This is a genomic window from Stenotrophomonas sp. YJH_SMC_48-3 (assembly GCF_059369375.1).
In genome coordinates, this window is the sequence record NZ_JCAFSQ010000004.1 from 1 (window position 1) to 54,630 (window position 54,630).

Here is a 54,630-nt window from a genome sequence, read left to right on the forward strand (position 1 = left end):
CCGCCTTGAGCATACAGGCGCCGCCATCGCCCCACCGCGCCGGCATCACCGATCTGGAAGTAGGTGGTGGCCTCCCGCCCGGACATACCGTCCTGGCTCATTTTTTCCAGGACAGCCAACTTGAACGGGAGGTCATAGAACCGGGCCTGGCGATGAAATCCGCGCCAACCATGCAGCCGATAGGTCGCCACCCAGCGCCTGACCGTGGAGGCCTCCAGGCTGTGGCGACGAGCAACGGCTTTGACTGATGTGGAGGTCTTGCAGGCCTCTTTGGCAACCTGCAGTTTGAAACGAGCGTCGTATCTGTTCATGTATCCCTCGGGGTTGGATCTGGCGTCCAACTCCCGGGGGTCACTTCAAGGATGGGTTTACGGCGTCCCCCGCAAACCCACCTCGGCCGGCCCAACCCGGAATGTCGCTCCGCCAGCCGCGAGGGGGCTCAGCCCGTTGGCCGGGAACCCCTCACCACTTGAACAGCACCAGGCTGATCGCCAGGGTGCCCATGCCGGCCACCAGTCCGTAAACCGTCTCGTGGCCCTTGGCATAGCGCTTGGCCGCCGGCAGCAGCTCATCCAGCGCCAGGAACACCATCACGCCGGCGATCAGTCCGAACACCCAGCCAAACGTGGCGTGCGACAACGATCCTGACAGCAGCCAGTAGCCCAGCGCCGCGCCCACCGGTTCGGCCAGGCCGGACAGCAGGCTGGCACTGAACGCATAGAACTTGTTCTGGGTGGCGAAGTACACCGGCACCGCGATCGCGATGCCCTCGGGAATGTTGTGGATGGCGATGGCGAAGGCCAGTGGCATGCCCACCGATGGGCTTTCCAGCGTGGCGAAGAAGGTCGCCAGCCCTTCCGGGAAATTGTGCGCGGTGATCGCGACCGAGGTCAGCAGTGCGACCCGCTTCAGGTACTCGCGGCTGTTCTCGCGGAACGCGGGGTCCTGCTTGTCCAGGCTGTCGTGCGGATTCGGAATGAAGTGATCGATCAGCACGATGACGATCACGCCCAGCAGGAAGGCCAGGGTGCCGTAGGTGAAACCGGTACGCTCTCCATAGGCCAGTGCGAAGGAAGCAATGGACTTGTTGAGGATCTCCGACAGCGACACATAGACCATCGCGCCGCCGGCGAAGGCCAGGCCGAACGCCAGCAGGCGCGGATTGGGGCGGCGCGAGAACAGCACCAGCAGGCTGCCGATGGCGGTGGCGAGGCCGGCCGCAAGAGTGACCGCCAGTGCGATCCAGATGTTTTCGGGAGGAATCTGCAGCATGTACCGACGCGGTCCTGGTCAATAGACAACCGCCCCGGACAAGGCCGGGGCGGCGAGGGCGAGGCGGGCGTCGGCTGGCCTCGTCGGGGCGCGGGCGATCAGCCGCCGCGGCGCAGGCGTTCTTCGATGGCGAAGCACTGGTCCGGCTTCGGCTGCGGCGGGTTGAAGCTGACCGGTACCTGGATGGTGGCCGGCACTGCAGCACCGTTGCGGGTGGCGGCCTTGAACTGCCAGCCCTGCACGGCGGTCCTGGCCAGTTCGTCCAGTTGCGGGTTGCCGGCCCCGGTCAACAGCGCGACCTCGCTCGGTTTGCCGTCGGCGCCGATGGTCACCTTGAAGGTGCTGGTGCCGCCCACGCCCATGCAGGCCAGCTCAAGCGGGTACTGCGGCGGCGGCGTCTTCACCGCGGCCACTTCGGTCGGCGGCGGCGGTGGTGGTGCCGGTGGTTCGGACGGGCCACAGCCGGCCAAGCCGGTCGCAGCGATCAGGGACAGGCTCAGCAAACGTACGTTCATGGCAGTTGCTCCGTCAGGGCCGAAGTCTTTGCCGCGCAGATGAAGTCGTTCTCGCTCAGGCCGCCCACATCGTGGGTGGAAAAGCGCACCACAGCGCGGTCGTAGTGCACGCCCAAGTCCGGATGGTGGTCCTCGCGGTGGGCAATCCAGGCCAGCGCGTTCACGAAGGCCATGGTGGCGTAGTAATCCTTGAAGCGGAAGGTGCGCGTCAGGGCCTGCCCGCCCTCGCTCAGCTCCCAGCCGGGAACCTGCGGCAGCAGTTCGGCCAGGCGGGCCTCGCCAAGCTTGTGGTCGCTGCCTTTGCGCGGCACGCAACGGGCCTGGGCCAGTGGAATCAGGTCGGCCATGGGAATCTCCACCTCGTGTTGACTGAACAATGCGCCGGACGGTGTATAAACCGAATGAGCGGCTGACGCGTACTTGGCTAGAATAGCCTGATGATCCAGATCTCCGACACTGCCCAGACCCACTTCCGCAAGCTGATCGAACGCGAGGGCGTGCCCGGCATGGGCGTGCGCCTGAGCGCGGTCGACCCCGGTACCCCGCGCGCCGACGCCCGGCTGGAGTTCGCCGAACCGACCGACCTGCTCGGCGATGAGTGGGCGGTGGACTGCGAAGGATTCACCCTGTACGTCGATGCCGGCAGCGTCGGCTGGCTGGACGGGGCCGAGATCGACATCGTCGCCGGTACCGCCGGCACCCAGCAGCTGACCATCAAGGCGCCGCGCATCAAGGGTGAAGCGCCCGGTGATGCGGCCTCGCTGGTCGAGCGCGTGCACTGGGTGGTGGAGAACGAAGTCAATCCGCAGCTGGCCTCGCATGGCGGCAAGGTGGCCGTGCAGGAAGTCTCGGCCGACGGCGTGGTACTGCTGCGCTTCGGCGGTGGCTGCCAGGGCTGTGGCATGGCCGACGTGACACTGAAGCAGGGCATCGAAAAGACCCTGATGGGCCGCGTGCCGGGCGTGACCGCCGTGCGCGACGCGACCGACCACGACAGCGGCCACGCGCCGTACATCCCGCGCGACAACGTCGCCTGATCGCTGACGCGTGCCTCTGACCCGGGCCGAGCAACTCATCGATCTACTGCTGGCGCGCCAGCAGCCCCGCGCCGTCCTCGAGAAGACCACGCGCCTGCCTTATGGCTGGGCGCTGTGGCTGCGCTCGCTGGGGCCGCTGCCGCGGCCGTACCACGCGCGCGACGTGATCGCGGTATTGCTGCCCCGACCGTTGCCGGGGCCACCCGGTCAATCGCCGCAGCTGTCGCCGTGGCAGGCGCTGCGCCGCTTGTTCTGGCAGGACTGGGACGCCGCGCCGCGCGACCAGCGCTGGATGCGTTGGGTCTCGGCCTTGGCCAGCGCGCTGCTGCATCTGCTGTTCTTCATGCTGCTGCTGTGGGTGGCGGTGATCCGCACCACGGCACCGGAAGCGGAGGGCGCCGAAGGCGAGCGCTTGCAGGTGGAGTTCGTCGGTCGCGCTACCCAGGAAGGCGGCGGCGATCAGCCAGGTGCGGAAGCGGCGGCCGCTGCACCGCCGGGCCAGGTTGCAGCTGGCCAGAACGCAGGGGCCGCAACGGCGCCTGAGCCGCGTCCGGCGTCCGCGTCGGCAGCTGCGTCCGCACCCGCTCCGGCTGCAGTGGCCAGCGTGCCGCCGCCGCCCACCGAATCCGAGCCGGCGCCGGTCGCGGCACCGCCGCCGTCTCCGGTGCAGGCCACCGAAGTAGCCGAGGCCAGTGCGGATTTCGTGGTGCCGCCGGTGAGCGTGCCGCGTACCGAGGTCAGCATCGTGCCGCGTGACACCACGCCCACGGTGCGCGAGCGCAGTGTGCAGCCGGTGCAGGTGCCGCCGGCCCCGGCCGCACTGCGAGCGCCGGAGATCGCGGTGCGGACGCCGCAGCTGCGTGACATCCCGGTGCAGGAGCGTGAAATCAGTACGGTCGATGCACCGGCGATATCGCAGCCGCTGCGCACGGCCGATGTACAGGTCCGTGTGCCGCAGCGCGATGTGCAGGTGCGCGAGCGCGAGGTGCAGGCCGTGGTCGATCCGCAGGTGCGGATGGCTGCTGTGGCCGGGCGCGAGCCGACCGTGCGAGCGCCGGCAGGCCGTGACCTGCAGGTGCGCGAGCGCGAAGTTGCGTCGGCACCCGCGGCGGCGCCTTCAACGTCCAGCGGCAGCGCGCCAGCGACAACGGCCGCGCCTGCGGCCAGTGGCAGTGCGCGCCAGGCCGAAAGCAGCACGCCACGGCCGTCCGCCTCCAGCACGAAACCGGCCCAGGCTGGAGCGCGCCCGGCCCCCGATCCGGGCAACTGGGCCACGCCCGCCAAGGGCGATGACTGGGGGGCGTCGAGCCGCAAACAGGACGGCGCCGACAAGGGCGCCCGCCAGGCCAGCGCCACCGGCAAGGGCAGTGGCCTGTTCAACGCCGATGGCAGCGTCCGCGTGCCGGGCCAGGAAGGCGATGGACGTGCCGAGCGCGGTGCGCCCGGTGGTGCCAACGATGGCTGGAGCAAGGAACGCATCGCGCAATCGGGCACCTGGTTGAAGCGACCGCCTTACGACTACACGCCCACGTCATTCGACAAATACTGGGTCCCGCAGGAATCGCTGCTGGCCGAGTGGGTGCGCAAGGGAATAAAGGCAATGGAGATTCCGTTGCCGGGTACCAATACGAAGATTTCCTGCGTGATCTCGATCCTGCAGGCCGGTGGTGGCTGTGGCCTTACCAATCCGAACATGCAGGACCAGCCGGCCGTGGCGCGGCCACCGCCGGACATTCCGTTCAAGAAAGAACTGCAGGAAGATAACGGGAGCCGGTAGGCTAGGGAGCGCGCCACGCCCTGGCAGGCTCGCTTGGGTAGGTGTCAATCTTGGTTGGCACAGAAGCGCCTACCAAGGTCGGCATCCACCACGGCAGTGACCTTACGCGCTCTGCGACAGGAACACCCAGAACGGGACGTCGCGGCCAAGCCAGTCGCGGCTGGTCTCGTCCATCACGTCCAGCAGGGTGTCGAAGTCCTTCTGCGCGGTGGCGCGCAGCGCGTCCACGTCGCACAGGAACAGTGCATAGCCGTTGGCTGGCAGCCATTGCAGGTCGCGTAGATTGTCCGACAGCGCATCCCAGTTGCCGCCGAAACCGGCCGGAAAATCCAGCTGCGCGGCCAGCCGTGCGAGCAGGGTGCGCTTGTCGGCCACCCCTTCCAGATCGATGCGGATCACCTTCAGCCCGGCATCGCGCATTGCGGCGGCCAGGGCGCCGATGTCGTCGCTGTCGATGGTGTAGACACCGGCATTGTTGATGTCGTGCAGGCCGAGGCCGAAATCGTCATGGCTCATCACTGCGCTCCCTGGGCCGGTACGGTGAAGCTGCGGAATGATTCGTAATGGTCGTCGGTGTAGTACCACGCCTCCGGCGGATCGCCGCCGGTGACGATGCGGCGCGTGCCACGGGTGCGCGCTCCGGGGGTGTCCACGGTGTATTCGCGGTAGTAGCCGCGCGGACGCTGCGGCAACTGCTGTTCGCGGTTGCCGAACGTGCTGCCATCCTGGCGGTGCGGGAACGGCCCGCCGCGCTGGATCAGCGCGATCGTCTGCCGGGCTTCGGCGGGCAGGAAGGCGGGCAGACCGTTGCCCTTGCCGGGCGTGGCCGTGGCCGGTGCGCGCGCGGCAGGCGCACCCTGCAGGTCCGGCGCGAACTGCGGCGCCGGCGGGCGCTGCATGAAATGGTTGACTACCAGGCCGAGCAGCAGCAGGGCGATGGCGGTGATCAGCAGCCGGGGGTTGCGCATGGGCAAGGGAGCGGGCGAGGGTGGTGCTCGCACTGTAGCGCCTGCGCGCTGCACGGCGCATGAGGAGGGGGCTGCGTCACCGCCGCGTAACAATTGCCGTCGTGCTCACCGGCGGGACGCAATTTCCTTTACATCCCCCTTGGTAATCTGCCGTTCTGTCCCCATCATTCACCGCGCACCGCCCGACAACGTCGGGTGCCCTCGCAATCAGGAGATGCACCATGGCCTATACCCTGCCCAAGCTGTCCTACGCCTACGACGCGCTGGAACCGCATATCGATGCGGCGACGATGGAAATCCATCACACCAAGCATCACCAGACCTACATCAACAACGTCAACGCGGCGCTGGAAGGCACCGAGTACGCTGACCTGCCGGTCGAAGAACTGGTGAAGAAGCTCAAGTCGCTGCCGGAGAACCTGCAGGGTCCGGTGCGCAACAACGGTGGTGGCCATGCCAACCACTCGCTGTTCTGGACCGTGATGGCTCCCAATGCTGGCGGCAACCCGGTGGGCGACGTGGCCAAGGCCATCGACAAGGACCTGGGCGGCTTCGACAAGTTCAAGGACGCCTTCACCAAGGCGGCGCTGACCCGTTTCGGCAGCGGCTGGGCGTGGCTGAGCGTGACCCCGGACAAGAAGGTGGTGGTCGAAAGCACCGGCAACCAGGACAGCCCGCTGATGGAAGGCAACACCCCCATCCTCGGCCTGGACGTGTGGGAGCACGCGTACTACCTGAAGTACCAGAACCGTCGCCCGGAATACATCGGCGCGTTCTTCAACGTCATCGACTGGAACGAAGTCGAGCGCCGTTATCAGGAAGCGATCGCCTGATCGCGGTGATGGGATGAATGGAGAAGGCCGGGGAAAACCCGGCCTTTTCTGTTGCAGCAATCATTCGGTAGTGCCGGCCGCTGGCCGGCAATCGTGTGATCCCCGGGGAGCCGGCCCGCGGCCGGTACTCCCTATTCGGCGGTGGCCGTATTACCTTGCAGGCGCAACGTGGCCATCACGCCCAGGCGCAGGCCGGGCAGGTCGCCGTCGGCCGGCAGCAGGATCGGCTGCTGGCGGATGCCATCGAAATGCTTGACCTGGAAGAGCACATCCAGACCATGGCCAGTGCTGCCCCCGCCACTGGCCGCAGGCGCCTCGGCGCGGCCGCCGGGATTGCGCCGCGCCGGCTGGAAGCCCGGCGTGCTGCGCACCAGTTCCATCGTGTTGGCCGAGAAGTCGCCGGCGATCAGGCTGGGCATGCCCTCGGCGGTGGCACCAATCCAGGTCATCAGGTCGCTGGTCTGGTGCTGGCGCGCGGCGGCCTCGTCCGGGTCGGGGCGGAGCCGTGCCACATAGATGTTGACCAGCGCCTCGCCCAGCTTCAGCCGCATCATGCCGGCCGCGCTGAAGGTGCCGGGAGGATGCAGCAGGGTCACGCCGTCCTCGCTGACCGGCAGCCGGGTCAGCATCGCGTTGCCATGCCGCAATGTCTGGCTGGGTGGATCGGCGGTAACGAAGTCGCAGCTGTAACGCAGCCGGCTGGCCAGCCAGCAGGCCGGGTTGCGGCCCTGCTGCTGCAGCACCTGCTGCACCGAGATCACGTCCGGCTGCAGGTCGGTCAGCAACTGCGCGACCTGCTCGCGGCGTAACTTCCATTGCGCATCATCGTGGCTGGGCAGCTCCAGCGCGGCCACCGTCAGCTGGCGGGAGCCGCTTTCGCTGGCCGCCGTGGCCGGTGCCTGCGGCCGCGCCTGTGCCTGCAACGCCATCAGCAGCATCAGGCAACTGAGCAGGAGACGGGCGGGGGGGAGGGGGCGCATAACGATAAGTTTACGCTTTTGTCGTGCAGGTGCCGTGACTTCCGGCACGGAGCGCGGTTGCCTGCCATGGATGGGCACCGTTGTCATGCAGCCCTGCAGCGTGCTTCGCAAGGCCCGGTTCCGGTAACCTTGCGCCTTTCGCTTTGCAGGAATGCCTTACAGGATGAGCCACGACGCAGTTGCCCCCATCGCCGGCCAGGGAAAGATGCCGCGCCAGATCCCGTACATCATCGGCAATGAGGCCTGCGAGCGGTTCAGTTTCTACGGGATGCGCAACATCCTGGTGCAGTTCCTGATCACCTCGCTGCTGTTGCAGGAAATCACAGCCGAAGGCCGTGCCGGTGAAGCCAAGGACATCATGCACAGCTTCATGATCGGCGTGTATTTCTTCCCGCTGCTCGGAGGTTGGCTGGCCGACAGGTTCTTCGGCAAGTACCACACCATCCTCTGGTTCAGCCTGGTCTACTGCGCCGGCCATCTGTGCCTTGCCCTGTTCGAGAACAGCCGCGAGGGCTTCTTCCTCGGCCTGGGCCTGATCGCCCTGGGTGCCGGTGGCATCAAGCCGCTGGTGGCCTCCTTCATGGGCGACCAGTTCGACCAGAGCAACAAGCACCTGGCCAAGATCGTCTTCGACGCCTTCTACTGGATCATCAACTTCGGCTCGCTGTTCGCCTCGCTGCTGATCCCGCTGGCGCTGAAGAACTGGGGCCCGCAGTGGGCGTTCGGCATCCCGGGCATCCTGATGTTCATCGCCACCTTCGTGTTCTGGCTGGGCCGCAAGCGTTACGTGCTGGTGCCGCTGCCACCGAAGGACCCGCACTCGTTCGCCAACGTGGTGCGCACTGCGCTGACCGCACGCGCGGCCGGCCAGGGCCGCCCGGGCCTGGTGATCGCCGTGCTCGGCCTGGTGCTGGCAGCGGCGTCGTTCGGCCTGGTCGGTTCGCTGGGCATCGTGATCTGCCTGTGCCTGGCGCTGGTGGCCATTCTCGCCGGCATCGGTGGCGGCACCTGGTTGCAGCTGGACCGGGCCCGTGGCCAGCATCCAGCCGAAGCCGTGGAAGGCGTGCGCTCGGTGCTGCGCGTGCTGGTGATCTTCGCGCTGACCACGCCGTTCTTCTCGCTGTTCGACCAGAAGGCCTCGACCTGGGTCCTGCAGGGCCAGCAGATGCAGATGCCGAGCTGGTTCACCGCCTCGCAGATGCAGGCGCTGAACCCGCTGCTGGTGATGATCCTGATTCCGTTCAACAACCTGGTGCTGTACCCGGCCCTGCGCCGCTTCGGCTTGGAGCCGACCGCGCTGCGCCGCATGACCGCCGGCATCGCCTTCAGTGGCCTGGCCTGGATCGTGGTCGGCGGCATCCAGGTGGTGATGGACGGCGGCAACGCTTTGTCGATCTTCTGGCAGATCCTGCCGTATGCATTGCTGACCTTCGGTGAGGTGCTGGTCTCGGCCACCGGCCTGGAGTTCGCCTACAGCCAGGCGCCGCAGGCGATGAAGGGCGTGGTGATGAGCTTCTGGAACCTGACCACCACCATCGGCAACCTGTGGGTGCTGCTGTCGAACGCTGCCGTGCGCAACGACGCGGTGACCCACAAGATCGCCAGTACAGGCCTCAGCGAGGCGGCATTCCTGATGTTCTTCTTTGCCGGTTTCGCCTTCGTCGCGGCGTTGGCCTTCGGTTGGTATGCGAAACGCTATCGTATGGTCGACAATTACCGTAGCGCCTGAGCCTGACATGACCCCCGTCAATCTGCTGTTGATCGCCATTACCGCCATCCTGTCGTGGATGGCGTTCAACAACCGCACGCTGGCCGACCGCCTGATCCTGTGGCCGCCGGCCATCGACCGTCACCGCCAGTACGACCGGCTGGTGACCTACGGCTTCATCCATGCCGACTGGTCGCACCTGATCTTCAACATGATCACCCTGTTCTTCTTCGGGGGATTCATCGAGAGCGTGATGGTGCAGCTGACCGGCAGCTACCTGACCTACCCGGCGTTCTACATCGGTGCGCTGCTGGTCTCGATCCTGCCCAGCTACCTGAAGAACCAGAAGAACCCGAACTACCTCAGCCTTGGCGCGTCCGGGGCGGTATCGGCGGTGCTGTTCGCCTTCATCCTGATCAAGCCGTGGTCGATCATCCTGGTGTTCTTCATCCCGGCACCGGCGATCATCTATGCCGCGTTCTATGTCGGCTACAGCATCTGGATGGACAAGCGCGGCGGCGACCGCATCAACCACAGCGCGCACCTGGCCGGTGCGGCGTTCGGCGTGATCTTCATGCTGGCCATGCAGCCGAGCATCTTCAACCACTTCCTGCGCGAACTCTCCAACCCGACCTTCCGCCTGGGCGGCTGAAGCGTGCCAGGGTCGGATCCTGCGGATCCGACCCTGGCGTATCCGGTTTCAGGCCTGGGTCGTGTGGCCGTAGGTATCCAGCAGGCGGGCGAATACTTCCTCGCCGATGCGCTGGAAATCCTGATCCTCGGTCTGCCCTTCCACCGCCAGTTGCAGCAGGCCCTCCAGCAGGGCGCGGTCGGTATCGGAATGGGAATCGCTGGGGTGCATCGGAGCCTCCGCGGGGGTGCGCATGGTCAACGGTCGCAAGGGGCGTGCCAAGCTGGCCGTACCCCTCCACAGGCGATAGCGGCCGTCAGCGCTCCAGCTTGAGGGTCGCAAACTGACGTGAATGGATCAGACTTGCCCCTGTTCAGGCTTCACGCGATCATGGCGCCCGGCTGCGCACCATCCACGCAGTCGCCGCAGGAGACAGTTCCATGGCTTCGGTCACGCCCCCCGGTCTGGCCTACGAGGTCGAACACGACCTGGCCAACCACCGCTTCACCGCCCGTGTGCGAGGACAGCTGGCGGTGCTGGACTACCAGATCAAGCGCAAGCGCATGGTGATCACCCACACCGAGGTGCCCGAGCCGATCGCCGGCCGTGGCATCGCCGGTGAGCTGACCCGCGTGGCACTGCGTTTCGCCCGCGAGCAGAAGTACAAGGTGGTGCCGGCATGTTCCTACGCCGAGGCTTTCCTGCAGCGGCACGAGGAGTACCACGACCTGCTCGTTGGCTGAGTGCCAGCGGGCCACGCTTCAGCCATGGCAGGCGATGATGTACAAACATGAACAGGGGATCCCGATGAAGATTGGAAACAACCGGCCATTGCACGGCAGCGTGCTGGCCGGCGTGGTGGGCGTGCTGTTGCTGGCCGGTTGCCAGCGTGAAAGCGAGCCGGCACCGGCGGCTGAGGCGGCTCCCGCCGTCGAGGCCACCGCCGCAGTCGAAACGCCGGCCACGGAAGCGCCGCTAGACCTGCGCGACGTGATCGAGAACAACGAGCGCGAAGTGGTGGGCATCAGCTACCCGGCCGGCATCGACCGTTATCCGGGGTTGGCCCGTGCGCTGCAGAACTATGCGACGAGTGCGCGCAGTGACCTGCAACAGGCGTTGGACGGGCTCGGCAACGACAAGCCGACCATGCCCTACGAGCTGTCGCTGAGTTTCGAGAAACTGCTGGAAACCCCGAAGCTGGTGGTGGTCAGTGCTGATGGCAGCCGCTACACCGGTGGCGCCCACGGCGAACCGCTGGTGGCGCGCTTCGTATGGCTGCCGCAGCAGCAGCAGATGCTCAGTGCCGAAAAGCTGGTGACCGATGCCAAGGGCTGGAAGGCGATCAGCGATTTCGTCGCCGACCAGCTGCGCGAACGCGTGGCCACACGGCTCAGCGGCGAGGACATGGACCCGGCCCAACTGCAGGAATCGCTGCGCAATGCATCGCGCATGATCGCCGACGGTACTGGCCCGCAGGCCGACAATTTCAGCCAGTTCCAGCCACTGACCGACGACAAGGGGCAGATCACCGCGCTGCGCTTTGTTTTCCCTCCGTACCAGGTGGGTCCATACTCGGACGGCACCCAGACCGCCGATGTACCGGCGGCGGTGCTGTTGCCGCACGTGGCCAGGGACTACGTGGAGCTGTTCGCACGCGGTTGACCGCAGTGGAGGAGGTGGCGTGGATACAGGGTTGCAGGAGCGGGTCGCCGGCCTGCTCCACGAAGCCGGGGTCCGCATCGGCGGTACCCAGCCACAGGACATCCAGGTGCATGACCCGCGCTTCTTCGCGCGGGTCATGGCCCACGGCTCGCTCGGCCTGGGCGAGAGCTACATGGACGGCTGGTGGGATGCCAACGTCCTGGATGAATTCCTTGTCCATCTGATGCAGGCGCACCTGGATGAACGGGTGCACGGCTGGCGCGAAGTGGCCGATGCGCTGAAGGCGCGCCTGTTCAACCTGCAGGCCGGGCAGGGCAGCTACGAGGTCGGCCGCCGCCACTACGACCTCGGCAACGATCTCTACCAGGCCATGCTGGGCCAGCGTCTGGTCTACAGCTGCGGCTACTGGCGCAATGCCGATGATCTCGATGCCGCGCAGGAAGCCAAGCTCGACCTGGTCTGCCGCAAGCTGGGCCTGCGCCCGGGCCAGCGTGTGCTGGACATCGGCTGTGGTTGGGGCGAGGCACTGAAGTTTGCTGCCGAACGCTATGGCGTCAGTGGCGTGGGTGTGACCATTTCGCAGGAGCAGGCCGGGTTCGCGCGCGAACTGTGCGCCGGCCTTCCGATCGAGATCCGCCTGCAGGATTACCGGGAACTGGACGAGCCGTTCGATGCAATTTTCTCGATCGGCATGTTCGAGCACGTCGGTGACAAGAACTACGCCAGCTTCTTCGAGGTGGCCAAACGCTGCCTGTCGCCGCGTGGCCTGCTGCTGTTGCACAGCATCGGCACCAACGTCTCCCGGCATCGCACCGATCCGTGGATCGCGCGCTACATCTTCCCCAACTCGATGCTGCCGTCGGCGGTGCAGATCACCCGGGCGTTCGAAGGCCGCTTCGTACTGGAAGACTGGCACAACTTCGGCACCGACTACGACCTGACCCTGCAGGCCTGGCGGCGCAACGTGGAAGCGGCGTGGCCACGGCTGGATGCGCGCTATGACGAGCACTTTCGCCGCATGTGGCGCTTCTACCTGGCCGGGTCGATGGCCACCTTCCGCTGCCGCCATGCGCAGTTGTGGCAGCTGGTGCTGTCGCCGGAAGGCGTGCCGGGCGGGTACGTGGCGCCACGGTAGTGTTGCGTCGGGAGAGAGGGATAGATCAGGCCTGATACGACACTCATTGACGTTGACTACGGGTATTGCACGGCCTGCTCTCCGCAAGGGTGCCGACGACGCTAAGCTGTTGGGTCGGCGGCATTACCGCATTCCTGAAGGCGTTGCAGCATGGGTTGGGACATCACCTACCATCCAGTCGCGGACTCGGAAATCCGTGGCCTCTATTTCCGTGCGCTGGAGGACGCGACGCTGGTTGAGCCGCTGCAGCAGCAATTCCGGATCGAGCCGTTCTACATGGAGCAGCTGCAGGAACGCATCGACGAGGCTCGCTCGATCAGCGCAGACGTGCCCTTCGAGAAGGGGCATGCTTTGTACCTGGCGATCGTGGCCGGTCACCTGCGCCGGTATCACTATCTTCGCGGGAGCGCCCTTTCGTTCTTCATCGACGATCCGGTGGTTGCCCGCTATTTCGCGGACTGGCGGCACCTGGTGCCGCCACAGTGGGCGGACGCCGCTGCAGGCAACCACCTGCGCGAAAACTACGGTGGTGGTGTGTTCATCACGCATGACCGGCTGAAGCAGATGCGCGCGGACTACGCCGGGGACAATGACCTGCGCGCGCGTCTGCACGAGCTGTTCTCCGATGGTCGACTGGCCGTGTTCTGGAGCGTTGTCGATGATGCCATCGGCAAGGGATGCGGATTGCTGGAAGCAAGCGAGGTGGTCGAGCCGAATCCGATGGACCTCAACGCATCGACCAGCATGAGCAATCTGCTCAACTGCGCCCCCGATGGCGCGTTGCTGTACGCAGAGGCCGTCGCGGCGCAGCTGGCGCAGTTCGTGCCGGAAACCCTGGATACGGATACGGCTCCGGCGGCAAACACGCAGAAACGATGGTGGGAACGATTGTTCCGGCGATGACCTCAACGAAAAAAACCGCCCGGTCTCCCGGGCGGTTTACGTTTCACGCTAGCGCGCAGGCGATCAGTTGCCGGCGCCGGTCAGGCCACGCTTTTCCAGCAGCGGTTCGATCTGCGGCTCGTGGCCGGCGAAATCGCGGAACAGCTGCATCGCGTCGACGCTGCCACCCTTGGACAGCAGGGTGGCGCGGAAGTGGTCGCCGTTCTTGCGGCTCAGGCCACCGTTGTCCTTGAACCACTTCTGGGTGTTGGCGTCGAGCACTTCCGACCAGATGTAGGCGTAGTAGCCGGCCGAGTAGCCACCCATGATGTGGCTGAAGTACGGGGTCTTGTAGCGCGGCGGCACCGGCGCGTAGTAGATGCCGTCCTTCTCCAGCGCGGCGCGCTCGAAGGCCATCACGTCCTTGGCGGCCGGCACCTGGTCGGCACCGATCTGGTGCCAGCGCTGGTCCAGCATCGCTGCACCCAGGTACTCGGTGGTGGCGAAGCCCTGGTTGAACTTGGCCGCCGCCAGCACCTTGTCCAGCAGCGCCTGCGGCATCGCCGAACCGTTCTGGTAGTGCTTGGCGTAGTTCTTCAGGATGACCGGGTTGTCGGCCCACATCTCGTTCACCTGCGAGGGGAACTCGACGAAGTCACGCGGCACCGAGGTGCCCGAGAAGTACGGGTACTTCACATTGGAGAACATGCCGTGCAGGGCGTGGCCGAACTCGTGGAAGGTGGTGTTCACCTCGTCCCAGGTCAGCAGGGTCGGCTGGCCGGCCGGCGGCTTCGGGATGTTCAGGTGATTGGCGACCACCGGCTTGAAGCCGGTCAGCTTCGACTGCGAGACGTAGGAGTTCATCCACGCGCCGCCGCGCTTGGAGGCGCGTGCGTACGGGTCGAAGATGAAGATTGCCAGCTGGCTGCCGTCGGCGTCGAACACGTCGTAGACGGTCACGTCGTCGTGGTAGACCGGCAGGTCTGTGCGCTGCTTGAAGGTCAGGCCGAATTCCAGGTTGGCGGCATGGAACACGCCGTTCTCCAGCACGTTCTTCATTTCGAAGTACGGCTTCAGCTGCGACTCGTCGAAGTTGTACTTGGCCTGGCGCACCTTCTCGCTGTAGAAGGCCCAGTCCCACGGTTCCAGCTTGAAGGTCGGCTTGCCTGCGGCCTTCTGTTCCTGGTCGATCATCGCCTGCAGGTCGGCGGCTTCGCGCTTGGCGTTGGCCACCGCGGCCGGGGCCAGCTTGCCCAGCATCGCGTTGACCGCTTCCGGCGTCTTGGCGGTCTGGTTGGTCAGGTTGTAGGCGGCGAAGTTCGGGAAGCCCATCAGCTTGGCCTTGTCGGCACGCAGCTGCATGATGCGCGAAACCAGCGCGGTGTTGTCGAACTCACCGCCGCGGCTGCCGCGGCTGACCGACGCTTCGTAGATCTTCTGGCGCAGGGCGCGGTTGGCCAGGTTGGTCAGCGGCGGCTGGCCGGTGGTGTTGAGCAGGGTGATTACATACTTGCCTTCCAGGCCCCGGGCCTTGGCGGCTTCGGCGGCGGCGGCGATCTGCTCCTTGGACAGCCCGTCCAGTTCCTTGACGTCGTCGACGGTGATCGCCGAGGCGTTCACTTCCGACTGCACGTTCTGGCTGAACCTGGTGCCCAGGCTGGCCAGTTCGGCGTTCATCTCCTTCAGCTTGGCCTTGTCGGCCTCGGACAGCTTGGCGCCGGCGCGCACGTAGTTGTCGTAGTACTTCTCGACCAGGCGCACGCCTTCGGCGTCCAGGCCCAGCTGGCTGCGGGTGTCATACAGCGCCTGGATGCGGGCGAACAGCTTGCCGTTCAGCGCGATCGCATCGCTGTGCGCGGCGAACTTCGCCGAGTAGTCGGCCTGCAGCTTCTTGCGGGTGTCATTGGTGTCGGCGCCGACCAGGCTGAAGAACACGGTGGTCGCACGGTCGAGGATGTCACCGCTCTTCTCCAGGGCGATGATGGTGTTGTCGAAGGTCGGCTTGGCCTTGTTGTTGGCGATCGCTTCCACTTCCTTCAGCTGCTGCGCCATGCCGGCGTCGAAGGCCGGGGCGAAGTCGCTGTCCTTGATCCTGTCGAACTGTGGGAAGTGCAGCGGCAACGGGCTTTCGGCAAAGAACGGATTGGCCTGCTGGGCGGCGGTGCTGGCGGCCGGGGTAGCGGCGCCGGCCGAGAAGGCGGGCAGGGCAAGGCCGAGGGACATGGCCACGGCAAGGGCAAGGCGAGTGGTCAAGGTAGGAACTCCGGTAAGGCAAACAAGGGCCCGAGGGTAACCCGGCCGGCGGCGCTGGCACTTGTGTCAAAAGGCATGTTGCCGGGGCCGGGCGCGGGTACCATGCATCCACCGCCCACGGCCCGCCATCATGACCAGCGCCTACGATTTCAGCTTCCGTGACCTCGACGGCCAGCCGCAGGCGCTGGATCAGTACCGGGGCCGTCCCTTGTTGCTGGTCAATGTCGCCAGCCGTTGTGGCTTCACCCCGCAGTACACCGGGCTGGAACAGTTGTGGCAGAACTACCGTGAGCGTGGCCTGGTGGTGATCGGCTTCCCATGCAACCAGTTCGGCGCGCAGGAGCCCGGCGACGCCGCGCAGATCCGCCAGTTCTGTTCGCTGGATTATCCGGTCAGCTTCCCGCTGTCGGAGAAGATCGAGGTCAACGGCGAGGGGGCTGATCCGTTGTGGGCCTGGATGACGCACGAAAAGCGTGGCCTGCTCGGCAGTGCCCGCATCAAGTGGAATTTCAGCAAGTTCCTGGTCGATCGCCAGGGGCAGGTGGCGTCGCGGCATGCGCCCACCACCAGGCCGGAGCAGTTGCGCAGCGCGATCGAAGCGCTGCTGTGAGGTAGTGCCGGCCGCTGGCCGGCAACCCCGTGGGCCAGGAAGCGCCGGCCAGCGGCCGGCACTACCATTGCAGCATCACTTCTCGACGAACGCGCGCTCGAACACGTAGTGGCCCGGCTGGCCGATGCGCGGCGAAACCTGGAAGCCCCGGGCGTCGAGCACGGTACGCAGGTCGGCCAGCATCTGCGGGCTGCCGCAGATCATCGCGCGGTCGTTTTCCGGGCTCAGTTCCGGCAGGCCGAGGGTGCGCTGCATCTCGCCGCTCTCCATCAGCTGGGTCAGGCGGCCCTGGTTGGCGAACGGCTCGCGGGTGACGGCAGGGTAGTACAGCAGCTTGTCGCCGATCATGTCGCCGAGGAACTCGTGCTCACGCAGTTCCTTCTCGAAGTAATCGCGATAGGCCAGGTCCTTCTCGTAGCGCACGCCGTGGCACAGGATCACCTTCTCGAAGCGCTCGTAGGTTTCCGGGTCCTTGATCACTGACAGCCACGGCGCCAGGCCGGTGCCGGTGCCCAGCAGGTACAGGTTCCTGCCGGGGTGCAGGTCGCTGATCAGCAGGGTGCCGGTGGGCTTCTTGCCGACCAGCACCTTGTCGCCCGGCTTGATGTGCTGCAGGCGCGAGGTCAGCGGGCCGTCCTGCACCTTGATGCTGAAGAACTCCAGCTGCTCTTCCCAGTTGGCACTGGCGATGGAGTAGGCACGCAGCAACGGGCGCGCCTCGGTTTCCAGGCCGATCATCACGAACTGGCCGTTCTCGAAGCGGAAGCCGCTGTCGCGGGTGGTGGTGAAACTGAAGTAGGCGTCGGTCCAGTGGCGGACCTCAAGCACCGTTTCGGCGCCAAAAGCGGTGGACATGGGCGTATCTATCAAAAGTCGTCGGGGGTGATTCTATCTCAAATGAGACAGGTTCTCATTGGGCAGAACGAGAGGCGTTCTCAGCGATAACCCGCCGCCTGCAGCTCGAACAGCTCGGCGTAGCGGCCACCCTGTGCCATCAGCTGCGCGTGGGTGCCGCTGGCCTCGATCCGGCCGTCGGCCAGGACCAGGATGCGGTCGGCCATGCGTACGGAGGAAAAGCGGTGGGAAATCAGCACTGCGGTGCGATTATCCGCCAGTTCCCTGAACCGCTGGAACACCTCGAACTCGCTGCGCGCATCCAGCGCTGCGGTTGGCTCATCCAGGATCATGACCTGCGCATCGCGCATCCATGCGCGCGCGATGGCGATCTTCTGCCATTGGCCGCCGGACAGGTCCACGCCCTGCTTGAAGCGCCGGCCGATCTGCTGGTCGTAGCCACCGGGCAGGTCCTCGATCACTTCCTCGGCCATGCCGCGCCTTGCGGCGTCGGCAATGCGCGCCTGGTCGTCCATCGCCTCGACCTGGCCAACGCCGATGTTCTCGCCCGCGCTGAGGTTGTAGCGCACGAAGTCCTGGAAGATCACCCCGAGGTTGGCGCGCAGGTCGTCCAGGTCGTAGTCGCGCAGATCGCGGCCATCGAGCAGGATCCGGCCTTCGTCCGGCTCGTACAGCCGTGCCAGCAGTTTCACCAGCGTGGTCTTGCCGGCGCCGTTCTCGCCGACCAGGGCCAGCACTTCACCTGCGTACAGCTGGAAATCCAGATGGCGCACCGCCCACTGTTCGGCATCGGGATAGCGGAAGCCGACGTTCTCGAACACGAAGCCCTGGCGGATTGGCTGCGGCACGCGCACGGCGCCTTCACGCGAGTGGATTTCCGGCTCGATCTGGAAGAACGAGAACAGGTCATCCAGATACAGCGCCTGGCTGGCGACCTGCGAGAAGCCGATCAGCAGGCCTTCCAGCAGCTGGCGCAGGCGCAGGAAGCTGCCGGCGAGGAAGGTCAGGTCGCCGATCGAAAAGTCGCCGCGCACCGTGCGCCACGCGATGTAGGCGTAGGCGGTGTAGTACCCCAGCGTGCCCAGTGCAGCCAGCAGCGTGCCCCAGAACGCGCGGCGCCGGGCCAGTGCACGGTTGGCCTGGAACAGCGCCACCGACAGCCGCCGGTAGCGTTCCACCAGGAAGCGGTGCAGGTTGTAGATCTTCACTTCCTTGGCCGTTTCCACGCTGGCACCGAGCTGGCGCAGGTAGTCGAGCTGGCGGCGCTCGGGCGTCCATTGGAAGTTGAGGCTGTAACCGGCCGCGTTGAAGTGCGATTCGCCGATGAAGGCCGGCACCAGTGCCAGCGCCAGCAGCAGGATCAGCCACGGTGCGTAGACCAGCAGGCCAACGGCGAGGCTGGCTACGGTGATCGCGTCCTGTACCTGGCCGAACAGCTGGCTCATCAGGTTCATCCGGCCCATGGTCTGGCGCCGCGCACGGTCCAGCTTGTCCTGCAGGTCCGGATCCTCGAAGTCCTCCAGATCCAGCGTTGCCGCGTGTTCCATCAGCCGGATGCTGGTGACGTTGGCGAACAGCTCCGAGAGCAGGGCATCGGCGTAGCTGACCAGGCGGCCGAGCAGGTCCGAGCCGATGGCCAGGCCGAATTCCAGCGCCAGCAGGCCCAGCAGTGGGTTGAGCAGACCACTGGACAGCGCTTCGCCCAGCGGCGGGAAGCCGGCATCGTGCTGGCTCAGGTGCAGGGCGCTGTCGATGATCAGCTTGCCGACGTACAGCATTGCCACCGGCAGCAGCGCACGGATCAGGCGCAGCCCAAGGCTGGCGAGGGTCAGGACGGGACTGGTCTGCCAGACCATGCGCAGGAAAGGCGGCAGGTTGCGCATCGCCCTGAAGCGCTGGCGCAGGCTGGGTTTCTTCGCGGCGTCAGCGCCAGCGGTGGGGGTAGCAGGCATGCGCGTATTGTGCGCGTCGGACGCGTGCAGATGGGGTCAGTGCAGCCGTGTGGCCGGCACCGGGATCAGATCCCTTTGCAAAGGGATCTGATCCAGCCCCCCCGTATCCACGCATGGCGTGGATCTACCGTGTCGACCAAGGTCGACACCTGCCAACAGCAGTAGAAGTCTGTCGAGGGCGGGGTGGGTCAGGTCGCAGGGGCGTGAGCCGCACGGATGCGGCGACCGAGCTTACATGGACGTACTTGCAGCGTCCCCTGCGACCTGACCCACCCTGCCAACCCGCAGAAGAGCCAGCTTCTGCCGTTGCTCCAGCTGTTGCTCTGGCCTCTGCGGGTGCCGGGCGGCAGCCCGGCCAACAGGCCCCTTTTACGGCAGCGGCGGCAGCAACCCTGCACCCAGCCGGTTCCACGCATTGATCACCGCAATGCCCATGCTCAGGTCACTGATGCCCTTCTCATCGAAGTGCGGTGCCAGTGCATCGAACGCCGCCTGCGACGGCGCACCGTCGGTCAGCCGGGTCAGCGCCTCGGCCCAGCCCAGCGCCGCACGTTCACGGGCATCAAAGAAGCGGCTTTCGTGCCAGGCGGGCAGCGTATCGAGCTTGCGCGGCTCGATGCCGCCCTTGCGCAGCGCAGTGCCGTGCATGTCCATGCAGTAGCCGCAGCCGTTGAGCTGCGACACGCGCAGGAACACCAGTTCCATCAGGGTCGGATCGACCGAGCTGTCATGCACCGCCTGGCTGGTGGCCAGCAGGCCCTTGAAGGCCTCGGCGGCCAGGCGGGTGTAGGGGACGCGGGGAGAGGCATGGTTCGACATCGTGGGCTCCACGGCGGCCACAGTGGCCGCCTTTCACTACCAGGACGCCGTACCGTCGCCGCGCGTGACAACGTCCGGCAGCTTCTCCGGATTCAACACGCTGTACACGTTGGCGATGCGGCCATCGACCACTTCGATGGTGGTGATCGAGTGCAGGTGGTCGCCCTGGAAGCGCAGAATCGCCGGCTCGCCATTGACGCAGCCCAGGTGGGCCGGATGCACCGCGCCACGGCGGGCGATGGCCCAGAACAGGCGGCCGATGCGCTCGGCACCCAGCAGTGGGCGGATCGCTGCGGTAACCACGCCGCCACCGTCGGAGACCAGTTGCGCGTTGGCGTGCAGCAGGGCTTGGATCGCCTCGCTGTCGCCGCGCTGCGAGGCGTCCATGAAGCGCGCCAGCAGCTGCCGGTGCTGGCTGGCATCGGCGTTGAAGCGCGGCCGCCGGGCCAGCAGGCGTTGCCGGGCACGGTGCACCATCTGCCGGCAGTTGGCCTCGCTGTGACCGATCAGCTCGGCGATCTCGCGATAGTCGTGGTCGAACGCCTCTTTCAGCAGGAAGGCGGCGCGTTCTTCGGGGCCGAGTTGTTCGAGCAAGGTCAGGAAGGCCACCGAGACATCGTCGGCCAGCGCATGCAGCTGGGCCGGGCCGGGCGCCGGGTCAGGCTCCAGCGTGACGGCCAGCGGCTCGGCCAGCCACGGCCCGACATAGTGCGCGCGCTCGCGCTTGGCCGCACGCAGCCGGTCCAGGCCGAGCCGGGTGGTGGTGGTGACCAGCCAGGCCTCGGGGTCGCGGACGCTGGCAGGATCGGCGCCGGACCAGCGCAGCCAGGCGTCCTGGACCACGTCTTCGGCGTCGGCGCGGCTGCCGAGCAGGCGGTAGGCCAGGGCCATCAGGCGCGGGCGGTGGGTCTGGAAAGCGGTTTCAGCGTTCATGTGGGCAAGGACGCCGCAGTGGCGCATGGCGTGACAGAGGGCTTGCGCGGATAGTGCCGGCCGGCGGCCGGCACTACCACCCCCGCGGCCGGGGGAGGGGGTAAAATGGGCGGATTACCCCGCCAGCCTCGAGCAAGCGAGCAAGACGTGACATCGATCAAGCAGGAAGACCTCATCCAGTCCATCGCCGACGCGCTGCAGTACATCTCGTACTACCACCCGGTCGACTACATCAAGAACCTTGCCGCCGCCTACGAGCGCGAGGAGTCGCCGGCCGCGAAGGAGGCGATGGCGCAGATCCTGATCAATTCGCGCATGTGCGCCGAAGGCCACCGTCCGATCTGCCAGGACACCGGCATCGTCACCGTGTTCCTGGAAATCGGCATGGACGTGCGCTGGGACGACGCCACCATGGGCGTGGAAGAGATGGCCAATGAGGGCGTTCGCCGCGCCTACATGCACCCGGACAACAAGCTGCGCGCCTCTGTGCTGGCTGATCCGGCCGGCAAGCGCATCAATACCAAGGACAACACTCCGGGCGTGGTCAACGTCAAGGTGGTGCCGGGCAACACCGTCGACGTGATCGTCGCCGCCAAGGGCGGTGGTTCGGAAGCGAAGACCAAGTTCGCCATGCTCAACCCGTCCGACTCCATCGTCGACTGGGTGCTGAAGACCGTGCCGACCATGGGCGCCGGCTGGTGCCCGCCGGGCATGCTCGGCATCGGCATCGGTGGCACCGCCGAGAAGGCGATGCTGCTGGCCAAGGAAGCGTTGATGGAGCCGATCGACATCACCGAACTGCAGGCCCGGGGCGCGTCCAACCGCATTGAAGAGCTGCGCCTGGAGCTGTACGAGAAGGTCAACGCGCTTGGCATTGGTGCGCAGGGCCTGGGGGGCCTGACCACCGTGCTCGACATCAAGATCAAGGATTACCCGACCCACGCGGCCAACCTGCCGGTGGCCATGATCCCGAACTGCGCGGCCACCCGCCATGCGCACTTCACCCTGGATGGCAGCGGCCCGGTGATGCTGGACCCGCCGTCGCTGGAAGACTGGCCGAAGCTGACCTATGACGCGTCCAAGGGCACCCGCGTGGACCTGGACACGATCACCCCGGAAGACGTGGCCAGCTGGAAGCCGGGCCAGACCCTGCTGCTCAACGGCAAGCTGCTGACCGGCCGCGACGCCGCGCACAAGCGCATGGTCGACATGCTCAACAAGGGCGAGGAACTGCCGGTGGATCTGAAGGGCCGCTTCATCTACTACGTCGGCCCGGTAGATCCTGTGCGCGACGAAGTGGTGGGCCCGGCCGGCCCGACCACGGCGACCCGCATGGACAAGTTCACCGAGCAGGTGCTGGCGCAGACCGGCCTGCTGGGCATGGTCGGCAAGGCCGAGCGCGGCCCGGCCGCCATCGAAGCGATCAAGAAGCACAAGTCGGCCTACCTGATGGCCGTTGGTGGTTCGGCCTACCTGGTGTCCAAGGCGATCAAGGCGGCCAAGGTGGTCGGTTTCGCCGACCTGGGCATGGAAGCGATCTACGAGTTCACCGTGCAGGACATGCCCGTGACCGTGGCCGTCGATTCCACCGGCGAATCGGTGCACAAGACCGGCCCGCGCGAATGGCAGGCCCGTATCGGCAAGATTCCGGTGGTGGTGGAGTAATCCTTCCGCCCAGTGTTCAGACAACGGCGCCCGTGTGGCGCCGTTGTTGTGTGCAGCCTGCCTGCGCGTGGCCTGCTCTGCTAACGTACTGGCTGGCGTTCTGGAAGGGAGTCCATCGTGCTGCAGTTGCCGCGTGTTTTCGTGTTGCTGGTCGCTGCGCTGGCGTGCAGCGCCTGCGGGCCACGTTACTTCGTCGAGCCTCCCACCCACGAAGCGGGGAAGATCTGCGCGTCGGTCTGCGAGAACCGGAAGGCAACGTGCGACTTCCACAACCGCGCCCTTGCCGAGTCGGATCAGCGCAGCTGCGAAAGCGAGAAGAGCCGGGTCATCAGCCGTTGCAGTGATATCGCCGATGACAAGCAGCGGCACAACTGCGAAGGGGGCAACGGTGCCGGCAACTACTGCGGTCCCCCGGTGCTTCCTTCATGCGGCGCTCCGTACGCCCAATGCCTGCTCTCCTGCGGCGGCACCGTGAATGACGTTCGCACCGACACCGGTGTTCCCGTGTACTGATCGGGGCGCGCGTCGGGCCTGCACGAGTAACCGTAGTCTGCTAGGGTCGGCACATCCCTGCACTGGATGTGCCCATGCGCCTGCATCGATCCGTCGCGACTGTATTCCTGCTGGTCCTGGCCGGCTGCAGCACAACGTCCTCCTATGAAGGTGCGGATTTCTCCGCCTCCTCGCAGTGCCGCGTGCAATGCCAGGCCGATTATCGGAGCTGCATGGCGCGGGGGAGTATCGGCAGCAACGACTTCATCTGCGAACAACAGATGGTGCCGGCGCCGGACAAACGCTGCAAGGACGTTGCCAATCCCGAACTGCGCCGTTCCTGTGAACTGAAGACACACGACTGCGCGATACGCACGCCGATCATGTCCTGTAGCGAAGGCCGCGATACCTGCATGAGCCGCTGCGGCTGAGCAACGATTGCCCGTGCAGGGCATAATCGGCCGATTCATCCACCCGGGACTTGCGCATGAGCACCACGCTGTATGGTTCGACAAGCACCGCCGCCCTGGTGGTGCACTGGCTGCTGATCGAACTCGGCATCGAGCACGAACTGGTGCTGCTGGATTTCGACGCACGCGAGCACAAGTCGGCCGAGTACCTGGCACTGAACCCTGCTGGCGTGGTGCCGACGCTGCTGATTGATGGCCTGGTACTGACCGAAGCGGCGGCCATTGCACTGTACCTGGCTGATCGCCATCCGGACGCCAACCTGCTGCCCGCGCTGGGCACACCGCAGCGCGCCGATGCCTACCGTTGGATGTTCTGGTGTGCCAATACGCTGCAGCCGGCCTATCGAGCCTGGTTCTATCCACACGAAATGGCGGGCGAGGCGAATATCGAGGCCAGCCGCGAGATGGCACGGCAGCGCCTGGAAGCGGCCTGGCAGCATGTGGCCGCGCACCTGCATGCACATGGCCCCTACCTGCTGGGCGCCACGCCCTGCGTGGCCGACTACATGCTGGTGATGCTGATGCGCTGGTCGCGCAACATGCCGAGGCCCAGCGACACCTGGCCGGCGCTGAAGGCGCATGCCACGTCGATGAAGGCGCGCCCGGCGTTCGCCGAGGTGTATCGCCGCGAGGGCATCACCGACTGGCAGTAGCCCGTTCTGCAGCGCCGAGCCACGCTCGGCTGCATTCACGGGTGGCACGCGAGCAGCAGCCGGGCAGCAGCCGGCCAGGGCTCGGCTCTGGCAGTGCGGGTTACAGGATCTCCAGCACCGTTTCCGGCGGCCGGCACAGCCGTGTGCCCTTGGGCGTGCGCACCACGGGGCGGTTGATCAGCCGCGGGTGTTCGGCCATCGCGGCCAGCAGCGTGGCCTCGTCCGCATCCTCCAGGCCAAGTTCGGTGAACTGCGCCTCCTTGTTGCGCACCAGCGCCCGCGCGTCCAGTCCGGATTCGGCCAGCACCTGGCGCAGCGTGGCCGCATCGGGTGGGTTGCCCAGGTATTCGATCACCTCCGGATCGAAGCCTGCATCGCGGATCAGCTTCAGTGCGCCGCGCGAGTTGCTGCAGGCCGGGTTGTGCCAGATCGTCACGTCCATCAGAACCACTCCAGCAGGGACACACCCACGCCCACGTAGGTGGCCTTGTGGTTGTAATCGATCAGGCTTTCGCCGTAGCCGTCGAAGACCTGCACATGGCCGCGCAGCAGGTTGCTGATCGGGAAGCCGTAATCCAGCTGCAGGGCGCCGTGCGAGCGGCTGCCGGTGCGCAGCGAATGGCGTGCCATCAACGAGACTTCGTGGCCGTTGCGGTTCCAGGTCAGGGTCGCGTCACCGCGGCCCATGTAATCCTCGATGTCCGGGTTGTTGTCATCGCTGCGGGTTTCCGGGATGCGGTACCAGGGGCGCAGCACCAGCGCCCAGTTCTCGCGGTCCAGGCCGATGTTGAGCATGACCCGGTTCCAGCTGCGCGACAGTGGGTCGGCCCGGCCATTGGACTGGTGGTTCAGCGCGATGCCGGTCATGCGCCCGCGCCAGCCACCGATCGAGTAGCCGTTGCGGAAGACCATCATCACTTCCGGTTCGTAATTGGTTTCGCGGAAGGGGCGCGAATCCTCGCTGTTGTAGGCCTGCCAGCGCGAGCTCTGGGTGTAGCCGGCCCAGATGTCGCCGTTGTCGCCGAACAGGTTTTCGGCGATCTTGGTCTTGAAACTGATCTGGAACTTCAGCTCGGCACTGTCCAGCACCTGCGGCGTGGTGACCGTGTTGGCCGGATTCGGCGAATGCGGTGTGGTGTTGCGGTCGCTGGTCCAGAACGCAGGCAGCAGGTACACCGGCTTGTAGGCGCGCAGCTGGAACGGGCCGAGCTTGGAGTCTTCGGCCAGTTCCCAGCGGCTGTCCAGCAGTGAGCCCCGGCCAGCGTTTGCCAGCGCGCTGTCGGGCTCTGCTGGGCGGAGCAGATCACTGACCCGCTCGCGCAGTTTCTCTTCGCCCTGGCTTACGCGTGCAGTCTGTCGTTCTTCGCGACGGGCCTGTGCTGCTGCCTCGGCGGCAGCGTCGGCCTCGGCGGTGGACTGCGCGGAGCGCCCGAACTGCCGGTCATAACAGGCCAGGCGGGCAGCGTCTGTGGTAATCGCCGCACATGCGGCCGGCGAGGCTTCGGCGCTGGGCGCGAACTCCTGCGCAGCGAGCGGAGCACTGGCCAAGGCCAGCGCCAGCGGTGCGAGGCGGGGAAGCAGCGGGGGGAGGGTCATTCCAGCAGGCCCTTCGGTGAATACGGGAGTCGCACAGTGTGGCGGCTGTACCGGGTCGCGGCCAGCCCCCACGGTTTATGCACGCCCACCGCGTGCGTGCGGCGTGAAGGCGGTGCCGATTACAGGAACCACGCGAAGGCGAACAGGCCAAGCATCGCGATCACTACGGCCAGTTTCAGCGCCAGGCCGAGCAGGATGCCGAGCCAGGTGGCCAGTCCCACCCTGGTCGAGCGGCCCAGCTCGCGGGTGTGCCAGTACTCGCCGAGCAGGGCGCCGAGCAGTGGGCCCGCAAACAGGCCGATGGGCATGAAGAACAGCCCCACGATGCTGCCGGCGAAGGTGCCCCACAGCGCCTTGCGGCTGGCACCCACCCGCTGTGCACCCACTACGGTGGCCAGCACGTCCGCCAGCAGCGAGAGCACGGTCAGTACGCCCAGCGCAACCAGGGTCGGCCAGCCGACGTGGACGAAGCCGTCCGCCCAGGCCGCCAGCAGCAGTCCGATGAACACCAGCGGGATGCCGGGCAGGGCCGGGAGGATGATGCCCGCGATGCCGGCGAGGACAAAAATGACCGATAGCAGATACAAGATGAATGAGAGTCCCATGCTGTCCCGTATGGTGGCCGTTTTGGGGTTGACAGTGAAAGATTTTGCCAGTTGCTTTTTCGTTTTGGGCGGGTTAAGTTGCAGTCGCTGAGCTTGGCAAGGTCACCGTGGATCGTGGCCTGATGAAGCAAGATCTTCCCGATCCGCTGCATCGATGCACCTCGCTTCCCCCTTGCTTGTCAGCCGCCCACCAGGCGTTTCCAACAACAAGAGAGAGTCACCAGGGAGTTAGTGAGATGTCTGATCGCGAGACCGGTACCGTCAAGTGGTTCAACGATGCGAAGGGCTTCGGCTTCATCAGCCGTGAAAACGGCGAAGACGTGTTCGTGCACTTCCGCGCCATCCAGACCCAGGGCTTCAAGAGCCTGAAGGAAGGCCAGAAGGTCACCTTCACCGTCGTGCAGGGCCAGAAAGGCCTGCAGGCCGACGCCGTGCAGCCGACCTGATCGCGCTGCAAGCCGTCGCATGAAAAAGGCCCGCGCAAGCGGGCCTTTTTCTTTGCGATCGGCCCGGTGCAGATCAGCGCAGGATGACCTTGCCGTTGACTACGCGCACGTAGGTGTTTTCGCGGATGCCGCCGAGGTCGCGCTGGTTGACCACGATGGTGCGGCCATCGTCCATGCGCACGCTGATGTCGTAGGTATCGCTGGTGACGTTCTTCTGGATCTGGTTGCCCGCCAGCGCGCCGCCGACCGCGCCCGCAGCGGCGGCGATGTTCTTGTTGCCACGGCTGCCGCCGGTGTGGTCGGAGATCTCGTGGCCAGCCACCGCGCCGACGATGCCGCCGAGGATCGCGCCGGTCGCGCTGGGCGCAGTGCGGCCCGAGGGCACCGTGTTGATGCGGGTGACGATGCCGCAGTCGGCACAACGGCCCTGGTTGTAGCCGCCGTTGTTGCCGTAGCCGCCGTTGTTGTAGCCGTTGTTGTAGCCGCCACCGCCATAGCCGGGGGAGGTGGCACAGCCAGCCAGGGCGAGGGTAGCGATGGCGCTGGCGGCAATGAGCTGGATCTTCATGGGGCGTCTCCTGGCCGTGAAGGCGGGTGCGTTGGGTGGTACTGCGTCGTGCAGCAGGGTGGACGAATCGTCCCCTTTTGAACGTGAACAAGGCGCCAACCGCGCAGCCCTTGCCCGGCTGCAGGATGAATGCGGCTCAGCGGAAGTCCTGGTGGCAGGCGCGGCAATCGGCCTGCACCGTTTCCACCACCTGCGCCAGGGCCGTGCAGTCGCTGGGCGGCGCGGCCAAGGCGGCATTGAGGCTGCCGCGCAGCTGGCTGGCATGCTGCTGGAACTGCGCGCTGTCCTTCAGCCCGGGGAAGGCAAGATCCAGGTCGTTGGACAGCAAGCGCATTGCCTGCAACCGCGGCACGCTGTCGGCCAGGCTGCAGCGGTTCTGCTGCTGGGCCTGCAGCAGCAGCTGCGACTGCCGTTGCATCACCTGCATCAGGCTGTCGGGGAACGGGTCGCGGCGGGACTGCAGGGCACGGCCGACCATCACCGTGGCGACCAGCCCGATCAGCAGGCCCAGGCCGAGCACGAACAGGTAACGGTAGGCAGGTGACGGGCGGCGGGGCGGGCTGGCGTTCATGGCAGGCTCTCCGGCGTGCAACGGTGGGTTCGATGCCGGCGCGCAGCAGGTGCCGGCAGGTGCACGTTAAAATAGCGGCATGAACGAACTGGTCAAACAACGCTTCGCCGGCATCGAACGGCTGTATGGCGTGGGCGCACTCGAGCGCCTGCAGGGCAGCCGCGTGGCGGTGGTGGGCATGGGCGGCGTCGGCTCGTGGGTGGTGGAGGCATTGGCCCGCTCTGCGGTCGGCCACCTGACCCTGATCGATGCCGATGACATCTGCGTTTCCAACACCAACCGGCAGCTGCCGGCGATGGAAGGCAACTACGGCCGCAACAAGGCCGAGGCGATGGCCGAGCGTTGCCGCGCGATCAACCCGGACATCGAGGTCGATGACGTGCAGGCATTCCTGACCGTGTCGAACATGGCCGAGTTGCTGGACCGTGGCTTCGACTTGGTGATCGATGCCTGCGACAGCTTCCGGGTCAAGGTCGAGACGATCGCCTGGTGCCGTCGCCGCAAGCTGCCGCTGCTGACCGTGGGGGCTGCCGGTGGTCGCACCGATCCGACCCTGGTGCGCATCCGCGATGTCTCGCGCACCGAGCACGATGCCATGCTGGCACTGATCCGCAAGAAGCTGCGCAGTGAGTTCAACTTCCCTAGGAATGCCAAGCGCTACTTTGGCGTGCCGGCGGTGTATTCGCTGGAGAACGTGAAGTACCCGCAGGCCGATGGCAGTGTCTGCGGCATCCGGCCGAACCTGGGCGCCGATGCGGCATTGAAGCTCGATTGTGGTGTAGGCCTGGGGGCAGCGACCCATATCACCGGTGCGTTCGCCTTCGCCGCAGTGGGCAAGGCGCTGGAAATGCTGCTGGAGCCGAAGAAGGTGAAGGCCGACGTGGCTGAAGCCCACGCCGACGCATGACGGTAGACGCCGGCCGCTGGCCGGCATTGCCGTTGATCGTCGCCGATTCGATCAACACGTAAGTGCAGCCGGTAGCGCCGGGCCCTGCCCGGTGGCGGGTCCGCCGCCCGTTACAACGCTGGCAGAGCGAACAGCCGTCGCGCGTTCTCCGTCGTGGCATGTGCAACGGCTTCAACGTCCATTCCGCGCAGTGCCGCGACATGGCGGGCGATGACCGCCAGCCGTGCCGGTTCGTTGCGCTGGCCGCGGATGCCGGCGTCAGGCTGGTCGGGCGCGTCGGTCTCCAGCAGCAGCTGTTCCAGCGGCATCCCGCGCACCAGGCGCTGCAGCCGTTGCGCGCGTTCGTAGGTCAGCGGACCACCGAGACCGAGCAGGAAGCCCTGCCGGTGCAGCTGCGCAGCCTGTTCGGGGCTGCCGGAAAAGCTGTGCACCACGCCGCGCAGGCCGCCGATACGGCGGATCGCGGCGATCACCGCGTCCACCGCGCGTCGCGCGTGCACGATTACCGGCAGCTCGAACTCGCGGGCCAGTTGCAGCTGACCGATGAAATACGCCTGTTGCGCCTCCTCATCCAGCCCCTCGACGAAGAAATCCAGCCCGCATTCGCCGATCGCACACGGGCGTTCGCGCTCGATCCATTCGCGCAGCAGCGGCAGATGGTCGGGCCGGTGCTCGGCCAGGAACATCGGGTGCAGCCCGTAGGCCGGATGCAGCCCCGGCGCCTGCTGGCAGACCACGCGCAGCTTCGGCCAACTGGCCGCGGTCACCGCCGGCACCACCTGCAGGCGCACGCCAGCGGCCTGCGCGCGCGCGATCACGGCGCTGCGGTCACTGTCGAACTCGCCGGCATCGAGGTGGCAGTGGCTGTCGACCAGCGGGCTCAACGCTGTTCCAGCGACGGCGCAACCGTGGCAGCGTGGCGGCTTTTCCAGTTGGCCAGCAGCAGGGTGCCGAAGCCGAGCACCAGCTCATCGACGAACGGGATCGGGTCCGGGATGAACAGCGTCAGCACGAACAGGCCCGCTGTAAGCTTGAACAGGGTGGGGTAGCGCAGCCGGCGGGCCCATTGCAGTACCGGCAGCAGCATCGGGTTGGCCATGGCGGAAATCCTCGTGGGGAATATGCAAACGCTACCACGGGCCCAGCATTTCCCGATGCTGAATGGGTTACAGGAATGAGCAGGAAATGTGGAGATTCCGTTCAGGCAGCGCATGCTGCAATCTGGTTTGAGAACGTTGCGGATGGTCCGCAAGGAGCAGGTCATGAAAAGCACAACTACAACTGTCCTGGTCGCAGCGGGCGCGCTGCTGGTCGGTGGCATCGCCACCGCCGCCTTCATGAAGAGTGGCGACAAATCGCCCGATTCCATCAGCGCCACCACCCCCAATGGCGAGTCGCGCCTGGTCGACGGCAGTGCCACCGACGATGGCGCACGTGGTGACAGGCTCGACCCGTCTGCGCCGCGTGGGCTGGAATACGCCGACGTGCTGAAGGTCGACCCGATCACCGAGAAGCAGAAGGCCTACGCCACTGTGATCGGCACCGATCCGGTGCGCGAGACTTCCACCACCCAGACCCCGCACGAGGTGTGCCAGGACGTGACCGTGCAGGAACGCCTGCCGGAGCGTGATGGCAACGTCGGTGGCACCGTGGTCGGTGCCGTGGTCGGCGGCCTGCTCGGCAACCAGGTTGGCGGCGGCAACGGCAAGAAGGCCGCGACCGCCGCAGGCGCGGTGGCCGGTGGCTTCATCGGCAATCAGATCGACAAGCGCCACGTGGGTGGCCGCGTGGTCAACCGCACCGAGCGCCAGTGCCACACCGAGACCGCCACCTCCGAGTCGAGCCGTGTTACCGGCTACAACGTGACCTACCGCAACGAAGACGGCACCACCGGTACCATGCGCATGGCCAGCAAGCCGGGCAACCGCATCGCCATGGGCACCAATGACGTGGTGAAGGGCTACAACGTGACCTACCGCTACGACGGCGCCGAGAAGACCGTGCGCATGGACAACAAGCCGGCCAGCGACCGCCTGCCGGTGGTCGATGGCCAGCTGGTCACGCAGACCGCTGCTGCCGGCGCCACTGCGGCCACGCGCCAGTAATCCAGAATACGTGCTGTACCCGACGGGCCGGCGCATGCCGGCCCGTTTCGTTGTGAGCGCGGGCATTCATCCGTGTGGAGGCCGAATCCACCATCATGGTGGCCCCTTCGACATGGAGTCGGCATGAGCATCTTCGACCTGCGCCTGGAAACCGAGCGCCTGATCCTGCGCCCGCTGCGGCGCGAGGACTACGAACCCTATCTGGCGTTCTGCGCCGACGAGGAAACGATGCGCACCCTCGGTGGCGTGCAGCCGCCTTCGGTAGCCTGGCGCGGCTTCTGCAGCCTGGCTGGCGCCTGGCAGCTGTTCGGCTTCTCGATGTTCAGCGTGATCGAAAAATCCAGCGGGGACTGGATCGGGCGGATGGGTCCCTGGCAACCGCAGGACTGGCCGGGTACCGAGGTCGGCTGGGGCATCCGCCGCGCCAGCTGGGGCCGGGGCTATGCGCCGGAAGCGGCGGTCGCGGCGATCGACTGGGCCTTCGACACGCTGGGTTGGCACGAGGTGATCCATACCATCGCCGAGAACAACGACAACTCGCGGGCGGTCGCGCGCAAGCTCGGCAGCAGGTTGCTGCGCATGGGCGAATTGCCGCCGCCTTACAACGACAAGCCGATGCAGATCTGGGGCCAGTCGCGCGAGCAGTGGCGGCAACGCGCGCGCTGAGCGTTGCCTGGTAGTGCCGGCCGCTGGCCGGCAACCATGTTGCGGCAGCATTCGTGCAATCGCCGGCCCGCGGCCAGCGTTACCTGGTTGCCATGCTGCATCCGCGCTTGGCATTCCCTGGCGCACTTGCCAGACTGCACGCAGCCGGCCGCCGGCCGGATCCGATGGAGCAGGCAATGGTGGAAGAGCGCGTCCCGCTGACGGTGCATGGCATGTCGGTCTCGGGCAATTGCCACAAGGTCCGGCTGCTGCTTGAGCAGCTCGGGAGCCGTTACCGCTGGGTGGAAGTGGACAGTGCCCATGGCCAGACCCACACGCCCGAATTCCTTGCGCTCAACCCGAATGCCAAGGTGCCGCTGATCGTCCGCGACGACGGCCGCGTGCTGACCGAATCCAACGCGATCCTGTTCTGGCTGGCAGAAGGCACGCCCTACCTGCCCAGCGATGGCTGGGAGCGTGCGCAGGCGTTGAGCTGGATGTTCTTCGAGCAGTACACGCACGAGCCGTGCGTGGCGGTAGCGCGCTTCATCCGGGGCTGGACGGCGCCCGACTCGCCACGCCGCGCCGAGCTGCCACGGTTGCACGAGCGCGCCGCCACCGCGCTGGCGGTGATGGAGCAGCACCTTCGCCAGGCGCAGTGGTTCACCGGCAGCAGCTACGGCATCGCCGATATCGCCCTGTTTGCCTACACCGACGTGGCCGGCGAGGGCGGCATCAGCCTGGAGCCATTCCCCGAGGTGCGCGCCTGGCTGCAGCGCGTGCGTGCGCAGCCGCGCTTCCTGCCGATGCCGGCGGTGACCGCCGAGGTGCGCTCGCGTTTCGAGGCGGCTTGATGCCCACAGGGTAGCGCCCGGTATTGCCGGGCGGAACGCAACAACGACACGGAGGGTGTTCGATGTTCGCTGTGGTTCCGGATCCGATTCCCGCACGCATGCGGGGGCTCAACCGCGCCGAGGTGTGCGACGTCAATTTCCTTGAGGCGGTGCGCGGGTGGCGCGGGACGCCGCGCCCGCGACCCGCGGCAGATGCTCCGATCATGCCCGGCAGTACGCTCACCGCTGCCGCCTTCGATGAACTGTTCGACTCGCAGCTGGCCAGCCGCCAGCTGGACCTGATGGCGCGCGTGCTGCGCGTGCAGAACAAGGTCTTCTACACCATCGGGTCGTCCGGCCATGAAGGCAACGCGCTGCTGGCGCGGGCCTGCCGGCACACCGATCCTGCCTTCCTGCACTATCGTTCCGGCGCCTTCATGGCCGAGCGTTCGCGCCAGGTGCCGGGCATCGACCCGTTGCGCGATGCTGCGCTTTCCTTCGCTGCCTGCGCCGATGATCCGGCCAGTGGTGGCCGCCACAAAGTGTGGGGCAGCAAGCCGCTGTGGGTGCTGCCGCAGACTTCGACCATCGCCTCGCACCTGCCGAAAGCGCTGGGCACCGCGCTGGCCATCGAGAGTGGCAAGCGGCTGGCGCAGGCGCTGCCGGTTCCCGCCGACAGTATCGTGCTCTGCTCGTTCGGCGACGCCTCGGCCAATCACGCTACCGCGCAGACGGCGTTCAACACCGCGATGTGGGCGGCCTACCAGAAACTGCCGGCGCCAATCCTGTTCGTCTGCGAGGACAACGGCCTGGGCATCTCGGTGAAGACCCCCGATGGCTGGATCGCCGAGCGCTTCAGCCACCAGCCGGGGCTGGACTATTTCTTCGCCGACGGGCTGGACCTGGCCACCGGGCACGCCCAGGTGCAGGCTGCGGTGGAACACTGCCGGCGAACGCGGCGACCGACTTTCCTGCATCTGCGCACCACGCGCCTGATGGGCCACGCCGGCACCGACTTCGAAGTGGAATGGCGGGCGTTGCCGGAGCTGTGCGCGGCCGAGGCGCAGGATCCGCTGCTGCGCTCGGCGCAGATCGCACTGGAGTCGGGCTGGATGGATGCGGCGGCGATCGAGACGGCCTACGAGACGATGCGTGCGCGCTGCATGGCCGCTGCCACCGAGGCTGAAGGCGGGGCGAAGCTGGGGTCGCTGCGGGAGGTGATGGCGCCGCTCGCACCGTACACGCCGGCAGCGGTGCAGGCCGAAGCGCAGCGCGAGGTCGCTGCCGAAGCGCGCGAGGCACTCTATGGTGGTATCGAGGCATTGCCCGAACGACAGGCGCCGCGGCATCTGGCGATCCAGATCAACCACGGCCTGCAGGAATTGCTGGCGAAGTATCCGCAGAGCCTGCTGTTCGGCGAGGACGTGGCCCAGAAGGGCGGTGTGTACACTGTCACAAAGGATCTGCTGCGCCGCTTCGGGCCACGCCGGGTGTTCAACACCCTGCTGGACGAAACCATGATCCTGGGCATGGCGCAGGGCCTGGCCAACATGGGCATGCTGCCGATTCCGGAAATCCAGTACCTGGCCTACCTGCACAATGCCATCGACCAGCTGCGTGGCGAGGCCTGTTCGCTGCAGTTCTTCTCCAACGACCAGTACCGCAACCCGATGCTGCTGCGGGTGGCCGGGCTGGGCTACCAGAAGGGCTTCGGCGGCCACTTCCACAACGACAACTCGATCACCGCCCTGCGCGACATCCCCGGGCTGGTGGTCGGCTGCCCGTCGCGCGGCGACGATGCGGTGATGATGTTGCGCACGCTGGCGGCGCTGGCCCGGGTGGATGGGCGCGTGGCCGTGTTCCTGGAGCCGATCGCGCTGTACATGAGCAAGGACCTGCATGAGCCGGGCGATGGCCAGTGGCTGTTCGACTATCCGGCCCAGGGCCGGGCACTGGTGCCGGGCGAAGGCCGTGTTTACGGGCCGGAGGCGGGCGATCTGGTGGTCTACACGTATGGCAACGGCGTGCCGATGGCGTTGCGCGCAGCGCGAGCCATCGGGCAGCAGCTGGGCTGGCAGGTGCGGGTGGTCGACCTGCGCTGGCTGGTGCCGCTGGATGCCGGCTTCATCGCCGCCCAGGCCGCCAGCGCACGGCGGGTGCTGGTGCTGGACGAGGGCCGGCACAGTGGCGGGGTGGGCGAGGGCGTGGTGACCGCACTGGTCGAGGCCGGTTTCGGCCATCTGCCACTGCGCCGGGTCTGCGGTGCCGATACCTACACCCCGTTGGCGGGGGCAGCAATGTTCGGGCTTCCAAGCGACAATGCGGTGATTGGCGCCGCCCTTGAACTGGCGCAGGAACCTTGATGCATGTGTGGATTGGCGGGAATGTTGTTGCCGGCGCCTGTGGCGTCGGCCGAGCTACTGCAGGCGCAGGTGCTGGCCATGGGCGAAGCGCTGCACCATCGCGGGCCGGATGATGGCGGCAACTGGGTCGATGCCGGTGCAGGCATCGCGCTGGCACACCGTCGCCTGAGCATTCTCGACCTGTCGCCGCTCGGCCACCAGCCGATGGCTTCGGCCGACGGCCGCTATGTGATGGCGTACAACGGCGAGGTCTACAACTTCGCTGCCCTGCGTGCAGAACTGGAGCCATTGGGGCATGTCTTCCGTGGTCACTCCGACACCGAGGTGCTGCTGGCAGCGATCCTGCAATGGGGCATGGAAGACACCCTGCAGCGCTGCAACGGCATGTTCGCCATCGCGCTGTGGGACCGCCAGCAGCAATGCCTGTGGCTGGCCCGCGACCGCGTTGGCAAGAAGCCGTTGTACTACGGCTGGGCCGGGGACACCCTGGTGTTCGGCTCCGAACTGAAGGCGCTGTGGCAGCACCCGGCCTTCGACAACGACATCGACCGTGACGCACTGACCCTGCTGCTGCGGCTGGACTACATTCCAGCCCCGCACAGCATCCACCAGCGCTGCTACAAGCTGATGCCGGGCCGCGTGCTGCGCCTGGATGCCGAAGCCGTGGCGGCGGGCGCTTCGGCGCATCGCCCGGAACAGGCGCAGCGCCCCTACTGGGATGCACGTGCACGCATGCAGGCGGCGCTGGCTGCGCCGTTCCAGGGCCGCATCGAGGAGGCCGAGGAGCAGCTGGACGGGCTGCTGCGCGACGCAGTGGCGCTGCGCATGGTGGCCGACGTGCCGGTGGGCGTGTTCCTGTCCGGGGGTACCGATTCGTCGCTGGTGGCGGCGCTGATGCAGGCGCAGAGCGGGCAGCCGGTGCACAGTTTCAGCATCGGATTTACCGATTCGAGCCACGACGAGGCGCCGCTGGCCAAGGAACTGGCCGCGCACCTGGGCTGTGACCACACCGAACTCTACGTGAGTGGCGCCGATGCACTGGCGGTGGTGCCGCAGTTGCCGGCGATGTTTGACGAACCCTTCGCCGATGCCTCGCAGGTACCGACCGCGCTGGTCGCCCGGCTGGCGCGGCAGGGCGTGACCGTGGCGCTTTCCGGCGATGGTGGCGACGAACTGTTCTTCGGCTACACCCGCTATGTGCGCGCGCTGCGCAACTGGCAGATGCTGGGGCGCGTGCCTGGGCCGCTGCGGCGCTGGATGGGCGCGCGCTCCCAGCAGCAGGGCGAGGCCTCGCGTACCGGCGGCCTGGCCGCGCTGTTGGCCGAGTCCGGCGCGCGTGGCATCGGTGATGTGTACCGCAACCGCATCTCGCGCTGGCGCGACCCGACAGCGGCAGTGCCGGGCGCGCAGGCTGCCGGCAGCTTCTATGATCTGGCCGATCCGTTGCACGGCGCCGGCACACCGGCCGACGCGATGATGCTGGCCGATTACCTGACCTACCTGCCGGATGATCTGCTGTGCAAGGTCGACCGGACCTCGATGGCGGTCAGCCTGGAAGCGCGCGCACCGTTGCTGGATTCACGCGTGGCCGAGTTCGCCTGGTCGCTGCCGCTGGGCTTCAAGCGCAGTGAGACCACCAGCAAGGTGCTGCTCAAGCGCGTGCTGGGCCGTTATGTGCCGCAGTCGATGGTGCACCGTCCCAAGCGCGGTTTCGGCGCACCGGTCAGTGACTGGCTGAAGGGCGACCTGCGGCCGTGGGCCGAAGACCTGTTGCAGCCGGCACGGCTGGAGCGGGAGGGCGTGCTGTCGGCGGCCGCCATACAGCCGCTGTGGCAGCAGTTCCTCGGCGGCCAGCGCAAGTGGCATACCCATCTGTGGAACGTGCTGATGTTCCAGGCCTGGCAGGCGCATTGGCGGCAGGTGCGTGCGGGCGTGACGGGCGGCTGATCTTCACCGGCCTGCAAGGGCCCGGCGACTAGGCTGGTGCTCCCGCACCGTGAGGAGTATGTCCCGATGTCCGTCCCCACCATCGCCGTGTTCGTTGGCAGCCTGCGCAAGGATTCCTGCAACCGCAAGCTGGCCCATGCGCTGGAGAAGCTCGCCGGTGATCGCGCGCGCTTCCAGTATGTGCAGATCGGCGATCTGCCGTTGTACGACCAGGATTTCGACGCCGATTATCCGCCGCAGGGCACCCGGCTGAAGGACCAGGTGCGCGCCGCAGACGCGGTGCTGTTCGTGACACCCGAGTACAACCGGTCGGTGCCCGGCGTGCTCAAGAACGCCATCGATATCGGATCGCGCCCGTATGGTGACAGTGCGTTTGCCGGCAAGCCGGCGGCGGTGATCGGCGCCTCCATCGGCCAGATCGGCACCGCCGTGGCCCAGCAGCATCTGCGCAACAGCCTGGCCTTCCTGGACATGCACGTGCTCGGCCAGCCAGAGGCATTCATTCATTTCAAGGACGGCCTGATCGATGCCGACGGCACGGTCCACAACGAGGGCACGCAGAAATTCCTGCAGGGCTATATGGACCGGTTCCTGGCGCTGATCGCGGTGCACGTCAAGGGCGATTGACGCCAGCGGTCGACACCCCCATCTGCGATAATGCGTGCTCGGGCGCCGCAACGGCGCCCGTCGCAGGCAGTGCGACGCTCCCACGCCAGTCTGGCCAGGTACCGGCGGATATCCCCCGTTTTCCCACGGTTTATCCACAGGCTTGTCCATCGCCGCCGGGGGCGGCACATGCCTACACTCGTCTCGCCCACTTTTGCAGGAAACATCGCAGCATGTCCGCTCGCCCCGGCTTCCGTTCCAACCGCAGAGAGCGCGGTGATGGCTTCGATCGCGAACGCGACGAGTCGCGCATCGACCAGCTGCGGGTACCGCCGCATTCGGTGGAAGCCGAGCAGGCGGTGCTGGGTGGCCTGATGCTGGCCCCGGAGGCCTACGACCGGGTCAATGACCAGCTGACCGAAAGCGACTTCTACCGCCGCGACCACCAGATGATCTATCGCGCAATCCGTGAGCTGTCCGAGCGCGAGCGGCCGTTCGATGCGGTGACCTTGGGCGAGTGGTTCGAATCGCAGGGCAAGATGGAACTGGTGGGTGATGGCGCCTACCTGGTCGAGCTGGCCAGTACCACGCCGTCAGCCGCCAACATCGTGGCCTATGCCGAGATCGTGCGTGACAAGGCGGTGCTGCGGCAGCTGATCCAGGTCGGCACGGATATCGTCAACGACGGCTTCCAGCCCGAAGGGCGTGACAGCAGCGAGCTGCTGGCCTCGGCAGAAAAGAGCGTGTTCGCCATCGCCGAACAGGGCGCACGCGGCCGTACCGATTTCGTGGCGATGCCCGGTGCACTGAAGGATGCCTTCGAAGAGCTGCGCAGTCGTTTCGAGAACGGCGGCAACATTACCGGCCTGCCGACCGGTTATACCGATTTCGACGCAATGACCTCCGGCCTGCAGCCGACCGACCTGATCATCCTTGCCGCGCGCCCGGCCATGGGCAAGACCACCTTCGCACTGAACATCGCCGAGTACGCAGCGATCAAATCGAAGAAAGGCGTGGCCGTGTTCTCGATGGAAATGTCGGCCGCGCAGCTGGCGATGCGCCTGATTTCCTCCAATGGCCGCATCAACGCGCAGCGCCTGCGTACCGGCCAGCTGGAAGACGAGGACTGGAGCCGTGTCACCAGCGCGATCAAGATGCTGAAGGAAACCAAGATCTTCATCGACGACACGCCTGGCGTGTCGCCTGAAGTGCTGCGTTCCAAGTGCCGCCGCCTCAAGCGCGAGCATGACCTGGGCCTGGTGGTGATCGACTACCTGCAGCTGATGAGCGTGCCGGGCAACAGCGAGAACCGCGCGACTGAAATCTCGGAAATCTCGCGTTCGCTGAAGGGCCTGGCCAAGGAACTGAACGTTCCAGTGATCGCGTTGTCGCAGCTCAACCGCTCGCTGGAAACGCGTACCGACAAGCGCCCGGTGATGGCCGACCTTCGCGAATCGGGCGCAATCGAGCAGGACGCGGACATGATCGTCTTCATCTACCGCGACGATTACTACAACAAGGAAAATTCGCCAGACAAGGGCTTGGCCGAGATCATCATCGGCAAGCACCGTGGTGGCCCGACCGGTTCGTGCAAGCTGAAGTTCTTTGGCGAATACACCCGATTCGACAACCTGGCCCACGATTCGGTCGGTTCGTTCGAGTAACGGTCGTGCCGGCCGTTGGCCGGCAACCGCCATCGGGCGCTGTAGAGCCCAAGGCAGCGGCAGGAGCCGCTGTCAGCGCCCCCGTGCAGCGCCGGTTCCATGCGGTCGCCACCAAGCGCAGCCGGGCATGGGCTCGGCGTTGTACCGGCGCTGGGTCGGTTTCATCGCCCCCAGCCCGGTTTCGTCGCAAACCGTTTGCGCGCGGCAAGGGCAGGGCGCCAACGTGTCGGCAGGCGGCAAGGTGCCGCCACAAGGAGACCGTGATGAAGACCCTGTTCGCGCTCGGTGTGTGGTGCCTGCTGTTCGTGCTGTGCTGGCCGCTGGCGGTCCTCGCCCTGATCGCGTGGCCGTTTGTCTGGTTGCTGAGCCTGCCGTTCCGCTTGGTCGGCATCACGTTCTCGGCGCTGTTTGCGTTCCTGCGCGCGCTGTTCATGCTGCCCGCGCGCCTGCTCGGCGGCGGCCCGGTGGCGGCATGAGGGCAGTGGTGCTGGTCGCGCTGGCATTGCTTGCGGGGCCGGCACCGGCCACACCGGTGTCACCGTCGTCCGCATGGCTGGAACGACAGCAGGCCGCCGCTGCCGATGAGGCGGATGCTGCAGCGGCCAGGGCGGTCAAGCCCAGGGAGCGGTGCCGGGTGGTGAAGGAGTGGAAGGCGGGTGGAACCGTGGTCCGGCACCGCATCTGTGACGATCCGCCGAAGAAGCCGGCCGGAAAGGTGTAGCGCCGAGCCCAATGCTCGGCGGCCTGTGCAGGGCAGCCGAGCGTGGGCTCGGCACTACAGGGAAATGAGCAAAAAAAAACCCCGCCGAAGCGGGGTTCCTTGCATCCGGCCATGCCGGCCAGCGGCCGGCACAACCCGCGAACGATCAGTTCGCCTTGTGGATGGCGCGCTTGCTGACCGCCATCGCCGCGTCGTGGATCACTTCCGACAGCGACGGGTGGGCGTGGCAGATGCGGGCCAGGTCGTCGGCCGAGCCGCTGAATTCCATGGTCAGCACGCCTTCGTGCACCAGCTCGGAGACGTTGGCGCCGACCAGGTGCATGCCGAGGATGCGATCGGTTTCGGCATGGGCCAGGATCTTCACGAAGCCCGCCGGCTCGATCATCGCCACGGCACGGCCGTTGGCGGCGAACGGGAAGCTGCCGGCCTTGTACGGAATGCCCTCGGCCTTCAGCTGGGCTTCGGTCTTGCCGACCCAGGCCAGTTCCGGCTCGGTGTAGATGACCCACGGGATGGTGTCGAAGTTGACGTGGCCCGGCAGGCCGGCGATCAGCTCAGCCACCGCGATGCCTTCCTCGAAGCCCTTGTGCGCCAGCATCGGGCCGCGCACGCAGTCGCCGACCGCCCACACGCCGTCGACGCCGGTGTGGCAGTGCGCATCGACTTCAATCTGGCCGCGCTCGTTGACCTTGACGCCGGTGCCTTCGGCCAGCAGGCCCTTGGTGGCGGCGCGACGGCCCACGGCCACCAGCAGCTTGTCCACGGTCAGGGTCTTTTCGCCTTCGGCGTCGGTGTAGGTGACGATGACTTCCTTCTTCTTGCCCTTGCCGGTGATCTCGGTCTTGGAAACCTTGGCATTGAGCTTGATGTCCAGGCCCTGCTTCTTGAACTCCTTGGCAGCGGTCTTGGCCACTTCGGCGTCAGCAGCGGCCAGGAACTCCGGCATGGCTTCCAGGATGGTCACTTCAGCGCCCAGGCGCTTCCACACGCTGCCCAGCTCCAGGCCGATCACGCCGGCGCCGATCACCGCCAGGCGGTTCGGCACTTCGGTGAAGTCCAGGCCGCCGACGTTGTCGACGATGGTCTCGCCGTCGAACTTGGCGAACGGCAGCTCGATCGAATCCGAACCGGCCGCGATGATGACGTTGGTGCCCTTCAGCTCGACTTCCGAACCGTCGTGCTGCTTCACCTTGACCACGTTGCCTGGCTGCAGCTGGCCGAAGCCGTAATAGGCGGCGACCTTGTTGGCCTTGAACAGCATGCCGATGCCGCCGGTGAACTGCTTGACGATCTTGTCCTTGCGGCCAATCATCGCCTCGACGTCGATCTTGGCATCCTTGAAGCTGATGCCGTGGTCGCCAAAGATGTGGCCCATGTTCCAGAACTGGCGCGAGGAATCCAGCAGCGCCTTGGACGGGATGCAGCCCACGCGCAGGCAGGTGCCGCCGAGGGCCGGCTTGCCGTCCTTGCCCAGCGCAGCGTCGATGCAGGCGGTCTTCAGGCCCAGCTGGGCCGCGCGGATGGCAGCGTGGTAACCGGCCGGGCCGGCACCGATGACGACGACGTCGAATTGTTCAGCCATTGAATTATTCCTTGATGCATTACCAGAACCCCTCCGCGCGGGCGCGGAGGGGCGGGAGGTTTCTTACAGGCCGAACAGCATGCGGCCCGGGTTTTCCAGCTGGTTCTTGATGTCCACCAGGAACTGCACCGAGTCCTTGCCGTCGATGATGCGGTGGTCGTAGGACAGCGCCAGGTACATCATCGGCGCGATCACGACCTGGCCGTTCTGGGCGATCGGACGCTCCTTGATGGCGTGCATGCCCAGGATGGCGCTCTGCGGCGGATTGATGATCGGGGTCGACAGCAGCGAACCGAAGGTGCCGCCGTTGGTCACGGTGAAGGTGCCGCCCTGCAGTTCCTCCAGGCCCAGCTTGCCGTCACGTGCCTTCTTGGCGTAGTCGGCGATGGTCTTCTCGATGTCGGCGAACGACATGCGCTCGACGTTGCGCAGGACCGGCGTGACCAGGCCCTTTTCGGTCGAGACGGCGATCGAGATGTCCGAGTAGCCGTGGTAGATGATGTCGTCGCCGTCGATCGAGGCGTTGACGAGCGGGAAACGCTGCAGCGCGTTGGCGGCGGCCTTCACGAAGAAGCTCATGAAGCCCAGCTTGATGCCGTGGGCCTTGACGAACTCGTCCTGCAGTTCCTTGCGCGCGGCCGAAACCTTGGACAGGTCGACTTCGTTGAAGGTGGTCAGCATGGCGGTGGAGTTCTTCGACTCCATCAGGCGCTCGGCAATGCGCTTGCGGATGCGGGTCATCGGCACGCGCTCTTCCGGACGAGCGCCACCGGCCTTGCCGGCGCCGCCGTTGCGGGCGAAGTTGACGATGTCTTCCTTGGTCACCGCGCCACGACGGCCGGTGCCGTCGACGTCGGCCGGGTTCACGCCTTCGGTGATGGCGGTGAAGCGGGCGCCCGGCGGCAGCGCGTCGGCGGCCGACTTGGCAGCCGGGGCCGGCGCAGCGGCAGCGGCCGGAGCAGCGGCGGCCGGTGCGGCTTCAGCCTTCTTCTCTTCAGCGGCCGGGGCCGGAGCCGCAGCTACGGCGCCTTCTTCGATGATCGCCACGACCTGGCTGGAGGTCACGGTATCGCCTTCCTTGAACTTGATTTCCTTGAGCACGCCGTCAACCGGCGACGGCACTTCCAGGACGACCTTGTCGGTTTCCAGGTCAAGCAGGTTTTCGTCGCGCTTGACGGCGTCGCCCACCTTCTTGTGCCAGGTGGCGATGGTGCCGTCGGCGACGGATTCGGGCAGTACCGGGGCTTTGACTTCGGTGGCCATTGCGGGAGCTTCCTGGTTTGTCTTCTAAATAGGGGGGAGAGTTATTCAGCGACCTGGTCGTTGAACGGGTTGACCAGTGCGTCGGCGATCAGCTGCTGCTGCTCGCGGACATGGTCAGCCATGTGACCGGCAGCCGGCGAGGCCGAACGTGCGCGACCGGCGTAGTGCAGGTTCTGGCCATCGGCCAGGCAGAACTGCAGGTGGTGGCGGATCTGGTACCACGCGCCCTGATTCTGCGGTTCTTCCTGCGTCCACACCACGTCGGTGGCCTTGCCGTACTTCTTCAGCTCGGCAGCCAGCAGCGCACGCGGGAACGGATACAGTTGCTCCACGCGGATGATCGCCACGTCGTCCTGGCCACGCTTGGTCTGGTCCTCCAGCAGGTCGTAGTAGACCTTGCCCGAGCACAGCACCACGCGCTTGACCTTCTTGGCGTCGGCATTGGCGTCGCCGATCAGGTGCTGGAACTCGCCGTTGGCCAGCTCGTCGAGGGTCGACACCGCCAGCTTGTGGCGCAGCAGCGACTTCGGCGACATCACCACCAGCGGCTTGCGGGTGGTCATGTGCAGCTGGCGACGCAGCATGTGGAAGGCCTGGGCCGGAGTCGACGGCACGACCACCAGCATGTTCTCCAGCGCGCACAGCTGCAGGAAGCGCTCCAGGCGCGCCGAGCTGTGTTCGGGGCCTTGCCCTTCATAGCCGTGCGGCAGCAGCAGGGTCAGGCCGGAAATGCGGCCCCACTTGGCTTCACCGGCGGCGATGAACTGGTCGATCACCACCTGGGCGCCGTTGGCGAAGTCGCCGAACTGGCCTTCCCAGATGCACAGCGTGTTCGGATCGGTGGTGGAGAAGCCGTATTCGTAGGCCATCACCGCTTCTTCGCTCAGCAGCGAGTCGATGACGGTGGCCTTCTCCGGCGAATCCACCAGCTGCCGCAGCGGCATGTAGTAGTTGTCGGTCTTCTGGTCGTGCAGGATCGCGTGGCGGTGCGTGAACGTACCGCGGCCGACGTCCTGGCCGACCAGGCGCAGTGCATGGCCTTCGTCGAGCAGGGTGGCGTAGGCCAGGTTCTCGGCAAAGCCCCAGTCGCCCGGAATCTCGCCGGCGGCCATCTTGCGGCGGTCGTCGTAGACCTTGGCCACGCGCGAGTGCAGCTGCACTTCGTCCGGGATGGTGTTGATCAGCCTGGCCAGTTCGACCAGCTTGTTCTTCTCGACCTTGGTCGAGACCGGGTCGGACAGCTTGCCTTCCAGCAGCTTCGGCCAATCGACGAACAGCGGGCTGCTCGGCGGGGTCTTCTCGACCTTGGCCAGTTCGGTGGTCACTTCACCGGCGTCCAGCTTCTCGCGGTAGGCATCGACCATCGCCTTGCCGGCACCGGCGGCGATCACGCCTGCCTTCTCCAGCTGCTCGGCGTACATCTCGCGGGTGGTCGGGTGCTTGCGGATCACCTGGTACATCAGCGGCTGCGTGATTGCCGGTTCGTCGGCCTCGTTGTGGCCCCAACGGCGGTAGCACATCAGGTCGATGACCACGTCCTTGGCGAACTTCTGGCGGAACTCGAAGGCCAGCTGCGCGGCGAACACCACCGCTTCCGGATCATCGCCGTTCACGTGCAGTACCGGCGCGGCGATCATCTTCGCCACGTCGGTGGCATAGCGCGTGGAGCGCGTATCCAGCGGGTTGGAGGTGGTGAAGCCCACCTGGTTGTTGACCACGATGTGCACGGTGCCACCGACGGCGAAGCCGCGGGCCTGCGACATCTGGAACAGCTCCATGACCACGCCCTGGCCGGAGAAGGCCGCGTCGCCGTGGATCAGGATCGGCATCACCTGCTTGCGGGCGGTGTCCTTGCGGCGCTCCTGGCGCGAACGCACGGAACCGGCCACGACCGGGTCGGCGATTTCCAGGTGCGACGGGTTGAACGCCAGCGCCAGGTGCACCGGGCCGCCTTCAGTGGCGACGTCGGCGGAGAAGCCCATGTGGTACTTCACGTCGCCGGCCGAAGCGTGCTCGTCGTGCTCGAACTTGCCCTCGAACTCGTCGAACAGCTTGCGCGGGTTCTTGCCCAGGGTGTTGACCAGCACGTTCAGGCGGCCGCGGTGGGCCATGCCGATCACCACGTCCTTGACGCCATCCTTGCCGGCGCTGCGGATGATGGTGTCCATCATCGGGATCAGCGAGTCGCCGCCTTCCAGCGAGAAGCGCTTCTGGCCGACGTACTTGGTGTGCAGGTAGCGCTCCAGGCCTTCGGCCGCGGTCAGGCGCTCCAGGGTGCGGCGCTGGGTGTCAGCGTCCAGCTGGTAGTTGCCACCGGCCGCTTCCAGCTTCTTGTAGATCCACTGGCGCTGCTCGACCTCGGAGATGTGCATGAACTCCGCACCGATCGAGCCGGTGTAGGTCGCCTTCAGGCGTGCCAGCAGGTCGCGCAGCTTCATACGCGGCTGGCCGCCGACGCCGCCGGTGCTGAACTCGCTGTTGAGGTCGGCATCGGACAGGCTGTGGAACGGCAGGCCCAGGTCCGGGGTGTTGACCGGTGCGGCCAGGCCCAGCGGGTCCAGGCGGGCGTCGAGGTGGCCGCGGGAGCGGTAGGCGGTGATCAGACGACCGACATTGCGCTCGCGCTCGTCGCCCGCACCGCTGCCGGTGCCAGCTTTCAGCGCATCCTTGGCCGCGTCCGCGATGTGGGAGATGACGGCCGAGTGCGGAATGTCACCTGCTTCACGGCCCTTGAAGCCATCGAAGTAGGTTTTCCATTTGGGATCGACACTATCCGGGGAGACCAGGTACTGCTCGTACAGGTCCTCGACATAGGAGGCGTTGCCGCCGGCGAGTTGCGAAGATTGCGCAAACTGCTTCAGTTGATTGTCCACGATGGAGGGTGTTGATTCGCTTTGTGGGGTATGGCTTCAGAAGGACCCGGCAGGAATGATGAATAGCCCTGCGCGGGCGCGTTCAAACAGCCAAATTGTACCCCCAACGGGCCACGAAGGGGCATTGCCGCGGGCAACCCGCGTCCTCGGGTGCCGGTTCCAGACAGGTTGGGTCGGCGGCGCCGGCTCAGATGCCGAGCGCGCGCAGTTCGCTGCAATCGCGCGAACGGTCCCAGACACGCAGCAATTGCTGCTCGAACGGCTGCGAACGTGCAGGCAGTGCGATGCCGGCCTCGCCGTCGAGGCGATGGCCGATCAGACGAAAGTAGAAGTCGCCCGCATCGTTGAGCAGGCAGGCCGAGGCCAACGCACGGTCGACCGGATCGCTGACCTCGCGGAACCGGACCACGCTGGGCAGGCGCTGGGCCAGCGCCAGCAGTGGGGCGCCGGCAGCGGCGATCGCAGCGGCATCGTGCACGATCACCCGCAGCTGCTTGTCGTGGCGGGCAGTGACGAAGCGGCGCAGCGCGGCCTGCACCGTAGGCGTGTCGAGCAGGCCCGGGTCGAGCTGGCGGCTGTGCAGCCACAGCCGGCGACGGGCGCGGTGAATGACGGCGGTAGTGGCCGCCACGGCCTCGGCGCGGCTGTCGATGGCGCTGGCCGCGCCCAGCCGCCGCCGCATCTGCTGGTGGCCGATGCCGGCCTCCTCGAACACCTCGCCCTCGGGCAGGAAGCCCTGGCGGGCATAGAAGTCGCGGGCGGGCAGCTGGGCGTGCAGGTGCAGTTCGGCCAGGCCGAGCCGGCGCCCGGCCTCCACCAGTGCCTCCAGCAGGGCCTCACCGACGCCCTGGCTGCGATGGTCGGCCAGCACCGCCATGCGACCGATGCGGCCATCGGGGGCCAGGCGGCCGGTGCCGACCGGCAGGCCTTCGGCGTCCAGCGCCAGCACATGGGCGCTGACCGGGTCCAGCGCGTCGCGTTCCAGTTCGGCGGCGATGCCCTGTTCCTGCACGAACACGCGTTGGCGCACGTCGTGGATGGCAGCGTGGGCGTCGGCGTGGCTGACCTGCTGGACCCGGACCATGGCGGCAGGGCTCAGGCGCGACCGTCGTCGCTGTCGTCTTCGTCGTGATCCTCGAAGTTGACGATGACCTCGATGCCGTCGTCGTGCACGGTCACGGTGTGGACATCGTCGGACACCGCGTCGGCGTCGATCGCGTCGACACGGTCACGGCCTTCAACCACTTCGCCGAGCACCACGGCGCCTTCGCCGTCATCCTCATCTTCAGCGTCATACACCTCGTTCGGATCGATCAGCTGGAACACGCCACCGGCCAACAGCTGCTGGACCACCGCGCGGCCCTTGTCGGACAGGCCGCGATAGGCGGCGGCATCGAGCTGCTCGGCGCCGGCCAAGCGCTGCGCGTCCTTCACCGGCAGCGCGAAGTCCTGGCCGCTGACGTACAGGCTGGCGCCACGCTTGGCCCGGCGCCAGGCCAGGCGCGCCCAGGGGTGACGCTGCAGCAGCAGGCCCGAGGCCAGGGCCTGGACCACTTCCTCCGGTGCGGGAGCGGCCTGGTGAGCCATCACTTCGCCGGCGGCGCGGTAGGTGGTGATGAAACGGCCGAACCAGTCACCCAGCTTGTCCGGGTCGTTCATGCGGATGGCGTTGAGCGCGGTGATCACCCGCGCCATCGCCACCGTGTCGATCTCGTTCGGGTCGGCCGGCACCTTCAGGTCGGCATCCTGATAGCGGATGTTCTCGTCGGCATCGGCAATCAGGGTGTCCAGGTAGTCGCTGATCAGCTCGGCCGAGGACGGCGCGCGCATGCCGAAGGAGAAGGTCAGGCAGGGGTCTTCGGCGACGCCGTGGTGCGGCACGTTCGGCGGCAGGTAGAGCATGTCGCCCGGCGCCAGCACCCAGTCGTGGGTTGGCTTGAACACCTTCAGCAGCTTCAGCTCCACGTCCGGGCGGAAGCCCAGCGGCGGCTGCCTGCCCTTGATCGATTCGCTGGCATCGATCTGCCAGCGGCGATGGCCGTGGGCCTGCAGCAGGAACACGTCGTACTGGTCGACATGGGCGCCGACCGAGCCGCCGGTGGCGGCGAAGCTGATCATCACGTCATCCATGCGCCAGCGCGGCAGGAAGCTGAAGTGCTCGATCAGGGCGCGCACGTCCGGGTCCCACTTGTCCACGTCCTGCACCAGCAGGGTCCAATCGTGGTCGGGCAGGGCGGGGAACACGTCTTCCTGGAACGGGCCGGTGCGCACGCGCCAGCCGTCCTGGGTCTTGTCGTGCTCGATCAGGCGCGCCAGCACGCCTTCCTCGCAGGCCAGCCCGGCCAGGTCTTCCGGCTGCACCGGGGTCTGGAAATTGGGGAAGGCGTTGCGGATCAGCAGCGGGCGTTTCTGCCAGAAGTCGCGCAGGAAGGTGGCCGGCGCCATGCCCAGCGGCTGGCCGGGGCGGGCGGTGACTTCGATCAGGGGGGCGGAGGACTTGCGGGCGGCCATGGGGGAATCCTTGCAGCGGAAAGCGGGAGGGGCGGCGTGGCGGGCCGCCATGGGTTGCATTGTCCGACGTTCGTGGGGATTGCGCACGTGCGGTGGTTTGTCGCGGGGTGTCCGGCCAACGGCGGAGCCCCTCGTGGCGACAGCTTGGTAGGGTCGACTGTTAGTCGACCGGCTTCATGGGCTTGGCCGGGCGGGTGGGCTGCGCGGAGGACGCTGCAAGTACGTCCCTGTAAGCTTGGCCGCCGCATCCATGCGGCGGACACCCCCGCGCAGCCCACCCGCCCGGCCCCTGACAGTTTCCTGCGCGGCCCGCCACGGAATGGAAGAAGAAAATCAAAGGCAAGAGCGGGTCGCGCGCTGCGCTTGCTCGTGCATCTGTAGAGCCGAGCCCACGCTCGGCTTGCTGTTGGAACAAGCAGCCGAGCATGGGCTCGGCTCTACATCAGCGCGCCTTTACCAGCTTGTCTGTGGTCTATCTGGAGCTCAGAAAGGAGATGCAGGCGTGCAGCGACTCAATGTCAGGTGAGACCTTGCTCAAGCTGATATGAATGCGACTTTCCTGCACGTTAGGCCCAAGGGTTTGGGTGGGGCCCAGCTGCACGGCGAGGATGCCGTCGGCAAAAGTCATCTCGATGCTATCCGGATAGAAACCGGCGCCTTGGTCGCAGAACTCGAGATAGGTTCCGCCTTCTCCACACTCGCGTGTGATGTCCAGATACTGTCCCGTCTGGCCCCAACGGACAAAAAGGAAAGTGAGCTCATCGTCATCGATGGCCATATCCAGTTCGCTGGCCGTCACTTCAATCAATTGTGATGCGGTGGATGACATCCGCTGAACATATCAGTCAAGACCAACTTGAAGTACGACTGTTGAAGAGCTCCGTGGCCTGTATTGCCCGACGTGTAGACGGGCGGGAAAGTTGGCGCCGAAAACGACAAGAGGGGCGCGGCGAAGCCGCGTCCCTCTCTCAAATTCCGTCCCGACAACCGAATGCTCTTCGATCCGTCACCGGAAAGGGGCGCGCGCTGCGCTTGCTCGTGTAGAGCCGGGCCCACGCTCGGCTGCTTTTGCCATTGCGAAAAGCAGCCCGGCGTAGGCTTAGGGCTACAGGATCAGACACAGGTCGCAGAAACTACCAGGAAGTATCAAGACCGGGAGGAGATCTGTAGTTGTCGAACTGAAGATCGCCGTGTGATTTCAACTGAATGATCTGACAAGCGCCCGGGTTCCATACGATGAATACTCGTATAAGGAGAAGTGCTGTGCCTGGCACAGGATCCCTAAATGCTCAATGGCCTCGACCTTCTTCAGATTCTCGATGGTGTTCTCCCCACCCAGTGAAAGCAGTGGCTGGAATCCATAGCATTCACCGATCTCTAAGGGCCCAAGCTTCTTCCGTGCTCTGGAGAATAGCCGTCTGTCATCTTTGTCGTAAGCATCGATATCCTCTGCGTCGAGCATAAATGGGATCTCGATGGCATGTTCAAGATGCATTCCGGCATCTGTATCTCGTGCAGATGTCTCACACATCACTGAGCCATGCATAAGTTCTATCTCTCCGATGCCGAAGACTTCGTGATAGAAGAAAATATTGCCGAACGCACTATGGCAAAACGCATGGCAATTCGTACTGTTGAATTGCTCGTCGCGGTCGAACACTGCATCCAGAATGCCTTTGAAACTCCTGGGGTGGCATGTCTGGAGCTGGCCTTGCAGTGTGAAGAAAAAGCCCAGCTTAGCGAAGAGTTCGCGGAGTTGATCAGGAAGGGATGTTGGAAGTGAATTCCACTCGCCGCGGGTGAGCGAGCGACACAGCTTTGGGTGTCCATGCTCGTTGACGATGTAGTCAATTAGTTTACTCATTTCTGATCTGCAGTTTGGCCTTCGAATCTGCGGCGCGAATACGTCATCTGCCGGACTTGTTGATGGTCGAACGTATCAGGCAATACCGACGTTGGCCCGTTTTCAGAAACGGTCCCTCCGGCCTGCCTTGCCCCGGTGTGCGGCATGAAATGAGGATGGGAGCCAGAAACGACAAAAGGGACGCGGCGAAGCCGCGTCCCTCTTTCAAATTCCGTCCCGACAACCCAACGCTCTTCGATCCGTCACCGGACAACTGTCAGAGGTGGGGAGGGATGGGGTCGCGGGGGTGTCAGCCGCATGGATGCGGCTGCCAAGCCTCCACGGACGGATTCACGGCGTCCCCCGCGAACCCAACCCGCCCCGCCAAGCGCGACATAACCCAGAGCCGCCTTTGACGTTGCTGTTGCCTGCCGCAGGCAGCGCCCGCGGCCGCCGCCGCAACGGAAACCTCTTAGATCTTCTTCGCCAGCGACTCGGCCAGGCCGGTGTAGCTGCCCGGGGTCATCTCCAGCAGGCGCTGCTTCGCATCCGCCGGCAGCTCCAGCCCCTGCACGAACGCACGCATCGACTCAGCCGTGATGCCCTGGCCGCGGGTCAGCGCCTTCAGCTGCTCGTACGGGTTCGGCAGGCCATGGCGGCGCATCACCGTCTGCACGGCCTCGGCCAGCACTTCCCAGGCCGCGTCCAGATCGGCATCCAGGCGCTGCGGGTTCACTTCCAGCTTGCCCAGGCCCTTGGCCAGCGAATCCAGCGCCACCTGGCTGTGGCCGAACGCGGTGCCCAGTGCACGCAGCACGGTGGAATCGGTCAGGTCACGCTGCCAGCGGCTGATCGGCAGCTTCGCGCTGAAGTGCTCGAACAGCGCGTTGGCGATGCCGAAGTTGCCTTCGGCATTCTCGAAATCGATCGGGTTGACCTTGTGCGGCATCGTCGACGAGCCGACTTCGCCTTCCTTCAGGCGCTGCTTGAAATAGCCCAGCGAGATGTAGCCCCAGATGTCGCGAGCCAGATCGATCAGGATGATGTTGGCGCGGCGTGCGGCATCGCCGATCTCGGCCACGTTGTCGTGCGGCTCGATCTGCGTGGTGTACGGGTTGAATACCAGGCCCAGGCCGGTCACGAAGCGCTCGGCGAAGGCCGGCCAGTCCACGTCCGGGTAGCTGGCCACGTGGGCGTTGTAGTTGCCGACGGCACCGTTGATCTTGCCGGTCAGTTCGACCGCGGCGATCTGCCGGCGCTGGCGTTCCAGGCGAGCGACCACGTTGGCCAGTTCCTTGCCCAAAGTGGTCGGCGAGGCGGTCTGGCCGTGGGTGCGCGACAGCATCGGCTGGCCGGCCTGGGCGTGGGCCAGGGTGCGCAGGGTGCTGGCGATGCCGTCCAGGGTCGGCAGCAGCACCTCGCGGCGGGCCTGTTCCAGCATCAGGCCGTAGCTGAGGTTGTTGATGTCTTCGCTGGTGCAGGCGAAATGCACGAATTCCAGCGCCGGCGCCAGCTCGGCGTCATCCTTCAGCTGCTCCTTGATGAAGTACTCCACCGCCTTGACGTCATGGTTGGTGGTGCGCTCGATCTCCTTCACGCGCGCGGCCTGGGCCGGGCTGAAGCGGGCGGCCAGGTCGCGCAGGCGGGCGACGGCGGCGTCGGAGAACGGGGCCAGCTCGACGATGCCCGGCTCGGCGGCCAGCGCCAGCAGCCATTCCACCTCGACCGTGATGCGGGCCTTGATCAGGCCGTATTCGGAGAAGATCGGGCGCAGGGCATCGACCTTGCCGGCATAGCGGCCATCGAGCGGGGACAGGGCGAGCAGGGCGGAATCGGACATGTCGGCAGGGCTGGGACGAGCGGCGGGGGCCATATTCTACGACGTGCCGGCGGGGCGTGCCCTGTAGAGCCGAGCCCACGCTCGGCTGCTTCGGAGAATCCGGCGCCCTGCGGGAAGCCGAGCATGGGCTCGGCTCTACAACACGGCCCTGCGGACGGAACGTTCTGGCCCGTCCTCGTCATCCCACGCTGCGGGCAAGGGAGTATCGTTGGCGCAGCCGCCAGCCCGGGAAGCGACACCCTGCCAGCCGCCGCTTCCCTTTCCCCAACTGAAGTAGTGCGGAGTTGATGCAATGAGCAAAGCTGCAAGCAAGGGTTTCAGAATCGAACACGACAGCATGGGCGAACTGCAGGTGCCTGCGGACGCCCTGTGGGGCGCCCAGACCCAGCGTGCCGTGCAGAATTTCCCGGTGTCGGGCCAGCGCATGCCGCGCGGTTTCATCCGTGCCCTGGGCCTGGTCAAGGGCGCTGCCGCCGGCGTCAACGCCGAGCTGGGCCACCTGCCGAAGAACGTGGCCAAGGCCATCCAGACCGCTGCTGCCGAAGTGGCCGCCGGCAACTGGGACGCGCACTTCCCGATCGACGTCTACCAGACCGGTTCGGGCACGTCGTCGAACATGAATGCCAATGAGGTCATCGCCACCCTGGCCAACCGTGCCGGCAAGGCGGGCAAGACCACCGTGCATCCCAATGACCACGTCAACCAGGGGCAGAGCTCCAACGACGTGATCCCGACCGCGCTGCGCGTGTCGGCGGTGCTGGCGACGCACGAACAGCTGCTGCCGGCGCTGGTGCACCTGCGCAAGACCCTCGACAAGAAGGGCCGCAGCCTGCGCAAGGTGGTCAAGACCGGCCGTACCCACCTGATGGACGCGATGCCACTGACCTTCGAGCAGGAGTTCGGCGCATGGTCGGCGCAGCTGGCCTCGGCGCAGGAGCGCATCGAAGACAGCCTCAAGCGCGTGCGCCGCCTGCCGCTGGGTGGCACCGCCATCGGCACCGGCATCAATGCCGACCCGCGCTTCGGCGCGCAGGTGGCCAAGGCACTGAAGCAACAGACCGGTTTCAAGTTCGACAGCGCCGAGAACAAGTTCGAGGGCCTGGCCGCGCAGGATGATGCCGTGGAACTGTCGGGCCAGCTCAATGCACTGGCCGTGGCGCTGATCAAGATCGCCAATGATCTTCGCTGGATGAACGCCGGTCCGCTGGCCGGGCTGGGCGAGATCGAACTGCCGGCACTGCAGCCGGGCAGCTCGATCATGCCGGGCAAGGTCAACCCGGTGATTCCGGAAGCAACCGTGATGGCGTGCGCGCAGGTGATTGGCCACCACACCGCGATCACCGTGGCCGGGCAGACCGGCAACTTCCAGCTCAACGTCACCCTGCCGCTGATCGCGGTGAACCTGCTGGATGGCATCGGCCTGCTGGCCAATGTGTCGCGGCTGCTGGCCGACAGCGCGATTGCCGGGCTGAAGGTGCGCCAAGACCGTGTTGCCGAGGCGCTGTCGCGCAATCCCATCCTGGTCACGGCGCTGAACCCGATCATCGGCTACGAGAAGGCAGCGGCCATTGCCAAGCGTGCCTACAAGGAACAGCGCCCGGTGCTGGACGTCGCGCTGGAAGACAGCGGCCTGCAGGAAGCGGAACTGCGCCGCCTGCTGGACCCCACCGCGCTGACTGCCGGTGGCATCCACGCGGGGGGCGGTGGCGGCGGCGGTTGATGCGCCGGTCGTAGGGCCGAGCCCATGCTCGGCTGCTTCCTGGACCTGAGCCGGGCATGGGCTCGGCTCTACAAGAGGAAACGCCGCCCAGGGGGCGGCGTTTTTTCAGCGACGGTCGGCGACGATGTTGCCGAAGGTGTCGGTGTAGTCCTTGAACTCGGGGATGCGCTGGACCAGGTCGGCCGGGATCACTTCCATGCCTTCCGGCGGCTGGATCTTCACCGGTTGCATGTTGGGATCGGCCGGGGCGGCGACCAGGGTGTTCTGGCGCAGTACCTGCAGCCGGCCGAACATCGTCTGCAGCATCTGCTTCTGCCCTTCGTCGAGCGGGATCTGGATCTCGTCCACCTTCATCGTGCCATCGCCGAGGATGATGATGTTCGGTGCCGGCGGGCGACGCACGGTCACCATCCCTTCGCTGACGGAAATCTTGGGCTTGCCGCGCTCGGCGCGGTGGTTGCGGTAATCCTTGTCACAGCCGACCAGGCCCAGGCAGAGCAGGGCGGCCAGCAGCAGGAACAACTTCTTCATGGCATTCGGTTCGGGGGCGTCCGGGGCCGACATTGTAAGCCGGTCGGCACGTTACGGCCGGCAGCGGGGCGCCGCTGCCGGCAGGGTGCGCTGATCTGTCACAGGCCTAGCGCTGGACCACGGTGTCCTTGCCGCAGTCGTCGACGTCACTCTGGTCCATCGTGGCGTACGGCCTGAACGCGGGCAGCGATGCGGCCAGCGCCTGCTGGCTGGCCAGCATCGCCGGCATGCGGTTGCAGATGCGCTTGGCCTGGGCTTCGATCTTCTCCGCCTCGGCATTGATCCGCTTCTCGATGCCCTCGCTGTCGCCGCTGAAGATGCCCTTCAGGGCCTCTCCGGCAGCACTGGCGCCGAGCTTGGCACCGGCCAGGCCGACATCCATGCCGTCCATTGCAATGGCAACGACGTGGCCGCGGTATTCCAGCAGCAGCCGGCGCTGGGCCTCATCGGCCGGCACTTCCTTGCCGCCGATCAGCAGCCGCCCGTCCGGCGTGATCTCCGCACGCGGCTGCTTGTCGGCCGAGATCTTGATGTTGCCCTGGGCGATGTCCTTGCGGGCATCGTCCATGGCCTCCTTGACCGTCTGGCCGACCCCGCTGGTCGCCTCGGCCACGCTTTTGCCGACGGTGGTATCAGGCGTGGAGGACGTGCCGCCGCAGGCGATCAGCGGCAGGCACAGCAGGGTGGCAGGCAGCAGGCGCAACAGGTTCATGGTGTTCCCCTGGTAGTGTCTGGAAAAGGGTTACTTGCTGCGCGGCAGGGTGACCCGGCCGCTGACGTTGCGATGA

The 54,630-nt window shown here is 66.2% G+C and carries 57 protein-coding genes (1 of these 57 only partly in view); 26 read left to right on the forward strand and 31 right to left on the reverse strand.

Features of this window, described 5'->3' with window-relative positions; all coding sequences use genetic code 11:
* The 4 genes from AC5P65_RS07190 to AC5P65_RS07205 all read right to left on the reverse strand — a co-directional run.
* The coding region (locus AC5P65_RS07190; RefSeq protein ID WP_495215468.1) for a transposase at positions 1 to 311 on the reverse strand (311 nt) is incomplete at its 3' end.
* A gap of 151 nt (positions 312 to 462) precedes the next feature.
* Entirely contained in the window at positions 463 to 1,272 is an 810-nt protein-coding gene (gene zupT, locus AC5P65_RS07195; RefSeq protein WP_010486740.1) for a zinc transporter ZupT, read from the reverse strand.
* A 98-nt stretch (positions 1,273 to 1,370) separates the two neighbouring features.
* The gene (locus tag AC5P65_RS07200; protein ID WP_010486743.1) at positions 1,371 to 1,787 is read right to left on the reverse strand and encodes an energy transducer TonB; all 417 of its coding nucleotides are present in this window, start codon (positions 1,785 to 1,787) and stop codon (positions 1,371 to 1,373) included.
* The gene (locus AC5P65_RS07205; RefSeq protein ID WP_021203009.1) at positions 1,784 to 2,134 is read right to left on the reverse strand and encodes a 4a-hydroxytetrahydrobiopterin dehydratase; all 351 of its coding nucleotides are present in this window, start codon (positions 2,132 to 2,134) and stop codon (positions 1,784 to 1,786) included. The genes AC5P65_RS07200 and AC5P65_RS07205 overlap by 4 nt, the downstream gene beginning before the upstream one ends.
* Before the next feature lie 90 nt (positions 2,135 to 2,224).
* Here AC5P65_RS07205 and AC5P65_RS07210 point away from each other — a divergent pair, with 90 nt between their 5' ends.
* Together AC5P65_RS07210 and AC5P65_RS07215 are read left to right on the forward strand one after the other, a co-directional pair.
* On the forward strand, positions 2,225 to 2,824 hold the full coding sequence (locus AC5P65_RS07210) for an NfuA family Fe-S biogenesis protein (protein WP_021203010.1): 600 nt from the start codon (positions 2,225 to 2,227) through the stop codon (positions 2,822 to 2,824).
* A 10-nt stretch (positions 2,825 to 2,834) separates the two neighbouring features.
* The gene (locus AC5P65_RS07215) at positions 2,835 to 4,601 is read left to right on the forward strand and encodes a hypothetical protein (protein WP_021203011.1); all 1,767 of its coding nucleotides are present in this window, start codon (positions 2,835 to 2,837) and stop codon (positions 4,599 to 4,601) included.
* Positions 4,602 to 4,703: 102 nt separating this feature from the next.
* Here AC5P65_RS07215 and AC5P65_RS07220 read toward each other — a convergent pair whose 3' ends face one another.
* Positions 4,704 to 5,117, reverse strand: coding sequence for a barstar family protein (locus tag AC5P65_RS07220; protein ID WP_021203012.1), 414 nt, complete (start codon positions 5,115 to 5,117; stop codon positions 4,704 to 4,706).
* Positions 5,117 to 5,569 carry a guanyl-specific ribonuclease gene (locus AC5P65_RS07225; protein ID WP_021203013.1) on the reverse strand — a complete coding sequence of 151 codons (453 nt, stop codon included), beginning with the start codon at positions 5,567 to 5,569 and terminating at the stop codon, positions 5,117 to 5,119. The genes AC5P65_RS07220 and AC5P65_RS07225 overlap by 1 nt, the downstream gene beginning before the upstream one ends.
* Positions 5,570 to 5,790: 221 nt before the next feature.
* Between AC5P65_RS07225 and AC5P65_RS07230 the strand changes: the two genes are divergently transcribed.
* A complete protein-coding gene (locus tag AC5P65_RS07230) occupies positions 5,791 to 6,402 on the forward strand; it encodes a superoxide dismutase (RefSeq protein ID WP_005410310.1) in 612 nt (203 codons plus the stop codon).
* Between the two features lie 131 nt (positions 6,403 to 6,533).
* Here AC5P65_RS07230 and AC5P65_RS07235 read toward each other — a convergent pair whose 3' ends face one another.
* Complete coding sequence (locus tag AC5P65_RS07235; RefSeq protein ID WP_021203014.1) at positions 6,534 to 7,382, reverse strand: endonuclease/exonuclease/phosphatase family protein; 849 nt, start codon at positions 7,380 to 7,382, stop codon at positions 6,534 to 6,536.
* Positions 7,383 to 7,545: 163 nt separating this feature from the next.
* On the opposite strand from AC5P65_RS07235, the gene AC5P65_RS07240 reads away from it, so the two are divergent.
* Complete coding sequence (locus tag AC5P65_RS07240) at positions 7,546 to 9,111, forward strand: POT-type proton-dependent oligopeptide transporter (RefSeq protein ID WP_111098433.1); 1,566 nt, start codon at positions 7,546 to 7,548, stop codon at positions 9,109 to 9,111.
* A 7-nt stretch (positions 9,112 to 9,118) separates the two neighbouring features.
* On the forward strand, positions 9,119 to 9,742 hold the full coding sequence (locus AC5P65_RS07245; protein ID WP_021203015.1) for a rhomboid family intramembrane serine protease: 624 nt from the start codon (positions 9,119 to 9,121) through the stop codon (positions 9,740 to 9,742).
* A gap of 48 nt (positions 9,743 to 9,790) precedes the next feature.
* Here AC5P65_RS07245 and AC5P65_RS07250 read toward each other — a convergent pair whose 3' ends face one another.
* Positions 9,791 to 9,952, reverse strand: coding sequence for a hypothetical protein (locus AC5P65_RS07250; RefSeq protein ID WP_180832395.1), 162 nt, complete (start codon positions 9,950 to 9,952; stop codon positions 9,791 to 9,793).
* Between the two features lie 209 nt (positions 9,953 to 10,161).
* On the opposite strand from AC5P65_RS07250, the gene AC5P65_RS07255 reads away from it, so the two are divergent.
* From AC5P65_RS07255 to AC5P65_RS07270, 4 genes are all read left to right on the forward strand, one after another.
* Positions 10,162 to 10,464 (forward strand): GNAT family N-acetyltransferase, encoded by a 303-nt coding sequence (locus AC5P65_RS07255; RefSeq protein WP_005417588.1) that lies wholly within the window; start codon positions 10,162 to 10,164, stop codon positions 10,462 to 10,464.
* A gap of 37 nt (positions 10,465 to 10,501) precedes the next feature.
* Entirely contained in the window at positions 10,502 to 11,383 is an 882-nt protein-coding gene (locus AC5P65_RS07260; RefSeq protein WP_111098434.1) for a DUF3298 and DUF4163 domain-containing protein, read from the forward strand.
* A 19-nt stretch (positions 11,384 to 11,402) separates the two neighbouring features.
* The gene (gene cfa / locus AC5P65_RS07265; protein ID WP_111098435.1) at positions 11,403 to 12,518 is read left to right on the forward strand and encodes a cyclopropane fatty acyl phospholipid synthase; all 1,116 of its coding nucleotides are present in this window, start codon (positions 11,403 to 11,405) and stop codon (positions 12,516 to 12,518) included.
* A 150-nt stretch (positions 12,519 to 12,668) separates the two neighbouring features.
* Positions 12,669 to 13,421, forward strand: a complete 753-nt coding sequence (locus AC5P65_RS07270) for a hypothetical protein (RefSeq protein WP_111098436.1) — start codon at positions 12,669 to 12,671, stop codon at positions 13,419 to 13,421.
* A 63-nt stretch (positions 13,422 to 13,484) separates the two neighbouring features.
* Here AC5P65_RS07270 and AC5P65_RS07275 read toward each other — a convergent pair whose 3' ends face one another.
* Positions 13,485 to 15,653, reverse strand: coding sequence for a M3 family metallopeptidase (locus AC5P65_RS07275; RefSeq protein ID WP_111104336.1), 2,169 nt, complete (start codon positions 15,651 to 15,653; stop codon positions 13,485 to 13,487).
* Positions 15,654 to 15,783: 130 nt separating this feature from the next.
* Here AC5P65_RS07275 and AC5P65_RS07280 point away from each other — a divergent pair, with 130 nt between their 5' ends.
* Positions 15,784 to 16,263, forward strand: coding sequence for a glutathione peroxidase (locus AC5P65_RS07280; protein WP_111098438.1), 480 nt, complete (start codon positions 15,784 to 15,786; stop codon positions 16,261 to 16,263).
* A gap of 75 nt (positions 16,264 to 16,338) precedes the next feature.
* Here AC5P65_RS07280 and AC5P65_RS07285 read toward each other — a convergent pair whose 3' ends face one another.
* The 4 genes from AC5P65_RS07285 to AC5P65_RS07300 all read right to left on the reverse strand — a co-directional run bounded on the left by AC5P65_RS07285 (position 16,339) and on the right by AC5P65_RS07300 (position 20,822).
* A complete protein-coding gene (locus AC5P65_RS07285) occupies positions 16,339 to 17,118 on the reverse strand; it encodes a ferredoxin--NADP reductase (RefSeq protein WP_111098439.1) in 780 nt (259 codons plus the stop codon).
* A gap of 80 nt (positions 17,119 to 17,198) precedes the next feature.
* Positions 17,199 to 19,070, reverse strand: a complete 1,872-nt coding sequence (locus AC5P65_RS07290) for an ABC transporter ATP-binding protein (protein ID WP_111098440.1) — start codon at positions 19,068 to 19,070, stop codon at positions 17,199 to 17,201.
* A 369-nt stretch (positions 19,071 to 19,439) separates the two neighbouring features.
* On the reverse strand, positions 19,440 to 19,889 hold the full coding sequence (locus AC5P65_RS07295; RefSeq protein ID WP_019660434.1) for a carboxymuconolactone decarboxylase family protein: 450 nt from the start codon (positions 19,887 to 19,889) through the stop codon (positions 19,440 to 19,442).
* 36 nt (positions 19,890 to 19,925) lie between these two features.
* Entirely contained in the window at positions 19,926 to 20,822 is an 897-nt protein-coding gene (locus AC5P65_RS07300; RefSeq protein WP_111099275.1) for an RNA polymerase sigma-70 factor, read from the reverse strand.
* 147 nt (positions 20,823 to 20,969) lie between these two features.
* Here AC5P65_RS07300 and AC5P65_RS07305 point away from each other — a divergent pair, with 147 nt between their 5' ends.
* From AC5P65_RS07305 to AC5P65_RS07320, 4 genes are all read left to right on the forward strand, one after another.
* On the forward strand, positions 20,970 to 22,487 hold the full coding sequence (locus tag AC5P65_RS07305; protein WP_019660432.1) for a fumarate hydratase: 1,518 nt from the start codon (positions 20,970 to 20,972) through the stop codon (positions 22,485 to 22,487).
* Positions 22,488 to 22,604: 117 nt separating this feature from the next.
* The gene (locus AC5P65_RS07310) at positions 22,605 to 23,000 is read left to right on the forward strand and encodes a hypothetical protein (protein ID WP_111099277.1); all 396 of its coding nucleotides are present in this window, start codon (positions 22,605 to 22,607) and stop codon (positions 22,998 to 23,000) included.
* Positions 23,001 to 23,074: 74 nt separating this feature from the next.
* The gene (locus tag AC5P65_RS07315; protein ID WP_111099278.1) at positions 23,075 to 23,410 is read left to right on the forward strand and encodes a hypothetical protein; all 336 of its coding nucleotides are present in this window, start codon (positions 23,075 to 23,077) and stop codon (positions 23,408 to 23,410) included.
* 56 nt (positions 23,411 to 23,466) lie between these two features.
* Positions 23,467 to 24,102: a glutathione S-transferase family protein gene (locus AC5P65_RS07320; protein WP_111099279.1), complete on the forward strand. Its 636-nt coding sequence runs from the start codon at positions 23,467 to 23,469 to the stop codon at positions 24,100 to 24,102.
* A gap of 100 nt (positions 24,103 to 24,202) precedes the next feature.
* Here the strand turns inward: AC5P65_RS07320 and arsC are convergent, their stop codons facing one another.
* The 3 genes from arsC to AC5P65_RS07335 all read right to left on the reverse strand — a co-directional run bounded on the left by arsC (position 24,203) and on the right by AC5P65_RS07335 (position 26,303).
* The gene (gene arsC / locus AC5P65_RS07325; RefSeq protein WP_019660428.1) at positions 24,203 to 24,544 is read right to left on the reverse strand and encodes an arsenate reductase (glutaredoxin); all 342 of its coding nucleotides are present in this window, start codon (positions 24,542 to 24,544) and stop codon (positions 24,203 to 24,205) included.
* Complete coding sequence (locus tag AC5P65_RS07330) at positions 24,544 to 25,698, reverse strand: phospholipase A (RefSeq protein WP_019660427.1); 1,155 nt, start codon at positions 25,696 to 25,698, stop codon at positions 24,544 to 24,546. The genes arsC and AC5P65_RS07330 overlap by 1 nt, the downstream gene beginning before the upstream one ends.
* Positions 25,699 to 25,817: 119 nt before the next feature.
* Positions 25,818 to 26,303 carry a DUF456 domain-containing protein gene (locus AC5P65_RS07335; protein WP_111099280.1) on the reverse strand — a complete coding sequence of 162 codons (486 nt, stop codon included), beginning with the start codon at positions 26,301 to 26,303 and terminating at the stop codon, positions 25,818 to 25,820.
* Between the two features lie 236 nt (positions 26,304 to 26,539).
* Here AC5P65_RS07335 and AC5P65_RS07340 point away from each other — a divergent pair, with 236 nt between their 5' ends.
* Positions 26,540 to 26,749: a cold-shock protein gene (locus AC5P65_RS07340; RefSeq protein ID WP_005410290.1), complete on the forward strand. Its 210-nt coding sequence runs from the start codon at positions 26,540 to 26,542 to the stop codon at positions 26,747 to 26,749.
* Positions 26,750 to 26,822: 73 nt separating this feature from the next.
* On the opposite strand, the gene AC5P65_RS07345 is transcribed toward AC5P65_RS07340, so the two are convergent.
* On the reverse strand, positions 26,823 to 27,317 hold the full coding sequence (locus tag AC5P65_RS07345; protein WP_005410289.1) for a glycine zipper 2TM domain-containing protein: 495 nt from the start codon (positions 27,315 to 27,317) through the stop codon (positions 26,823 to 26,825).
* A 136-nt stretch (positions 27,318 to 27,453) separates the two neighbouring features.
* A complete protein-coding gene (locus tag AC5P65_RS07350; RefSeq protein WP_019660425.1) occupies positions 27,454 to 27,888 on the reverse strand; it encodes a cytochrome c in 435 nt (144 codons plus the stop codon).
* A gap of 79 nt (positions 27,889 to 27,967) precedes the next feature.
* Between AC5P65_RS07350 and AC5P65_RS07355 the strand changes: the two genes are divergently transcribed.
* Positions 27,968 to 28,795, forward strand: a complete 828-nt coding sequence (locus AC5P65_RS07355; RefSeq protein ID WP_495215476.1) for a tRNA threonylcarbamoyladenosine dehydratase — start codon at positions 27,968 to 27,970, stop codon at positions 28,793 to 28,795.
* A gap of 110 nt (positions 28,796 to 28,905) precedes the next feature.
* Here the strand turns inward: AC5P65_RS07355 and AC5P65_RS07360 are convergent, their stop codons facing one another.
* Together AC5P65_RS07360 and AC5P65_RS07365 are read right to left on the reverse strand one after the other, a co-directional pair.
* A complete protein-coding gene (locus tag AC5P65_RS07360; protein ID WP_019660423.1) occupies positions 28,906 to 29,679 on the reverse strand; it encodes a TatD family hydrolase in 774 nt (257 codons plus the stop codon).
* Positions 29,676 to 29,894, reverse strand: a complete 219-nt coding sequence (locus AC5P65_RS07365) for a DUF6116 family protein (RefSeq protein ID WP_019660422.1) — start codon at positions 29,892 to 29,894, stop codon at positions 29,676 to 29,678. Before AC5P65_RS07365 ends, AC5P65_RS07360 begins: the two co-directional genes overlap by 4 nt.
* 163 nt (positions 29,895 to 30,057) lie before the next feature.
* Here AC5P65_RS07365 and AC5P65_RS07370 point away from each other — a divergent pair, with 163 nt between their 5' ends.
* From AC5P65_RS07370 to AC5P65_RS07410, 9 genes are all read left to right on the forward strand, one after another.
* On the forward strand, positions 30,058 to 30,900 hold the full coding sequence (locus AC5P65_RS07370) for a glycine zipper 2TM domain-containing protein (RefSeq protein WP_026347069.1): 843 nt from the start codon (positions 30,058 to 30,060) through the stop codon (positions 30,898 to 30,900).
* Positions 30,901 to 31,023: 123 nt separating this feature from the next.
* Positions 31,024 to 31,566, forward strand: a complete 543-nt coding sequence (locus tag AC5P65_RS07375) for a GNAT family N-acetyltransferase (protein WP_019660420.1) — start codon at positions 31,024 to 31,026, stop codon at positions 31,564 to 31,566.
* Between the two features lie 176 nt (positions 31,567 to 31,742).
* Positions 31,743 to 32,399 carry a glutathione S-transferase family protein gene (locus AC5P65_RS07380; RefSeq protein WP_031269994.1) on the forward strand — a complete coding sequence of 219 codons (657 nt, stop codon included), beginning with the start codon at positions 31,743 to 31,745 and terminating at the stop codon, positions 32,397 to 32,399.
* Between the two features lie 62 nt (positions 32,400 to 32,461).
* Positions 32,462 to 34,741 carry a thiamine pyrophosphate-dependent enzyme gene (locus AC5P65_RS07385; RefSeq protein WP_111099282.1) on the forward strand — a complete coding sequence of 760 codons (2,280 nt, stop codon included), beginning with the start codon at positions 32,462 to 32,464 and terminating at the stop codon, positions 34,739 to 34,741.
* A 3-nt stretch (positions 34,742 to 34,744) separates the two neighbouring features.
* Positions 34,745 to 36,688, forward strand: a complete 1,944-nt coding sequence (gene asnB, locus AC5P65_RS07390; protein WP_021203034.1) for an asparagine synthase (glutamine-hydrolyzing) — start codon at positions 34,745 to 34,747, stop codon at positions 36,686 to 36,688.
* A gap of 66 nt (positions 36,689 to 36,754) precedes the next feature.
* A complete protein-coding gene (locus AC5P65_RS07395) occupies positions 36,755 to 37,315 on the forward strand; it encodes an NADPH-dependent FMN reductase (protein WP_021203035.1) in 561 nt (186 codons plus the stop codon).
* A gap of 212 nt (positions 37,316 to 37,527) precedes the next feature.
* Positions 37,528 to 38,958: a replicative DNA helicase gene (locus AC5P65_RS07400; protein ID WP_019660415.1), complete on the forward strand. Its 1,431-nt coding sequence runs from the start codon at positions 37,528 to 37,530 to the stop codon at positions 38,956 to 38,958.
* Positions 38,959 to 39,221: 263 nt separating this feature from the next.
* A complete protein-coding gene (locus AC5P65_RS07405; protein ID WP_019660414.1) occupies positions 39,222 to 39,434 on the forward strand; it encodes a hypothetical protein in 213 nt (70 codons plus the stop codon).
* Positions 39,431 to 39,679 (forward strand): hypothetical protein, encoded by a 249-nt coding sequence (locus tag AC5P65_RS07410; protein WP_032955311.1) that lies wholly within the window; start codon positions 39,431 to 39,433, stop codon positions 39,677 to 39,679. Before AC5P65_RS07405 ends, AC5P65_RS07410 begins: the two co-directional genes overlap by 4 nt.
* Before the next feature lie 145 nt (positions 39,680 to 39,824).
* Here the strand turns inward: AC5P65_RS07410 and lpdA are convergent, their stop codons facing one another.
* The 8 genes from lpdA to purB all read right to left on the reverse strand — a co-directional run bounded on the left by lpdA (position 39,825) and on the right by purB (position 51,591).
* Positions 39,825 to 41,261 carry a dihydrolipoyl dehydrogenase gene (gene lpdA, locus AC5P65_RS07415; RefSeq protein ID WP_019660412.1) on the reverse strand — a complete coding sequence of 479 codons (1,437 nt, stop codon included), beginning with the start codon at positions 41,259 to 41,261 and terminating at the stop codon, positions 39,825 to 39,827.
* A gap of 63 nt (positions 41,262 to 41,324) precedes the next feature.
* Entirely contained in the window at positions 41,325 to 42,524 is a 1,200-nt protein-coding gene (sucB, locus tag AC5P65_RS07420) for a dihydrolipoyllysine-residue succinyltransferase (protein ID WP_019660411.1), read from the reverse strand.
* Positions 42,525 to 42,565: 41 nt separating this feature from the next.
* Positions 42,566 to 45,397: a 2-oxoglutarate dehydrogenase E1 component gene (locus AC5P65_RS07425; protein ID WP_019660410.1), complete on the reverse strand. Its 2,832-nt coding sequence runs from the start codon at positions 45,395 to 45,397 to the stop codon at positions 42,566 to 42,568.
* Between the two features lie 187 nt (positions 45,398 to 45,584).
* Entirely contained in the window at positions 45,585 to 46,481 is an 897-nt protein-coding gene (locus AC5P65_RS07430) for a GNAT family N-acetyltransferase (RefSeq protein WP_329859479.1), read from the reverse strand.
* Between the two features lie 11 nt (positions 46,482 to 46,492).
* Positions 46,493 to 47,908 (reverse strand): ribosomal protein uL16 3-hydroxylase, encoded by a 1,416-nt coding sequence (locus tag AC5P65_RS07435; RefSeq protein ID WP_329859480.1) that lies wholly within the window; start codon positions 47,906 to 47,908, stop codon positions 46,493 to 46,495.
* Between the two features lie 472 nt (positions 47,909 to 48,380).
* Complete coding sequence (locus tag AC5P65_RS07440; RefSeq protein ID WP_134735989.1) at positions 48,381 to 48,737, reverse strand: hypothetical protein; 357 nt, start codon at positions 48,735 to 48,737, stop codon at positions 48,381 to 48,383.
* A gap of 369 nt (positions 48,738 to 49,106) precedes the next feature.
* Positions 49,107 to 49,772 carry a T6SS immunity protein Tdi1 domain-containing protein gene (locus AC5P65_RS07445; RefSeq protein ID WP_495215478.1) on the reverse strand — a complete coding sequence of 222 codons (666 nt, stop codon included), beginning with the start codon at positions 49,770 to 49,772 and terminating at the stop codon, positions 49,107 to 49,109.
* A gap of 451 nt (positions 49,773 to 50,223) precedes the next feature.
* On the reverse strand, positions 50,224 to 51,591 hold the full coding sequence (gene purB / locus AC5P65_RS07450; RefSeq protein ID WP_019660407.1) for an adenylosuccinate lyase: 1,368 nt from the start codon (positions 51,589 to 51,591) through the stop codon (positions 50,224 to 50,226).
* Between the two features lie 292 nt (positions 51,592 to 51,883).
* Here purB and AC5P65_RS07455 point away from each other — a divergent pair, with 292 nt between their 5' ends.
* The gene (locus tag AC5P65_RS07455; protein ID WP_111101754.1) at positions 51,884 to 53,311 is read left to right on the forward strand and encodes a class II fumarate hydratase; all 1,428 of its coding nucleotides are present in this window, start codon (positions 51,884 to 51,886) and stop codon (positions 53,309 to 53,311) included.
* 105 nt (positions 53,312 to 53,416) lie between these two features.
* Here AC5P65_RS07455 and AC5P65_RS07460 read toward each other — a convergent pair whose 3' ends face one another.
* The 3 genes from AC5P65_RS07460 to AC5P65_RS07470 all read right to left on the reverse strand — a co-directional run.
* Positions 53,417 to 53,842, reverse strand: coding sequence for a hypothetical protein (locus AC5P65_RS07460; protein WP_032953534.1), 426 nt, complete (start codon positions 53,840 to 53,842; stop codon positions 53,417 to 53,419).
* 106 nt (positions 53,843 to 53,948) lie between these two features.
* Complete coding sequence (locus tag AC5P65_RS07465; RefSeq protein WP_495215479.1) at positions 53,949 to 54,554, reverse strand: YggN family protein; 606 nt, start codon at positions 54,552 to 54,554, stop codon at positions 53,949 to 53,951.
* Between the two features lie 30 nt (positions 54,555 to 54,584).
* Positions 54,585 to 54,630: the 3' portion of a DUF4097 family beta strand repeat-containing protein gene (locus tag AC5P65_RS07470; RefSeq protein WP_111099345.1), read on the reverse strand. 842 nt of this gene lie beyond the right edge of the window; only the last 46 of its 888 coding nucleotides appear in the window; its start codon lies off the right edge, out of view; the stop codon is at positions 54,585 to 54,587.

Coding starts and splice junctions, on each gene's coding strand:
- zupT (WP_010486740.1), bottom strand. CDS start 1,272: ATGCTGCAGATTCCTCCCGAAAACATCTGGATCGCACTGGCGGTCACT.
- AC5P65_RS07200 (WP_010486743.1), bottom strand. CDS start 1,787: ATGAACGTACGTTTGCTGAGCCTGTCCCTGATCGCTGCGACCGGCTTG.
- AC5P65_RS07205 (WP_021203009.1), bottom strand. CDS start 2,134: ATGGCCGACCTGATTCCACTGGCCCAGGCCCGTTGCGTGCCGCGCAAA.
- AC5P65_RS07210 (WP_021203010.1), top strand. CDS start 2,225: ATGATCCAGATCTCCGACACTGCCCAGACCCACTTCCGCAAGCTGATC.
- AC5P65_RS07220 (WP_021203012.1), bottom strand. CDS start 5,117: ATGAGCCATGACGATTTCGGCCTCGGCCTGCACGACATCAACAATGCC.
- AC5P65_RS07225 (WP_021203013.1), bottom strand. CDS start 5,569: ATGCGCAACCCCCGGCTGCTGATCACCGCCATCGCCCTGCTGCTGCTC.
- AC5P65_RS07230 (WP_005410310.1), top strand. CDS start 5,791: ATGGCCTATACCCTGCCCAAGCTGTCCTACGCCTACGACGCGCTGGAA.
- AC5P65_RS07235 (WP_021203014.1), bottom strand. CDS start 7,382: ATGCGCCCCCTCCCCCCCGCCCGTCTCCTGCTCAGTTGCCTGATGCTG.
- AC5P65_RS07240 (WP_111098433.1), top strand. CDS start 7,546: ATGAGCCACGACGCAGTTGCCCCCATCGCCGGCCAGGGAAAGATGCCG.
- AC5P65_RS07245 (WP_021203015.1), top strand. CDS start 9,119: ATGACCCCCGTCAATCTGCTGTTGATCGCCATTACCGCCATCCTGTCG.
- AC5P65_RS07250 (WP_180832395.1), bottom strand. CDS start 9,952: ATGCACCCCAGCGATTCCCATTCCGATACCGACCGCGCCCTGCTGGAG.
- AC5P65_RS07255 (WP_005417588.1), top strand. CDS start 10,162: ATGGCTTCGGTCACGCCCCCCGGTCTGGCCTACGAGGTCGAACACGAC.
- AC5P65_RS07260 (WP_111098434.1), top strand. CDS start 10,502: ATGTACAAACATGAACAGGGGATCCCGATGAAGATTGGAAACAACCGG.
- AC5P65_RS07270 (WP_111098436.1), top strand. CDS start 12,669: ATGGGTTGGGACATCACCTACCATCCAGTCGCGGACTCGGAAATCCGT.
- AC5P65_RS07280 (WP_111098438.1), top strand. CDS start 15,784: ATGACCAGCGCCTACGATTTCAGCTTCCGTGACCTCGACGGCCAGCCG.
- AC5P65_RS07285 (WP_111098439.1), bottom strand. CDS start 17,118: ATGTCCACCGCTTTTGGCGCCGAAACGGTGCTTGAGGTCCGCCACTGG.
- AC5P65_RS07290 (WP_111098440.1), bottom strand. CDS start 19,070: ATGCCTGCTACCCCCACCGCTGGCGCTGACGCCGCGAAGAAACCCAGC.
- AC5P65_RS07295 (WP_019660434.1), bottom strand. CDS start 19,889: ATGTCGAACCATGCCTCTCCCCGCGTCCCCTACACCCGCCTGGCCGCC.
- AC5P65_RS07300 (WP_111099275.1), bottom strand. CDS start 20,822: ATGAACGCTGAAACCGCTTTCCAGACCCACCGCCCGCGCCTGATGGCC.
- AC5P65_RS07315 (WP_111099278.1), top strand. CDS start 23,075: ATGCGCCTGCATCGATCCGTCGCGACTGTATTCCTGCTGGTCCTGGCC.
- AC5P65_RS07320 (WP_111099279.1), top strand. CDS start 23,467: ATGAGCACCACGCTGTATGGTTCGACAAGCACCGCCGCCCTGGTGGTG.
- arsC (WP_019660428.1), bottom strand. CDS start 24,544: ATGGACGTGACGATCTGGCACAACCCGGCCTGCAGCAACTCGCGCGGC.
- AC5P65_RS07330 (WP_019660427.1), bottom strand. CDS start 25,698: ATGACCCTCCCCCCGCTGCTTCCCCGCCTCGCACCGCTGGCGCTGGCC.
- AC5P65_RS07335 (WP_111099280.1), bottom strand. CDS start 26,303: ATGGGACTCTCATTCATCTTGTATCTGCTATCGGTCATTTTTGTCCTC.
- AC5P65_RS07340 (WP_005410290.1), top strand. CDS start 26,540: ATGTCTGATCGCGAGACCGGTACCGTCAAGTGGTTCAACGATGCGAAG.
- AC5P65_RS07345 (WP_005410289.1), bottom strand. CDS start 27,317: ATGAAGATCCAGCTCATTGCCGCCAGCGCCATCGCTACCCTCGCCCTG.
- AC5P65_RS07350 (WP_019660425.1), bottom strand. CDS start 27,888: ATGAACGCCAGCCCGCCCCGCCGCCCGTCACCTGCCTACCGTTACCTG.
- AC5P65_RS07355 (WP_495215476.1), top strand. CDS start 27,968: ATGAACGAACTGGTCAAACAACGCTTCGCCGGCATCGAACGGCTGTAT.
- AC5P65_RS07365 (WP_019660422.1), bottom strand. CDS start 29,894: ATGGCCAACCCGATGCTGCTGCCGGTACTGCAATGGGCCCGCCGGCTG.
- AC5P65_RS07370 (WP_026347069.1), top strand. CDS start 30,058: ATGAAAAGCACAACTACAACTGTCCTGGTCGCAGCGGGCGCGCTGCTG.
- AC5P65_RS07375 (WP_019660420.1), top strand. CDS start 31,024: ATGAGCATCTTCGACCTGCGCCTGGAAACCGAGCGCCTGATCCTGCGC.
- AC5P65_RS07380 (WP_031269994.1), top strand. CDS start 31,743: ATGGTGGAAGAGCGCGTCCCGCTGACGGTGCATGGCATGTCGGTCTCG.
- AC5P65_RS07385 (WP_111099282.1), top strand. CDS start 32,462: ATGTTCGCTGTGGTTCCGGATCCGATTCCCGCACGCATGCGGGGGCTC.
- asnB (WP_021203034.1), top strand. CDS start 34,745: ATGTGTGGATTGGCGGGAATGTTGTTGCCGGCGCCTGTGGCGTCGGCC.
- AC5P65_RS07395 (WP_021203035.1), top strand. CDS start 36,755: ATGTCCGTCCCCACCATCGCCGTGTTCGTTGGCAGCCTGCGCAAGGAT.
- AC5P65_RS07400 (WP_019660415.1), top strand. CDS start 37,528: ATGTCCGCTCGCCCCGGCTTCCGTTCCAACCGCAGAGAGCGCGGTGAT.
- AC5P65_RS07405 (WP_019660414.1), top strand. CDS start 39,222: ATGAAGACCCTGTTCGCGCTCGGTGTGTGGTGCCTGCTGTTCGTGCTG.
- AC5P65_RS07410 (WP_032955311.1), top strand. CDS start 39,431: ATGAGGGCAGTGGTGCTGGTCGCGCTGGCATTGCTTGCGGGGCCGGCA.
- lpdA (WP_019660412.1), bottom strand. CDS start 41,261: ATGGCTGAACAATTCGACGTCGTCGTCATCGGTGCCGGCCCGGCCGGT.
- sucB (WP_019660411.1), bottom strand. CDS start 42,524: ATGGCCACCGAAGTCAAAGCCCCGGTACTGCCCGAATCCGTCGCCGAC.
- AC5P65_RS07430 (WP_329859479.1), bottom strand. CDS start 46,481: ATGGTCCGGGTCCAGCAGGTCAGCCACGCCGACGCCCACGCTGCCATC.
- AC5P65_RS07435 (WP_329859480.1), bottom strand. CDS start 47,908: ATGGCCGCCCGCAAGTCCTCCGCCCCCCTGATCGAAGTCACCGCCCGC.
- AC5P65_RS07440 (WP_134735989.1), bottom strand. CDS start 48,737: ATGTCATCCACCGCATCACAATTGATTGAAGTGACGGCCAGCGAACTG.
- AC5P65_RS07445 (WP_495215478.1), bottom strand. CDS start 49,772: ATGAGTAAACTAATTGACTACATCGTCAACGAGCATGGACACCCAAAG.
- purB (WP_019660407.1), bottom strand. CDS start 51,591: ATGTCCGATTCCGCCCTGCTCGCCCTGTCCCCGCTCGATGGCCGCTAT.
- AC5P65_RS07455 (WP_111101754.1), top strand. CDS start 51,884: ATGAGCAAAGCTGCAAGCAAGGGTTTCAGAATCGAACACGACAGCATG.
- AC5P65_RS07460 (WP_032953534.1), bottom strand. CDS start 53,842: ATGAAGAAGTTGTTCCTGCTGCTGGCCGCCCTGCTCTGCCTGGGCCTG.
- AC5P65_RS07465 (WP_495215479.1), bottom strand. CDS start 54,554: ATGAACCTGTTGCGCCTGCTGCCTGCCACCCTGCTGTGCCTGCCGCTG.